Source organism: Lactobacillus sp. 23-2 (genome assembly GCF_044902225.1).
GTDB classification, from domain to species: Bacteria; Bacillota; Bacilli; order Lactobacillales; family Lactobacillaceae; genus Lactobacillus; species Lactobacillus absianus.
Genome location: NZ_JAOQBX010000002.1, coordinates 126,024 through 168,036 on the forward strand (window position 1 = coordinate 126,024; position 42,013 = coordinate 168,036).

37 protein-coding genes and 1 tRNA gene are annotated in these 42,013 nt (G+C 52.0%); 19 read left to right on the forward strand and 19 right to left on the reverse strand.

Annotated elements, in window-relative coordinates; genetic code table 11:
• The 3 genes from OCH80_RS01520 to OCH80_RS01530 all read left to right on the forward strand — a co-directional run.
• The coding region (locus OCH80_RS01520; RefSeq protein WP_404537333.1) for a hypothetical protein at positions 1–1,004 on the forward strand (1,004 nt) is incomplete at its 5' end.
• A 59-nt stretch (positions 1,005–1,063) separates the two neighbouring features.
• Positions 1,064–2,557 (forward strand): FHA domain-containing protein, encoded by a 1,494-nt coding sequence (locus tag OCH80_RS01525; protein WP_404537335.1) that lies wholly within the window; start codon positions 1,064–1,066, stop codon positions 2,555–2,557.
• Between the two features lie 32 nt (positions 2,558–2,589).
• Positions 2,590–3,435: an ABC transporter permease gene (locus OCH80_RS01530; protein ID WP_404537336.1), complete on the forward strand. Its 846-nt coding sequence runs from the start codon at positions 2,590–2,592 to the stop codon at positions 3,433–3,435.
• Between the two features lie 81 nt (positions 3,436–3,516).
• Here OCH80_RS01530 and OCH80_RS01535 read toward each other — a convergent pair whose 3' ends face one another.
• The 9 genes from OCH80_RS01535 to yycF form a co-directional block, all read right to left on the reverse strand.
• Entirely contained in the window at positions 3,517–4,620 is a 1,104-nt protein-coding gene (locus OCH80_RS01535; RefSeq protein WP_404537338.1) for a zinc-ribbon domain-containing protein, read from the reverse strand.
• 3 nt (positions 4,621–4,623) lie between these two features.
• Positions 4,624–6,081: a TcaA 3rd/4th domain-containing protein gene (locus OCH80_RS01540; RefSeq protein WP_404537340.1), complete on the reverse strand. Its 1,458-nt coding sequence runs from the start codon at positions 6,079–6,081 to the stop codon at positions 4,624–4,626.
• Positions 6,082–6,102: 21 nt separating this feature from the next.
• The gene (gene rlmH, locus OCH80_RS01545; RefSeq protein ID WP_404537342.1) at positions 6,103–6,582 is read right to left on the reverse strand and encodes a 23S rRNA (pseudouridine(1915)-N(3))-methyltransferase RlmH; all 480 of its coding nucleotides are present in this window, start codon (positions 6,580–6,582) and stop codon (positions 6,103–6,105) included.
• A gap of 522 nt (positions 6,583–7,104) precedes the next feature.
• Entirely contained in the window at positions 7,105–8,397 is a 1,293-nt protein-coding gene (locus OCH80_RS01550; protein ID WP_404537344.1) for a S1C family serine protease, read from the reverse strand.
• 102 nt (positions 8,398–8,499) lie between these two features.
• The gene (locus OCH80_RS01555) at positions 8,500–9,297 is read right to left on the reverse strand and encodes an MBL fold metallo-hydrolase (RefSeq protein ID WP_404537346.1); all 798 of its coding nucleotides are present in this window, start codon (positions 9,295–9,297) and stop codon (positions 8,500–8,502) included.
• A gap of 81 nt (positions 9,298–9,378) precedes the next feature.
• Positions 9,379–10,179 carry a two-component system regulatory protein YycI gene (locus tag OCH80_RS01560; protein ID WP_404537348.1) on the reverse strand — a complete coding sequence of 267 codons (801 nt, stop codon included), beginning with the start codon at positions 10,177–10,179 and terminating at the stop codon, positions 9,379–9,381.
• Entirely contained in the window at positions 10,180–11,748 is a 1,569-nt protein-coding gene (gene yycH, locus OCH80_RS01565; RefSeq protein WP_404537350.1) for a two-component system activity regulator YycH, read from the reverse strand.
• The gene (walK, locus tag OCH80_RS01570) at positions 11,738–13,597 is read right to left on the reverse strand and encodes a cell wall metabolism sensor histidine kinase WalK (RefSeq protein ID WP_206988071.1); all 1,860 of its coding nucleotides are present in this window, start codon (positions 13,595–13,597) and stop codon (positions 11,738–11,740) included. Before walK ends, yycH begins: the two co-directional genes overlap by 11 nt.
• Positions 13,598–13,642: 45 nt before the next feature.
• Positions 13,643–14,371: a response regulator YycF gene (yycF, locus tag OCH80_RS01575; protein ID WP_154548897.1), complete on the reverse strand. Its 729-nt coding sequence runs from the start codon at positions 14,369–14,371 to the stop codon at positions 13,643–13,645.
• A 129-nt stretch (positions 14,372–14,500) separates the two neighbouring features.
• Here yycF and OCH80_RS01580 point away from each other — a divergent pair.
• The 5 genes from OCH80_RS01580 to OCH80_RS01600 all read left to right on the forward strand — a co-directional run bounded on the left by OCH80_RS01580 (position 14,501) and on the right by OCH80_RS01600 (position 18,352).
• A tRNA-Lys gene (locus OCH80_RS01580) sits at positions 14,501–14,573 on the forward strand.
• Positions 14,574–14,684: 111 nt separating this feature from the next.
• Complete coding sequence (locus OCH80_RS01585) at positions 14,685–15,476, forward strand: lysophospholipid acyltransferase family protein (RefSeq protein WP_404537352.1); 792 nt, start codon at positions 14,685–14,687, stop codon at positions 15,474–15,476.
• 27 nt (positions 15,477–15,503) lie between these two features.
• The gene (locus tag OCH80_RS01590) at positions 15,504–16,328 is read left to right on the forward strand and encodes a glycosyltransferase (protein WP_404537354.1); all 825 of its coding nucleotides are present in this window, start codon (positions 15,504–15,506) and stop codon (positions 16,326–16,328) included.
• Between the two features lie 155 nt (positions 16,329–16,483).
• The gene (locus OCH80_RS01595) at positions 16,484–17,431 is read left to right on the forward strand and encodes a glycosyltransferase family 8 protein (protein WP_404537355.1); all 948 of its coding nucleotides are present in this window, start codon (positions 16,484–16,486) and stop codon (positions 17,429–17,431) included.
• Between the two features lie 45 nt (positions 17,432–17,476).
• Entirely contained in the window at positions 17,477–18,352 is an 876-nt protein-coding gene (locus OCH80_RS01600) for a 1-acyl-sn-glycerol-3-phosphate acyltransferase (protein WP_404537357.1), read from the forward strand.
• Between the two features lie 186 nt (positions 18,353–18,538).
• Here OCH80_RS01600 and OCH80_RS01605 read toward each other — a convergent pair whose 3' ends face one another.
• From OCH80_RS01605 to OCH80_RS01615, 3 genes are all read right to left on the reverse strand, one after another.
• Positions 18,539–20,017, reverse strand: a complete 1,479-nt coding sequence (locus OCH80_RS01605; protein WP_404537359.1) for a glycoside hydrolase family 1 protein — start codon at positions 20,015–20,017, stop codon at positions 18,539–18,541.
• 235 nt (positions 20,018–20,252) lie between these two features.
• Positions 20,253–20,720 carry a hypothetical protein gene (locus OCH80_RS01610; RefSeq protein WP_404537361.1) on the reverse strand — a complete coding sequence of 156 codons (468 nt, stop codon included), beginning with the start codon at positions 20,718–20,720 and terminating at the stop codon, positions 20,253–20,255.
• Between the two features lie 48 nt (positions 20,721–20,768).
• Complete coding sequence (locus tag OCH80_RS01615) at positions 20,769–22,649, reverse strand: flavocytochrome c (RefSeq protein WP_404537395.1); 1,881 nt, start codon at positions 22,647–22,649, stop codon at positions 20,769–20,771.
• Positions 22,650–22,819: 170 nt separating this feature from the next.
• On the opposite strand from OCH80_RS01615, the gene OCH80_RS01620 reads away from it, so the two are divergent.
• The 3 genes from OCH80_RS01620 to OCH80_RS01630 all read left to right on the forward strand — a co-directional run bounded on the left by OCH80_RS01620 (position 22,820) and on the right by OCH80_RS01630 (position 26,352).
• Positions 22,820–23,746: a LysR family transcriptional regulator gene (locus OCH80_RS01620; RefSeq protein ID WP_404537363.1), complete on the forward strand. Its 927-nt coding sequence runs from the start codon at positions 22,820–22,822 to the stop codon at positions 23,744–23,746.
• 110 nt (positions 23,747–23,856) lie between these two features.
• On the forward strand, positions 23,857–24,879 hold the full coding sequence (locus tag OCH80_RS01625; protein WP_404537365.1) for an Rpn family recombination-promoting nuclease/putative transposase: 1,023 nt from the start codon (positions 23,857–23,859) through the stop codon (positions 24,877–24,879).
• A gap of 552 nt (positions 24,880–25,431) precedes the next feature.
• Entirely contained in the window at positions 25,432–26,352 is a 921-nt protein-coding gene (locus OCH80_RS01630) for a LysR family transcriptional regulator (RefSeq protein ID WP_404537367.1), read from the forward strand.
• Positions 26,353–26,705: 353 nt separating this feature from the next.
• On the opposite strand, the gene OCH80_RS01635 is transcribed toward OCH80_RS01630, so the two are convergent.
• Positions 26,706–27,377, reverse strand: a complete 672-nt coding sequence (locus tag OCH80_RS01635) for a hypothetical protein (RefSeq protein WP_404537369.1) — start codon at positions 27,375–27,377, stop codon at positions 26,706–26,708.
• A gap of 745 nt (positions 27,378–28,122) precedes the next feature.
• Between OCH80_RS01635 and OCH80_RS01640 the strand changes: the two genes are divergently transcribed.
• On the forward strand, positions 28,123–29,049 hold the full coding sequence (locus OCH80_RS01640) for an L-lactate dehydrogenase (RefSeq protein ID WP_404537371.1): 927 nt from the start codon (positions 28,123–28,125) through the stop codon (positions 29,047–29,049).
• A 117-nt stretch (positions 29,050–29,166) separates the two neighbouring features.
• Here OCH80_RS01640 and OCH80_RS01645 read toward each other — a convergent pair whose 3' ends face one another.
• Both OCH80_RS01645 and OCH80_RS01650 read right to left on the reverse strand, forming a co-directional pair.
• Positions 29,167–30,111, reverse strand: coding sequence for an ROK family glucokinase (locus OCH80_RS01645; RefSeq protein ID WP_404537373.1), 945 nt, complete (start codon positions 30,109–30,111; stop codon positions 29,167–29,169).
• Between the two features lie 200 nt (positions 30,112–30,311).
• On the reverse strand, positions 30,312–31,442 hold the full coding sequence (locus OCH80_RS01650) for a 5-methyltetrahydropteroyltriglutamate--homocysteine S-methyltransferase (protein ID WP_404537375.1): 1,131 nt from the start codon (positions 31,440–31,442) through the stop codon (positions 30,312–30,314).
• 165 nt (positions 31,443–31,607) lie between these two features.
• Here OCH80_RS01650 and OCH80_RS01655 point away from each other — a divergent pair, with 165 nt between their 5' ends.
• The 5 genes from OCH80_RS01655 (at position 31,608) to OCH80_RS01675 (ending at position 36,458) form a co-directional block, all read left to right on the forward strand.
• On the forward strand, positions 31,608–32,519 hold the full coding sequence (locus OCH80_RS01655; protein ID WP_404537377.1) for a LysR family transcriptional regulator: 912 nt from the start codon (positions 31,608–31,610) through the stop codon (positions 32,517–32,519).
• A 279-nt stretch (positions 32,520–32,798) separates the two neighbouring features.
• Entirely contained in the window at positions 32,799–33,503 is a 705-nt protein-coding gene (locus OCH80_RS01660) for a hypothetical protein (RefSeq protein ID WP_404537379.1), read from the forward strand.
• A gap of 124 nt (positions 33,504–33,627) precedes the next feature.
• On the forward strand, positions 33,628–34,644 hold the full coding sequence (locus OCH80_RS01665) for an Mbeg1-like protein (RefSeq protein WP_404537381.1): 1,017 nt from the start codon (positions 33,628–33,630) through the stop codon (positions 34,642–34,644).
• A 431-nt stretch (positions 34,645–35,075) separates the two neighbouring features.
• Positions 35,076–35,555 carry an S-ribosylhomocysteine lyase gene (locus OCH80_RS01670; protein WP_302187695.1) on the forward strand — a complete coding sequence of 160 codons (480 nt, stop codon included), beginning with the start codon at positions 35,076–35,078 and terminating at the stop codon, positions 35,553–35,555.
• A gap of 27 nt (positions 35,556–35,582) precedes the next feature.
• Positions 35,583–36,458, forward strand: a complete 876-nt coding sequence (locus OCH80_RS01675) for a MetQ/NlpA family ABC transporter substrate-binding protein (RefSeq protein ID WP_404537383.1) — start codon at positions 35,583–35,585, stop codon at positions 36,456–36,458.
• 83 nt (positions 36,459–36,541) lie between these two features.
• Here the strand turns inward: OCH80_RS01675 and OCH80_RS01680 are convergent, their stop codons facing one another.
• The gene (locus OCH80_RS01680; protein WP_404537385.1) at positions 36,542–36,973 is read right to left on the reverse strand and encodes a peptide deformylase; all 432 of its coding nucleotides are present in this window, start codon (positions 36,971–36,973) and stop codon (positions 36,542–36,544) included.
• Positions 36,974–37,458: 485 nt separating this feature from the next.
• On the opposite strand from OCH80_RS01680, the gene OCH80_RS01685 reads away from it, so the two are divergent.
• Together OCH80_RS01685 and OCH80_RS01690 are read left to right on the forward strand one after the other, a co-directional pair.
• Positions 37,459–38,463 (forward strand): D-2-hydroxyacid dehydrogenase, encoded by a 1,005-nt coding sequence (locus tag OCH80_RS01685; protein ID WP_154549187.1) that lies wholly within the window; start codon positions 37,459–37,461, stop codon positions 38,461–38,463.
• 249 nt (positions 38,464–38,712) lie between these two features.
• Positions 38,713–39,066 (forward strand): arsenate reductase family protein, encoded by a 354-nt coding sequence (locus tag OCH80_RS01690; RefSeq protein ID WP_404537387.1) that lies wholly within the window; start codon positions 38,713–38,715, stop codon positions 39,064–39,066.
• Positions 39,067–39,536: 470 nt separating this feature from the next.
• Here OCH80_RS01690 and OCH80_RS01695 read toward each other — a convergent pair whose 3' ends face one another.
• The 3 genes from OCH80_RS01695 to OCH80_RS01705 form a co-directional block, all read right to left on the reverse strand.
• Complete coding sequence (locus OCH80_RS01695) at positions 39,537–40,394, reverse strand: aldo/keto reductase (RefSeq protein ID WP_404537389.1); 858 nt, start codon at positions 40,392–40,394, stop codon at positions 39,537–39,539.
• A gap of 171 nt (positions 40,395–40,565) precedes the next feature.
• A complete protein-coding gene (locus tag OCH80_RS01700) occupies positions 40,566–41,492 on the reverse strand; it encodes an L-lactate dehydrogenase (protein WP_154549185.1) in 927 nt (308 codons plus the stop codon).
• 137 nt (positions 41,493–41,629) lie between these two features.
• Positions 41,630–42,013, reverse strand: a 384-nt coding sequence (locus OCH80_RS01705; RefSeq protein ID WP_404537391.1) for a hypothetical protein, incomplete at its 5' end; no start/stop codon positions are given.

Consider the following 42,013-nt stretch of genomic DNA (forward strand, 5'->3'; position numbering starts at 1 on the left):
CCCAAGCAGCAAACGGTGGCAAGAGACAGACGGCTGGCAGCTATGAAACCCAAGCGGTAAACGGTGGCGAGAGCCAGATGGTTGGCAGCTATGAAACCCAAGCAGCAAACGGTGGCGAGAGCCAGACGGCTGGCAGCTATGAAACCCAAGCGGTAAACGGCGCTGAAACAGCTGAGCGGCCAGTCTATTCCACTGACACGATGACGGCCACCAGAAATGCCGGACAATCGCGAACCGTCCACTCAGACGTTGACGCTCACGGCCTCTACTTAAGTCAGAAGCGGGAGCTGATGGAAATCGCGATTGATGGCCCGCAAGTAGGCAACCTTACTTTTGAGAATTTGCATCTGGAAATCGCGGAAGGCGCTCTGGCCGTGGTCTTTGGGACCGACTTCTCAACCATCAGCACCTTCTCCCAAGTCATCAGCAACTGCATCGCTGGCCGCGGCGATCCAGGTTGCACGATCAGCATCTACCGCAGCGGAAAGCCGGCCAAAGCCTGGATCGCGCAAACCAGCTATGGAACCTTAAACCGGAATACCAGCTCTGTCATTGATCCCGAACTCCTGAAGCTCCTGCGGCTAACCAATCTCAAAGACAAAAGCTACTTTGACATGACGCCGCTTGAACAGGTGCTTTTGGCCATTGCCCGGACTCTGACGACCGAGCTGCCGATCTTCCTTTATATCGACTGCTATGACTTGGGAATTGACAAGCTGAGCGTCGATATGAAGACCGAACTGTTCCAGATTCTGGAAGACGTGGCTCACAAGCTCAACCTCACCATCTTAGTTATCAATTATGGGGTGCCAAACTCCAAAAGCATCGATTTCTTTGACCAAGTCATGGTCTTGCGCCACCAGCAGCAGATTATCAAGCGCGGTCTGTTTGGTCACAAGAAGATCCCAGTGTCCACGGTCGACCTGGCCTTCTCCGGGACACCGAAGTCCGTTGCTGCCGATGCCGGCATCAGCAATTTTGAAGACATCATGAGCCTGATCTGATTTCAAGGGAACCGAAAAACGACACGAAACAGCAAGAAGGGAGCAAATAAAGAACAACAATGGAAACAATGGAGACGATGCCTTTTCACAGCCAGCCTGCGCCCGCCAGCCTGGTTGTCCTGGAAGCTGGCCAGGCACGAGAATATTCCTTAACCAGCAAGTACGTCTGGGATCTGGGCCGGCAGACGCCGGATTCCAAACCAGACATCTCCTTAACGTCCCACTTGGCCAGTCGCAAGCACGGGAAAATCACCTGTCTCAAGGATCAGTGGTTCTACCAGGACCTTGGCAGCCTGAATGGGACCTACCACAACGGGGAAAAGGTTGCCGCCAAGCAGGCCGTTTTCCTGCAAAACGGTGACGTCCTGCGGATTGACACCGCTAATCTTGCCCACCCTGACCGGCGGGGCGTCTGGATCCTGTTTACGACTGACGCCCTGGGACAAAAGTGGCAGCCCTTCTACTTCACCCGCAAGGTCACGGTCTTTGGCCGCGACCCAAGTCAGTGCGACTTCGTCCTTGAGCGCCCTTACGTCTCAGCCAGGCACATGACCATTACCCAGGAAGGCAGCGATTATTACATTGCCGACTGCGGCTCAACGGCCGGCACCAAGGTCAACGGCCGCTACCTGCATGGCAAGCGCAAGCTTCAAGAGAAAGACTTTATCACCCTGTGCGACTGCAAGCTGGTCTTCACCAACGGTCAGCTTCTTTACAATCTGCCCAAAATCAAAAGTCCAGCCAGCCAAGCAGCTGACAAGCACGCTCAATATCTCGCGGGCAGGCAAAAGCAGCTCTGCGTCAACATCAAGGCAAAGTACGCCGGGCCAAAGCAGCTGCTCAAAGACATCCGCTTTGACGTGGAAGCTGGGGCTTTGGTCGCGATTCTGGGAACGTCAGGAGCCGGCAAGACCACCCTGCTCACGGCCATCAATGGAATGAACGTGGCCGGCGTGGACGGCAGCATCACCTATCAAGGAGAGGAGCTGCTGAACAGCCGGACCGGCGCGGACTTGATCCGGCAGAAATTCGGCTACGTGCCCCAGCAGAACATCGGCGAGGACCGGCAGGTCCTGACGGTTGAATACTATCTGTCCTTCAGCGTCAAAGCAAAATTGCCGCACAGGTCTCACAAGGAGTACCAGCAAAGAGTCAACCAGACCCTGCAGATGCTGGACCTGACTGCCTGCCGGAAGAAGCAGATCCGCCAGTGCTCTGGCGGCGAGCAGCGCCGGGTCATGATCGGAACCGAGCTGGTGGCCGACAAGGAAGTCCTCTTCCTGGATGAGCCGGACGCCGGCCTGGATCCGGGGATGAAAGATTCCCTCTTCAAAAATCTGCAGCGCCTGGCCCATGACCACGGCAAGACCATTTTGGCCATCGTCCACGACGTTGAAAAGATCGACTGCTTTGACAAAGTCGTCTTCCTGCAAAAGCGCGGCGGCGTAGGCCGCCTGGCCTACCTGGGCACGCCTGAGGCCGTCGCGGATGAAGCTGGCGTGGGCCTTGAAAACTTCAGCCGGATCTACCAGAACCTGGAACAAGAAAAATAGACTTTTTTGGAGAAAAATGGAAACAATCTAAAATGCTGAATCAACTTAATCTTTACACCCATATGTGGTTCGGCCGCAAAAAGACCGTACTGCTGTCCCTGCTCTTTCCCGTAGCGACGATGGCCGTCGTGGTCTGGATCGCCGGTAAGAACATGTTCGTCAACTTTGAGGATACCAAGTCGGCCAGCTTCATCATCGTCTGTGCCGCCATCTGGTGCGGCCTGTTCAACTCGATCCAAACCATCGTCTCCGACCGCCACGACACGGTTCTGGACCTGCGCAGCACCAACGCCTTTTGCTACGCCGGCGCCAGAGCTATCCTGCAAACTGGCCTGGTTTTGGTCCAAAGTCTGATCATTACCCTGAGCTACACCCTGGTCAAGCTCAATTACGGTCACGACCTGCCTAAAAGCGGGATCATCTTCGGGTCCGTCTGGTTCGAATTCTTCGTCAGCATCTTTTTGATCATGTGGTCCTCTGACATGATGGGTCTCATGGTCTCAGGACTGGTGAAGGACAAGTCCGCGGCCAACACCCTGGCTCCTTACATCCTGATTTTCGAGCTGATCTTCTCAGGCCTGTTCTTCGACATGAGTGGCCTGGCTGACAAGTTTTCCTACTTGATGATCAGCAGGTGGGGGATGCAGGCCGTAGGGAGCACTTCCCGCCTTAACAGCCTGGAAAGCAAGCTCCAGCTGGAACATTCCCACCTCTTGCCAGAAGTAATCAAGCTGGTCAAGCACAAGCCGGAAGCCGCCTATAAGTCTACTGCCGCCCACTTGCAGCAGACTTGGCTGATCCTCTTTGCCTTTGGCCTGGCCTTCTTCTTAGTCACCCTGCTCCTGGTCAGCCGCATCAAGAAAGCCGCCAAGGCTTAAGCAGCAAAAAATAATCCAAACAACCCAAGCAAAACAAACAAAAGAGCTAGAATCCGCATGGATTCTAGCTCTTTTTTCGGCTTAATCGCTGGTCTTCAGCTGGCTCACGTAGTCGTCAACTTCGCCGCGCTGGTCATTGTTCCGGTAACAATTGTGCTTGAGACGGGCCACCGACACGGTTTTAAGCGGGTCCGACTTGCCCTTTTCGCGCCATAAGTAGGTCACCTGCTGGCCCTGTACCCGGTAGAGCAGGCCGGTTTGCCGGTCTTTGGCCAATAAGGCGTTGTAGCCCAGCAACGGCTTGCCGGCAATCTTCTCGGAGCGGACAAGCTCATAGTAGATTGGCTGGCCCTGCTTCAAGCTCCCTTTAAGCCAGTTTGCCGACTTTTTCTGCAGGAGGGCAACCATTACCCCCAGCGTCTCCGTTGGCACGTCTGACGTGTTGTTAGACCGGTTCTGGGCCATGATCCTGGCCTTTTCCTGGCCGCTGCTTTCCTTGGCCGAAGCCGGCAGCTTGACTGGATCGTCAGTGAGCAGGTCAACCGTCTTTTGAGCCTGCTGCTTCTGGCCAACAGCTTTAAAGGCATAGCGCCCCTCAATCAGCGGCTCGCCGTATTTTTGGGCCTTCTTGTCCATCGTCTTGCTGTTGAAGCCATTAATGAACAGGCTGTACGGAGCGAAGCTGGTCTGAAAGACTGGGTCATGGGTCTTTACAGTCAACTGATAGCGCGGAAAGATGAAAAAATACTTCCCTTCCTGCTTCAAGGAAACCAGATCCTGGGGATCCGGCTGGTAGCCAGCCTGACGCAGCTCCAGGTTCAATTCGCCTAGCTGCTTTTGATAGTGCTGGTAGTAGACCTGCAGGGGCCGGACGGTACTGGGAATGACGTCAAACTCCGGGTCATCGCAGTGAATATATGGCGACAGGTCTTTTTGCGGATCGCGCAAGGCCAAGACCATCCGCGTGACCTGCTGGTCCCGGCTGTAGTAGAAGCAGCCCCAGCCCAAGGATCCGCCAAGCAGCAAGACCAGCAAAAACAGGCAGACAAGCAGCTTCTTCAACCGCTTATTGTGAATTCCCGCGGCCGCCTGGGCCTCATGATCCAGCCGGGCGCCGCATTTGGTGCAGTAAGCGTAGGCTGGATCATTGGCCTTGCCGCATTTCGTACAATAAACGCGTTTCATAGGCTATTTGGAAATCGTGGAGCCGTGGCCCATACTAATGATTTTATAGTCATCATTAAGCGTCGCGCCCACGTATTGATCAACGACATTGGTTGTCGGCTTGTTAGTCCAAACGACGTGGTGGGTAACGCGCAGGTCACATACGATATTGTCGCCCTTTTTGTGAGCTTTGCTGATGGTGACGGTCTCCCCATAAGAACTGATATTATCAGCGTTATCCCAGGAATCATGCATCCGCTTGATGCTCTGGTAGGAGCTGTTGCCTTCGCCTCCAACATAGTAGTCCGCGGCATCGTCATCGCCATTGCCCCAAGCGCCGTCAACGGCCTCCTGAAGATCATCTTGGTCGATGCGATTGGACTCATCCGCGTCATCTGACTCGCTGTCTGCATCGTCATTTGAGTCAGCATCTTCGTCGCGGTCATCATTGCTGTCTTCTGAGGATGAAGCTGAGCTTGCGTCCGCGTCAGCATCGTCATCGTTCCATTCCGGCTTCAAGACCCAGCTGCCGTTGACGGCCACGATTTCGTCATCATTGCTGCGGGCTTTTTTAGGATCCCGGCTGATGATTCTGCCGAAATCGCTGATCGTTTCCGATCTGCTGCCATCCGTCTTCTTGACGTAGAGACTCATGTTCTTGGTCAAAAGGTAGTTGATAAAAGTCTTGTTCCCGTCGCCGTCCAAAGTCCCGACCTTCTCGCCATTGATGTAGATGCTGCCGTTTGGCGCGTCAGGCGCGGACACTTGGAAGCTGGCCGTATGGATGGACAAGTCGATGGCCGCGTCAGAAAAGACGTTGACGCTGGCACTGCTGGTGCCCACCGAGGATGAGATGACGAACGCGTGCGTGCCGGCGATCACTGGCGCCAGCCGTTGAACATATTGCTTGCCGCTGGTCTTGACGGTTCCAGTGCTGCGGCCGTCAACCGTGATCTTCGCGTCGGCATGGTTGGTTACAACCGTTGGCTTGTAGGTCGCAACCTGCAGCTTGTATCTTGGAAGGAACAAGAGCCAGTGGCCGGACTTTTGCAGGCTGACCGCGTCCTTGCCGGCTTGTTCGCCGCTTTCGCTCTTCCACTTGCTTGCCAGCTCGTTGGCCACGCTTGGGTGGTCATGGTAGTACTTCTGCAAGGGCTCAACGCTATCCTTGGTGACCTGGAAGCTGGCCGTCTTGGTAAAGACGTCCTTGGACAGGTCCTTGGTTGGCTCCTGCATCTTGACCACGATCCGGTCAATCTGCTTGTCCTTGCTGTAATAGAAGCTGCCCCAGCCGTAAAAGGCAGCGAGCAGGACCACCAGCAGCGCCAACGCCAAGACCAGCTTGTTCTGCTTTTTGGGCATGGCACGGCTGCTGGTCATTTGGGCGACCGGCTTGGGCTTTTGCTGGGTCAGCGGCGAGCCGCAGTTCTTGCAGAACTTGGCCCCAGCCTTGTTCATGCTTCCGCACTTTGGACACTTCATTTTTCTTTCCTCCCTGATTTCTTACTTGTGATACGGACTGCCGGTGTTGATCATGAAGGCCCGGTAGATCTGCTCAATCAAGACCAGCCGCATCAATTGGTGGGGCATGGTCAGCTTGCCAAAGCTGAGCAGGTCGTCAGCCCGCTGGTTGACGGCCTTGCTGGTGCCCAGGCTGCCCCCGATGACAAACGTGATGTCTGAATGCCCATAGGTGCCCAGGTCCTTGATTTCCTTGGCAAATTCCTCGCTTGGCCGCTCTTTCCCTTTGATGGCCAGCACGTAGACGTATTCCTTGTCCTTGATCTTGCTCAGAATCCGCTCGCCTTCCTTGTCCTTGACCTCTTCCATTTGAGCCGGACTCAGGCTCTCAGGTGCCTTTTCATCTGGCACCTGCACGATCTGCACCTTGGCAAAGCGGCTCAGGCGCTTTTGATATTCAGCGATTCCGTCTTTAAAATATTTTTCTTTCAGCTTTCCAACGCAAACAATCTTAATATTCATAATGCTTCTATTTTACCACGGAAAAAGTTCTCCCCACAATCAACAGTTAATCAACCGCCCTTGTCCACACCTGTGGAAAGACTTGTCCTACATTTAGTGGAACAAACACAGATTCCCGCAAGCCATTGACTAATTAAAAAAATTTTGCAAAAAGCGTGTAACCATTCCACATTTCTCTTGTGGATGGGGATTTTTCACAAACAATCGCCAATTTTCCCCGATCTTAAGCCATGAACACCTGTTTTAACATAGAATAAGCGCGTGAAACTTACACACAATTCACAGCTTATCCACAGAAAATCACCCCAATTAGCCCCCACTTTTTGCACAATCCACAGTCTTTTCCACAGAAATGGGGAAAAGTCTCCTTTTAATCTTGTCCTTGACAGAATTCAAAGACGAACTTTGTTTTTATATTCCAGGCGTATCGTTAACAAAAGAGCGAGCAAAAAGCTTAATCTGCTTCTTGCTCGCTCTAAATGTTTATTTATCGCCATCTATTTGGCTATTTCTAGCTATTTGCTACTTGCTGGCTTCCAAGGCAACCGTGATCGTGATGGTCTTGCTGCCGCGCTGAACCGTCAGGCTTACCTTGTCGCCAACCTTGTGGTTGTACAAGATGTTGTGCAGGGTTGCCACGTCGTTGACTGTCTTGCCGTCGGCCTTCAAGATGACGTCGCCCTTCTTCATGCCGGCCTTGTCCGCGGCGCCGCCCTTGGTTACCTTAGCAACGTAAAGACCCTTCTTCAGGCTGGATGAGATGCCCATCTGCTTCTTGTAGTAGCTGTTGAGCTCATCTAAGGCGGCCACCATCACGCCCAGCTGCGGCCGGGTAATCTTCCCGTTCTTGACCAGCTGGTTGACGATGGTCACGACTTCATTTGAAGGAATGGCAAAGCCCATGCCTTCAACTGAGTCGCCGCTGGTGGAGCTGGACAGCTTCATTGAGTTGATCCCAATGACCTGACCGTCTGAGTTGACCAACGGACCACCAGAGTTGCCGGAGTTGATGGCCGCGTCTGTTTGGATGACCGTCATCTGGTTGCCGTTGTAGGTCAAAGTCCGGCTAGGCGAGGAAACGATCCCTTGAGTTACCGTAGAGGCGTACTCAGACCCTTCTGGTGAGCCAACGGCGATTACCGTCTGGCCTGACTGCAAAGCGCTGGAGTCGCCAAATGAGGCCGTTTGGGTAACGTACTTGGAGTCGATTGACAAAACGGCCAAGTCACTGGTGGCGTCCTTGCCGACTACCGTCGCGGCGATCGTCTTGCCTGAAGCCAAGATCACCTTGACCTTAGCCGCGCCTGAAATGACGTGGTTGTTGGTCACGATGTAGCCCTTGCCGCTGGCCGTGGTGTAGATAACGCCAGAGCCTTCAGAATACAAGGTCAGGGACTTCTTTGAAGAGCTTGAGGATGATGAGTCGCTGTCATCCCCGTAGCCGAACATGCTGTACAGGTCGGAATTGCTGGATGAGCTTGACGTATATTTGTAGTTCAAGACGGAAACGACCGCGTTTTGCACCTTCTTATAGGCCGCGGTCATCGTGCCGCTGCTGGTCGTCGACTTGTTGACGCTGGTCGTGCCCTTGCTTGAGCTGGTCACGCTGCCGGTTTCGCCGGTGTTTGAGCTGGTGGATGATGAGGTCGTCGCCGACGAGCCAGCGCTTGAATTATTATTGGCCACGTTGGCCGCGTTCAAGCCAGCATAGGAAACCCCGCCGCCGAGCAGGCCGGCCACGACCCCAATAATCGCTGCCTTGGCCAGCAAGCCGTTGTCTTTCTTGTTCTTTTGTTTTCTCTGTTCTTCAGTCATTTTTATCACTCCTTATTGATGTCTCCATCATAGCCAAAGTTTTTGAAATAAATATGAACAAATAGTATACAAAGTTTTAAACGTTTGCTACTTTTTCGCTAACTACAGATCAAACACGCGGGTCGGGTGAACCGGCTCCGTGTCAATCAGCTGCAGGTCGCTGGAGACATCCGCGTCCCGCTCCTGGAGGATCTTTTCCGCCGTGTCCCGGGCCAGGAAGTCGATGTTGTTCTGCTGGCTGCGGTGGGCCAAAAAGACATGCTTGGTCCGGCTGGTGATCACGTCAGCCAGGGCCTGCCCGGCTTGGTCATTGGATAAATGGCCCACGTCAGAAGCCACCCGCTGCTTAAGGCTCCACGGGTAGGGACCGTCGCGCAGCATCAGGCTGTCATAGTTGAATTCGAGCAAGTAGGCATCAGCATCGCGGATCACGTCTTCAGTCTTCTCTGAAACATAGCCCGTGTCTGTCAAAAAGGCCATCCGCTTGCCGCCGCTGGTGAAGACGTAGTACTGGGGCTGCGCGGCATCATGACTGGTAGCAAAGGCAGTCACGTCCAAGTCGCCAAAGGTCTTGGTCTGGCCCGGCTCAATGACGTTGATCTGCTCTTCCGGCAGCTTGCCGATCTTGCTGGTGTCCATCAGGTATCTCCAGGTGCCCGTGTTGGAAAAAGCCGCCAAATTGGGGTAGCGGCGCATCAAAACGCCCATTCCTCCGCTGTGGTCGGTATGGTCATGGCTCAAAAAGACCATGTCGATATCCATAATGTCGACGCCCACCTTGGCTAAGAGCTCCTTGGTTTTCTTGCCGGACAAGCCGGCGTCCATCAGGATCTTGTGCTGTCCGGTCATCAGCAGGCTGCAATTGCCGGCTGAGCCACTGGATAATACTGCGAACTTCACTAAGCTTCTTCCTTCCTTTTTCTGCGTAAATCAGTCGCCTTATATTCTAAGGCATTTTTGGCGTGCCTTCTGCCTTTTTGCCTAATCGTCAACCGCGGTCGTCTGCAAAAGCTGCCCGTTGAAGGCGTTGACCCGCTTGACGGTCGTGCTCTTGCTTGACTTGTTTTCGATCCAGACCATCCAGGTTGGAACAAAAATCACGCTCCCACGGACCTTGGTCAGTCTGGTATAGCCCAGCTTGACCTGCATGACCTTGGAGTTGTCAGACAATTCCCGGTTGGTGTACAGGTTGCTGACGGCCCGCCAAGGGCTGATCGTGGACTGGAGCTCCCGGACGCTGGTCAGGTCGCTCAGGTAGGTCTCATAGTAGCCCGTGATCTTCTTGTTCTTGACCGTAATGACCAATTGGCCCAGGTTGGAGTAAAGATTGCCATATTGGCTGTGCTGCACGTAGACGTAGCTGGAATTGCTGGACAGATAGCTGGCATAGGTGAATTCCTTGCCGTGAGGCACGTAGTTTTTGTCATTCTTGAACTGCTCAAGGCTCATCCGTTCCAAAGAGATCGGCTTTTTCAGGGTTCCGTACAGGGTCTTGTCATTTTGGGCGTAATCAACCTGTACGTCGCTGCTGATCTTGCCAGCAGCTTCCTTCAAGTCGGTCTTTTCTCTTGAAGCCAGGTAGTAGCCGGAATCAGCCTTACGGGAGAGCTTTGGCACCGTAATGTTGTCTGAGCGCATCTCCTCGCGCAGGTTATTGCTGCTGGTTACGGAACTGGTGGAAGAGCTCAAGGAGATTGGCGGCCGCCACAGCTCGATAATCAGGTATATGTCAACCAGGCAGAACAGGATCAAAAACAGCCATTCAATTTTCCGGTGGTCCATCTATTTTCCCCCTTCCGCGGAACTGCTGGAGCTGGCAGATGAGCTGCTGGAGCTGGATGCTGCTGCCCCAGTGTCAGGCTTTTGCTCGTATTCGCTGCTGGTGCTTGCTGATGCCGATGATGACGACGATGATGCCGTCTTAGCCGCTTCTGAAGACGAAGAGCTGGCAGATGAGCTATCAGCCGCTGATTCAGCCGAAGAGTCGTCGCTGCTTGCGTAGCTGTAGCTGCTTGACGGCGTTTCATTATCCTGCGGCGCGTCACCGTTTACGCGGGCATCGCGCCAGCCGCTTAGCGTGTTCCACTCGCCGGCAACCTTGATATAGTAGGTTGGCACCAAGGTTACCAGATCATCGCGCTTCTTGTCCTGGACGACTTTATAGCCGATGACGATCTTGCGGATCTCGCTTTCCTTGATCCCGATCTGGTCCAGCTCCTTGAGCAAGTCCGCCGTCTTTGGCAGAGTCGTCTCCCGTCCATCATACGGGATCGGGATCTGCAGGTTCATGCTGTTGAAGCCAACGCTGACCAAATCTTTTTCACAGGTCACGCTGGTCTGGACCTGGTTGCCGTTGACGAAGACTGGGTAGCCTTCAATGTAGTTGACGTACTTGACCAGCTGGCCGTCAGCCTCAAAGAAGCGCAGATCCTGCTCTGACAAGCCTAGCCGCTTGACATAGGAGGCACTTTCCAGCAATTGCCGGCTAAAGCTCATCCTCCCCATCTTCCGGTAGACCCGGTAGACGTACTGGTGGTCATTCTGCTTGCCGCTCAGCGGCACCTGCAGGCGCAGGGAGTAGCCTGAGCTGTAGGTCGTGACGCCCTGCTTGGAGACGCTCTTGCGGTAGTCGCTGCCCAAAAGCTTGGCCGCGAAATAGGTCCGGGAAGAATAATTGATTAAATAGCTGTATTCCTTGATCTTCAGCGGCTTGGCGTAAAATGGCACGTAAAGGTTGGTCAAATGCAGGAAGCTGACTTTTTCCTTTTCTTTAGCCGCGGTCACATACTTTACCAGCTGGGCAAAATTCCCCTTCTTGATCTTGGTCCGGTAGATTTTGTTACCCTGGTCGTTGGCAAAGTAGAGATAACGGTAGCTAGACTTCACGGGGACAAAGACCCGGTTGAAGTTCCGGCTGGCGTTCTTCTTGGTTGAACCGACCAAAACGGCAAAATTGACCTGATCCGGGTAGGCAAAGTTCAGGTAGTGCTGGTTGTTCAGCAGCTTGCGGTAAGCAGCTGCGTCCGTGCTGACTTTTTCAATCGTTCCCAGTTCGGCATCCTCCACGTTCTGGACAAACTTCAAGGAAAGGTTGCGCTTGGGGTCATGGACCTGGTAGCGCTCGCCTTTAACATAGACGTAGACCTGACTTGGCGCGTAAAAGCCCCGCATGCTGCGGTAACGGGTCTTGACCGCCGGCGAATCCTGCGCGGCGGTTTCGTCGCTGATCTTGCTGAAGCGCTCATCACTGGTCATGACCATGACCCAAAGGATGACGGACGCGACAATGACAACCGTCGTAACCAGGTGCAGGAGAAAGTCGCCAAATTTAAACTTGAATTTAAACTTCATCCCATTCATCCTCCTCATCCATTGGCTCATAAGGCAGGGAAATGTAGAAGGTTGAACCGTGCCCTTCGCGGCTGTCAGCCCAAATCCGCCCGCCGTGGGCCGTGACGATCTCTTTGGCAATGGCCAGGCCAAGACCAGTCCCGCCTTGGGCCCGGGACCGGGCCTTGTCCGCTCTGTAGAAGCGGTCGAAAATCTTGCCCAGGTCCTTGCGTGGAATCCCCAAGCCCTGGTCGCTGATGCTCAACAGGACCCAGTTCTGGTTCTGCTTTAATCTGACCGTAATCGTCCCGCCATCTGGTGAATACTTGATGGCGTTGTTCATGATGTTGTCGATCACCCGCATCATCTGGTCAGTATCGATTTCAATCCACAAGGCCTGGTTGCCGAGCTCACGCTTGATCTCGTATTTCTTTTCGTTGGTCTTTGGATCCTTCTTGTCGTGTTCCACGATCATGTCAAAGCGGTTGAGCAGGTGGGAGACAAAGTCGGTAAAGTTGACCCATTCCAGGTCCGGCTTGGTAGTCCCCCGGTCCATTCTGGACAGGACCAGAAGGTCGTTGACCATTCGGATCATTCTTTCCGTTTCCTCCTGCGTGACCTGCAGGAACTTCGGGGCAATCTCCGGATCCTTCCAGGCCCCTTCGCTCAAAGCCTCGATGTAGGCCCGGACGCTGGTCAGCGGCGTCCGCAGCTCGTGAGAGACATTGGAGACGAACTGCCGCTGCTCATCTTCGTTCTTGATCTGCTCAGTCACGTCATGCAGGACGCAGACGGCTCCGGAAACGAAGCCCGTCACCCGCTTGATCAGAGTAAAGCTGGCATGCAGGATCATTTCATCTGGCGTCCCCTTGTTGACCGTGACCTGCATGTCGCTTTGGCTGGAGATCAGGTCCTGGCTGGTGTAGTCATCGCCCAGGCCCAGGACCTGGGAAATCGGCTTGTTGATGGCCTCATCGGCTGACAGGTTCAAAAAGTCCTGGGCCATCTGGTTGATGATCGAGACGTTCCCATGCCGATCGGTCGCGATCACCCCATCAGTCATGTGGGACAGAACCGAGTCCAGGCGCCGTCTTTCTGATTCAGACTGCTCCTGGGACCGCTCGATTCTGGCCGACAGGGTGTTGAAGGCGCTGCCCAGCTGGCCAAGTTCGTCGTTTGAGTAGATCTTGACCTGAGTTGAGTAGTCCCCGTTGGCCACCTGCATGGCCTGCTGGCGCAATTCCGCGATTGGCTGGGTAATTGCCCGGGAAATAAAGAGCGAGGCCACGGCCGCCACCAGAACGGCCAAAAGCGTGGCCGTCAGGAACATCAAAGAGATGTTGCGCAGGTTGGCAAAGACGGTGGCCATGCTGGCCCGGACATATACGGCCCCAACGATATTGGTTCCGCTGGTCAGCGGGACGATCTGGACCATATAGTTGCCCTTTTTGCTGTTGATCACCATGGTTTTGGGCTGGCCGACATTGATGACTTCCCGCACGTCGCTGTTGCTGGACAGCTGGCCCACCCGGTCCTTGTCGTTTAAATTGGACACGGCCCGGATGACGTTCTTGTTGTCGATGACCTGGATCTCGCTGATGGCATCATTGTTGTAGTCAGTGATGATCTGATTCATCTTGCGGTCGGCCGTCTTGCCGTTTTTGACCAATTGGTTGGTCAGCTGGTCGGTCACGATCGTCTGCAGCTGAATCGTCGTCTGGAAGTTCTCAATGCTGGTCTGTTCCATCTGCCGCGTGAAATAGGCCCCGATGATTTCGATCGTGGCCAGGAGCAGCAGCATGAAGATCAACGTGATCTTCATCTGGATTGAACTAAAAATGCGTTTGAGTCTGATCCTAATTTTCTTCATAATTCCTATACATAAAGAAAGCCACCGGTTCCAGTGGCTTCAAGATTATTCTTCTGTCTGCGACTTGACGAAGTAGCCCACGCCCCGGCGGGTAACCAGGATCTTTGGTCTGACTGGGTTGTCTTCGATCTTTTCGCGCAGGCGGTGGACCGTCACGTCGACCGTCCGCACGTCCCCAAAGTAGTCATAGCCCCAGACCGTCTGCAGGAGGTGCTCCCGGGTCATGACTTGGTCCATGTGCTGGGCCAGATAATAGAGCAGCTCGAACTCCCGGTGGGTCAATTCAATCTTCTCCCCGTTCTTTTCAACGATGTAGGCATCCGGCTTGATGACCAGGTTGCCGATGGTGATATCGTTGTTCTGCTTCTCTTGTTCTTGCTTTTGGCTGACTTCAACCGCCTTCTTGACGATGTCGCGCCGGCGCAGGTTGGCCTTGACGCGGGCTACTAGTTCCCGGTTGGAGAAAGGCTTGGTAACGTAGTCATCCGCCCCCATTTCCAGGCCAAGGACCTTGTCGATTTCCCCGCCCTTGGCGGTAACCATGATAATCGGCATGTCGTGGGTCTGCCGGACCTCGCGGGCCACTTCCAGCCCGTCTTTCTTGGGGAGCATTAAGTCTAAAATCATTAAGTCAGGATTGTATTCGTCGACCTTCTTGACGGCTTCTTCACCGTCATAGGCAGTTTCAACGTCAAAACCCTCTTTGTTCAAGTTAAACTTGATAATATCTGAAATTGGTTTTTCGTCATCAACGACGAGGATCTTTTTAGGCATCGCGTACCTCCTTCACCTTGATTATTATACTTGATTTACGGCCATTTTAAAAAATATTACAATTACTGTAAAAATTAACGTTGATTTTATCTGGATTTATGGCATAATAGAAACTGTTGATAAGCACATGGGTCGTTAGCTCAGCTGGCAGAGCACCGGACTCTTAATCCGGGTGTCCAGGGTTCGATCCCCTGACGACCCATCGCCTAAAGCACTGCGCAAGCAGTGCTTTTTTTATTTCTTCTGCCTGCCTTGGCCAGAAGAAATAAGATCAGGCTAAAATAACGGCTAAGCAGCCAACGGGAGGAAGAAATTGGCCAAGAAGCAGATCTACTACACGAGCATCACTGAGGACGTCATCGACTCCGCCAACCAGGACCTGGAGCTGGCAGACGATTACCGGGTCTTCCGGCCAGGATGGGCCTTTAAGGTTTGGAACGCGGTCGCGCGGACTTTAGCCGCCGGCTTTGCCTGGATCTACTGCCGGGGGATTTTGGGCATCCGGGTCTACGGCAAGGAAAAGCTGGCCCCTTTTAAAAAGCAAAACCAAGGCTACTTTATTTTTGGCAACCACACCCAGATGCTGGGCGACCCCTTCAATCCCCTGACCATCGTCAACCCTTACCGCTTCTACACTCTGGCGGCCCAGTCCAACTGGGGCATCCCCATCCTGGGCAAGTTCGTCATTCCAGTCGCCGGCCTGCCCGTCGGCAAGACGGTCAAACAGTCCATCCGCCTCTTAAAGGACGTCAAGACTGCCTTTCAAAACAAGCACGCGGCCATCATCATCTACCCCGAAGCCCATCTTTGGCCCTACTATACCAAGATCCGCCCCTTCCCGGCCACCAGCCTGAACTTTCCGGTTTCCTTGAAGGCCCCCAGCTTTACCATGACCACGACCTACCAAAAGCCCGCCATTGGCCGCCGGCCCAAGATCCGCGTCTACATCGACGGTCCATTTTTCCCGGACCAGTCCTTGGGCAAGAAAGCCGCGCAGGAGCAGCTGCATGCTGAAATCTACCAGGCCATGTGCCAGCGGGCCAAGCTGAGCGACTATGCTTATTGGAATTATGTTAAAATCAATAGTGAACACGAGCACAAGTAACATTGCCTACGAAGAGGAGGGATTAGCATGAATATTATGTTTTGCGGCGACCACAATGCTGAGCGCGGAGTCTTGATCGCGGTCCTGTCCCTGCTGAAAGCGGAGCAGGGCAAGGAGCTCCACGTCTATATCCTGACCATGCGGGCCAAGTCAAAGGCCAAGCACTACCGGCCTTTTTCCAAGCACGCGGCAGCCTTGATCCGGTCCCTTTTGACCGCGGCCAATCCAAATAGCAGCCTAGACTTGATCGACTGCACGCTCAACTTCATCCAGGAGCCGCCGACGGCCAACATGGGGACCCGCTTTACCCCTTATGCCATGCTGCGGCTATACGCGGACCAACTGGAGGCAATTCCTGACCGCGTCCTCTACCTGGACGATGACGTCATCATCCGCCGGCCGCTCGACGACTTTTACCAGCAAGACCTGACTGGTACCGAACTGGTAGGGGTTCTGGACTACTTTGGCCGCTTCTTCTTCCACAACCAAAAGAAGGCCTTTGACTACATCAACTCTGGCGTTCTGCTCCTGAACATGCCGGAAATCAAGCGGACCCGCCTCTTTGCCCGCGTCCGCCGGCTGATGGAATTCAAGAAGATGTTCCTGCCAGACCAAACCGCCATCAACAAGCTGGCCAAGGAGAAGCGCTTTGCCCCGCGGCGCTACAATGAGCAGTACCGCCTGCAGGAGGACACGGTGATCCAGCACTTCACGACCACCTTCCGCTTCTTCCCCTACTTCCGCACCCAAACCGTCAAGCCTTGGGACGTGGACCGGGTCCACAGCGTCTTGGGCCTGCACGAGTATGACGACATCTTGAACCAGTTCCTGGAACTGGAGCCGCAGCTGTAAGCAAGCCAGTTTAAGCTTCCTCGACAGAGGAGGCTTTTTGTTTTTTCCAAAAAATCAGATAGATAGTATAATGTATTTATCCGTAAAACGAATTTAGTGAGTTATAAAAAACAAAAAGTTATGCAATTAAATATTGCTAGATTAGGAGCCTCAACGTGACTATTCCAGTATTTTACTCAATCAGCGACGACTTCACGCCCTACGCGGCAGTATCCTTGAATTCCCTGGTCAAATTCAGTGACCCAGCCAAGGACTACACGGTCGTCTTCCTGCACCAGGGCCTCTCTGCCGACCACCGCGCCGCTCTGGGTGCCTATAGCCGCAGCAATGTCCATATCGAGTTCCATGAAATGAGCGAAGACCAGCTGGCCCCAATCCAGGACCGGAAGGAAAACTTCCTGCGGGCCGATTTCTTCACCCTGTCCATCTTCTACCGCCTGTTCATTCCAGACCTCTTCCCGCAATACGACAAGCTGGTCTACATTGACAGCGACACGGTCTTGAACGCCGACATTGCCGGCTTGTACGAGCAGGACCTGGACGGCAAGCTGATCGGGGCCTGCCGTGACGGCTCAATTCAATACGTCAAGCCGCTGCAGGTCTACATCAAAGACGTGCTGGGCCTGCCAAACGACAGCTACATCAACTCCGGCATGCTGGTCATGGACGCCAAGCAGCTGCGGGAAAAGAAATTCCTGGACAAGTTCTTCTACCTTTTGGGCAAATACCACTTCAATTCCATTGCCCCGGACCAGGACTACATCAATGAAATCTGCTCAGGCCAGATCCAGTACCTGGACCCAAGATGGGACGCCATGCCAAATGACGTTGACCCGGAAATGGCTGACCCTTGCATGATTCACTACAATCTTTTCTACAAGCCATGGCACTTCGAGCATACCAAGTATGAGCGCTACTTCTGGGACAGCGCCAAGGAAACCGTCTTTTATGACGAGCTGAAGCAGGAACTGGCCGCTTTCAGCGATGAAGACCGGCAAAAAGAAGTGGCCAAAATGGACGTCATGGTGGGCCGGGTCAAGGAAATGCTGAATGACCCCAACAATTGGTTACACGTGAAACAATCAGAAACAGTTACCCTTTAGGCTGAAAGCCGCAAATAAGCAAAGACAGAAAGGAACAGGCAAGATATGATCATTGGCGACAACCGCCTGGCCGTCATTCAAAACATCAAGAAGAACGCCAACGAGCGCGACTTTACGGCCAAAGCTGAAATCGGCGACCCGGAAATGACTGCCCAAGAGCAATTGCAGCTGGTTCAGGGCTTCTGGCAAGACCGCGATAAGCTTTCATCCAAGCTCAACGGCCTGCTGGGCCGGGGCATCATCAACGCGGTCACCAAGACCGTTTTAGCCTCAACCAAGGTTGAAGGCATCGATAAGCTCAAGGGCATGCCTAAGGGCGGGGCCGTCATCACGGCCAACCACTTCAACCAGATCGACGCGCTGGCAGTCAACCGCGTGGCCAATCAAGCCCACAAAAAGATGGAGATCGTGATTGAAGACACCAACCTGAAGCTGCCGGGATTTTTTGGCTACATTATGACCAACATGGGGTCCATTCCCCTGGTGCAGAGTCCCAACTACTTAGGCCGGGACTTCGTCCACCATCTCAGCCACGCTTTCAACCGCAACCACTGGGTCCTGATCTTCCCTGAGCAGGAAATGTGGTGGAACTACCGCAAGCCGCGCAAGCCCCAGCGCGGGGCCTACTATTTCGCGGCCAAGTGCAACGTGCCGGTGATCGCGACCTTTATCGAGATCCAGGAGCTGCCAAAGCTGGAAAAAAAGGATCCAAACTTCTACCAGACCCGCTACGTCGTCCACGTGCTTGGCGTCATCTATCCTGACCCAACCAAGAGCGTCAATGCCAACGCCACGGAAATGATGGAAAAGGACTATGCCCTCAAAGTAGCCTGCTATGAAAAGGTCTACGGCAAGAAGCTCGACTACGACTTCACCGACTGGGACATTGCCGGCTGGCGCGGGGAAGTCGTTAACAAATAAGGCAGCAAGAAAATCAGCATACCAAAATGAGTCTGGGAAAAAACTCTAACGAATATAAAAGGCTTCTAGAAGTAAAAAACTTCTGGAAGCCTTTTTTCCTACATTCGCTTGCCCGTAAAATCATTGATAAACTTGACTTAATGACATTGAGTTTTTCCTAGACTCATTTTTTGCTGTTTTTCGTGCTTAATCCAGGTCTTCGCCGTTAGACGCGATGACCTTCTTGTACCATTCGAAGGAGTCCTTCTTCATCCGCTTCAAAGTCCCCTTGCCCTCATCGTCACGGTCAACGTAGATGAAGCCGTAGCGCTTGGACATCTGGCCCGTACCGGCGGAAACTTCGTCGATGCAGCCCCAGGTCGTGTAGGCCCGGACATCAACGCCGTTCGCGATCGCCTTGTCCATGGCTTCGATGTGCTGACGGAGGTAGTCGATCCGGTATTCATCGTGGATCTTGCCGTCTTCGATCTTGTCCTTGGCACCCAAGCCGTTTTCAACGACCATCATTGGCAGTTCGTACCGGTCGTACATCATTTCCAGGAAGTACTGCAGGCCGGTTGGGTCAGTTGCCCAGCCCCATTCGGAGTATTTCAGGTAAGGGTTGCGGACGCCGGCCGCGAAGTTGCCGCCAACCTTGTCATCCGCGTCGTGGGTCGTGACCACGTTGGACATGTAGTAAGAGAAGGTGTACATGTCCACCTTGCCCGCCAGCAGGTCCTGCTTGTCCTGGTCAGTGATGTCCAGGTGGACGTCATGTTCAGCCCACAGGCGCTTAGCGTAGGTTGGGTACTTGCCCTTGCACTGCACGTCTGAGCAGTAGAAGATGTCTTGTTCCCAAGTGTGCCGGTTCAAAAGGATGTCCTTCGGGTCTGGAGTATACGGGTAGTCGACGATGCCGCAGATCATGTTCCCGATTTGGAAGTCAGGATTGATTTCATGACCGATCTTGACCGCGCGGGCGCTGGCCACGAATTGGTAGTGCAGCTTTTGGTAAGCGTGGCGGAACTGCTCGTCAGTGCCATTGCCGCCAAAAGCGTTCAGCATTAAGAGGCTGGAGTTGATTTCATTGAAAGTCAGCCAGTACTTGACCAGGTCCTTGTATTCCTTGAACAAGGCCGTCGCGTAACGGACGTAAAGATCGATCATCTTGCGGTCTGACCAGTCATGGTACTTCACTGAAAGATGCAGCGGGTCATCGTAGTGGGAGATGGTGACCATTGGCTCAATGCCGTACTTGTGCAGCTCCTCAAAGACGCTGCGGTAGAAGTCCAGGCCAGCGCGGCTTGGCTCTTCTTCTTCGCCGGTTGGGAAGATTCTGGACCAGGAGATGGACATTCTGAAGACCTTGAAGCCCATTTCAGCAAATAACTTGATGTCTTCCTTGTAGTGGTGGTAGAAGTCGATCGCGATTTGGTTAGGGTAGTAGCGGTCTGGCAGAACGGCTGGAGTTGACCCTTCCGGGAAGTCGGTCGCGCCTGGCATTGAAACGAATTCGCCTGGCTTGCCGTCCTTGTCGATGTAGGTCACCATTCTTGGGTGATCCAAGCCGCCTTCGGTCGTTACGTCGCTGATTGAGAGGCCTCGGTCAGCCTCGTCATAGCCGCCTTCGATCTGGTTGGCCGCGGTTGCCCCGCCCCACAAAAAGTCTTTGCTAAAATGTGCCATAGATTTTCTCCTTTATCTGAATAACGTTTCTTCGATTTGCTTTTCTTCTTTCTCGCGCCTTTTATTATAGCGCTTTCATCCAGACGCTTTTATTAAAAAATGCTTTATTTTGTCAAAAAGTCAGATTTTTTACCTTGGCCAAAGAACAAAAAAGCCAAGGGCCCTATCCAATGGTCCATGACTTTCGCTGCAAAAATTCTATCAACGAATCCTTGCTTACATTACAAACTAAAACTTACTTGGCATACTTTTCAGCTACCTTGGATCCCAGCCAAACGGCGGCAAATGATGCGATGTAGGAGACCACAAAGCATGGGAACCAAGCCTTCTTGCAGCCATCCAGGTAGACGCTCACGCGGGCTGCCTTTGGAATAGCTTCATTGTAGAAGATGCTTGCCGCCGTACAAATGAAGGTGTTGGCTGAATTCAAGACGACAGATGGAATGATGCCTTGAACCAGCTTGAAAGCCAGACTGCCCTCTTTCAGGTGGAACAAGCCCGCGAACCAGTCACCCCACGCGTTGTAAGGGATGAACAGACTGCAGACGAACACGATCAAACTGATTTCCGCGGTCAGTTCAAACAGGTTGACCCAGTTGAATGGCAGATGGTTCAAAAAGATGATGAAGCAGGCCATGACCACGCCCATGAACATGGACAAAACCGTGGTCAAAATGGTGCCAAAGTGGCTCTTGTAAAACATGATTTTTCCCCTAGCTAATTTTCCCTATATTTCCTTTTTTATCAAAAATTAGTGCTGGGAGGCACCGCTGGCCGCGTCAACGGCTGGGTGTTCAGCGTTGGCCGTGTCAGCCGCGATCCGGCCGAAGGTGAAGATGTCAGCCAGTGAGTTGCCGCCCAAACGGTTGCCGGCATGCAAGCCGCCGGCGTTTTCACCAGCACTGTACAAACCAGAGATCACGTGCCCTTCCTTGTCCAAGACATGTGCCTTGGTGTCAATTACCAGACCGCCCATCGTGTGGTGGATGGCTGGCTTGCGTGGAGTAGCGTAGAACGGTGCCTTTTCGCACTTGAAGTGGAAGGCGCTCTTGTGGAATTCAGGGTCGTTGCCGGCATCAACATATGAGTTGTACTTCTTGATGGTGTCGGTCAAGACTTCTGGGTCCATGCCAACTTGCTTTGCCAAGCCGGCAAGCGTGTCGTCGCGGAACAGAGTCCCGGCTTCAACTTGGGCATCGATTGATTCTTGCGTGGTGTTGTAGGCAGTAGCCTTGATGTTGTCGTCAGCGATCAGGTAGAACAAACCGCCGTTGGCAATTGCAGCCTTGGCCAAAGTGTCGCGTTCAGCGAATTCGTTGACGAAACGCTTGCCCTTTTGGTTGACCATGATGAAGTTTTCAGGTGGCGTCTGCAGGCCAGTGAACAATTCACCAGTTACTGGGTCTGAAACAGGCATCAATTGGATGAAGCCCATGCCAGTCACGGCAGCGCCAGCTTCTTCACCCAAGGCAATCCCGTCGCCAGTGATGGCTGGAGAATTGGTCGTCGCGATGTCGTCGTCGATGTGTTCCCAGTAAGTGTTGTACTTCTGCACCATCTTGGTGTTGGCGCCAAAGCCGCCGGCCGTAAGGATGACGCTCTTAGCGTGAACGGTTACCTTGGAGCCGTCAGTCTTCTCAGCGATTACGCCAGTAACCTTGCCGTCTTCAACGATCAGGTGCTTTGCCCGGGTTTCAGTCAAAACGGTTGCCCCATGTACCTTAACCCAGTCGCCAAGGATGTGAATGTAGGCAAAACCCATTGGCTCAACTGGCTTGTGGCCTCTGCGCCACAGAGCCCCAACCGGCATGGTCACGTCATTGCGGTCGAACTTGACGCCCAGGTCAGTCAACCACTTGACTGAGTCCAGAACGTTGTTGACCAAAGTCGTTACCAATTCGTACTTGCCGTGAATTTCGTTGCCGTTCAAGTCAACCCGCTTGCCGCCCAGATAAGTTTGGATTTCGTGCAGCAAAACTGAGTCAAAGAGGCAGTCTTCACCTGATTCCAGGTAAGCCTTGATTTGGTCGCGCAGCTTTTCAAAGTCGGCAACGTATTCTGGGTCGATTTCGCTGGTTGGGGTTTCAGCCAGTTCCTTCAGGGTTTCCTTTTCCCCTGGCAGAGCCTTGAAGCCCTTTTGCCAGTCAGGTTCAGCCGCGTTCATTGGACCGCCGGCACGGGCAGTGTTGCCGCCCAGTTGTGGGAACTTTTCAAGGATAACAACTTTCTTATCGTGTTGGATTGACCGGGTAGCGGCTGCCAGACCAGCACCGCCGGCACCGATGACAACCACGTCAGTGTCGTATTCTTCGTCCTTAGCGGCTGCTGAAGCAGGCTTAGCGCGCTGCTTCCATTCTTCTGCATTCCCGCCGGCTTCGGTGATCGCTTCCGCAACCCCGTCGATAACCCCCTTGGAAGAGATTGAGGCGCCGGAAACAGCATCAACGTTCAAAGTTTGGCCGTCAACGATGGCCTTTGGCAGACGCTTGAAGACTTCGTCCGCGATCCCGCTGGTTTCGCCAGCTGAGTCAACCGTGATGTCAGCTACCTTGTCGTCTTTGATAGTAACTTCCATTGGCATGAATGATGAGCCGTGGCCCTTGGCCTTAACCTTGTAAATACCTGATTTCATTGACATGTTGATGTCTCCTTCTTTGCTTATACGCTCTTAATGTTATCGCTTTCTTTTTACATGCTAATTGTACTAGACCGGCTATTTTTTGCAAAAGACTTTTACTATTATCACGCGATAACATTTATGTTATTGTTAAGAGCACAGTGAAAAAATAAGGAGAAAAAATCATGAACGATCCTGACACCATGCTCAACTACCTGGAAACCCTGCTCAAGGCCAGCAACTTCACCAAAGCCGCGGAGTCCCTGTACATTTCCCAGCCCTACCTGACCCAGCTGATCAAGCGGGTGGAAAAGAAGCTGGGCACGACGATCATCAACCGGGACAAGGTGCCCTTCACGCTGACTGAATCCGGACAGATCTACTACCAGTATTTAGAAAACATTTCCGCCCAGCGCCACCACCTAAGAAATGAGCTGGAGCGTTTTGCCAGCGGCGGGCAGGAAGTCATCCGCATCGCGATCTTGGAAAGCTTAGGCACCTTCCTTTTGCCGAAGATCCTGCCAGCTTTTCTGGAAAAGCATCCCCAGGTCAAAATCCAGATCTCTGAAGGCTTCCCGCATGCCAGCGAGGAGCGCCTGCTTAACGAGCAAGTCGACTGCTACATGGGACAGACGCCGGAAACCTTGGCCCAAGGACTTGATGCCCGGATCAACGGCGGCGAGGTCTACTACATCGTCATCCCGCAAAATTCCAAGTACTACATTAAGGATCAGTTTATTTTGGAGCCAGGCAGCTATGACTTGAAGGAATTGCTGATGCAGCCATTCGTGCTGAGCAATGGGGAGTCGGCCATCCGCCACCAGGTCAACGGGCTCTTCCAGCACTTCCGCGTCGTGCCTGAGGTGCGGATGTCGTCCAACAGCATCATCACGGCAACCAACCTGGCCGTCAACGGGGTTGGCTTCACGGTTTCTTCAGCCAGCATCCTGAAACGGCTCCAGCACCTGCCGATCAACCTGTATCCTTTAGACCCCCGCCAATTGCGAATTACCTACTTTATCGCGACCAAGCACGGGGTCAAGATCACCCCAGCCCTGCAGGACTTGATCACCGCCTTCCAAAAAGCCGAGCTGCAGGAGGAAATTCGGTAAGCTTTTAACCGACAATCGCAAAAATTTTAGCAATTTTCCAAAAAATTTTCGGCATTTTTTTCGTATTAGTAAGTGAAGGGACTTTCTTCTCTTCTAGAAACGGAGAAACCATGCCGAAACGAAATCTACATGCCAGGCGCGGCCAAAGAGCCAAGTCTGGTTATTCAACTTACCAAAGAGGCCGCACTCATGGCAGCAACGATATGGCCCAAAAGACTTTGCTAGGCAAAAATGAAATTTTTGCCGACGTGCTGAACGGGTTCATTTTTAAGGGAAAGCAGGTCATCAAGGCGGAAATGCTGCAGGACACGAATACGACCAGCATCTACAAGGCTGATGGCAAGATCCACAGCCAGGATCGCGATGTTGCCAAACTGTTGACGATTGGGTCCCAAAAAGTCGTAATCCTGCTCGTTGGCATTGAAAACCAGACCCGGCCGGACAAGAACATGGCCGCGCGGGTAATGAGCTACGATGCCGCGGCTTACCGCTACCAGCTTACCAAAAGCAAAGAACTCTATCCCGTGCTCACAGTGGTGGTATACTACGGGAAAGAAGCCTGGAACTACAGCCGGAGCTTGCGGGAAAACATCAATATGCAAGTTTTGCCTAAAGAAATGCGGCCACTGATCAGTGACTACGAAATCAAGGCTTTTTTCAGAATCAGCGACCTGTCTAAGCAGGAAATCAACAACCGGTTCAAGAGCGCTTTTTTCTACGTCGCGGAATATTTCGTGCAAACCAATGCTGGTGAAGAATATCATCCAAGCGCTAAAGATGTAACGGTTGAGGATCTGCAGCTGGTCTTGGACATGATGAATGCCATGTCCGGAAGTCAAGTTTTTGAAGAAGCAGCTAACATGCTGAACGAACGCAAAGAAGATGAGGTGACCAACATGACCAAAGTACTTAACCCTTACACCCAAGTCAGAGTCGACCGGGCAATCAAAGAAACGACTGAAAGAGTCACTAGGGAAGTTTCAAAAGAAACCACCAAAAAGGTGACTACGCACAATCTTATCAGCCTGATTAAATCTGCGAGCCTGACTCCCGACAGGGCGATGGATCTACTGGGCATCCCCGAAGCCGAACGGCCACTTTACCGGAAGCTGTTGCACAAGTCATTAAGCTAAAACATTGACTTTGGGCAAGGTCTTAGGACGCTCATCTAATTTAGATGAGCTTTTTTGTATTTGGGCAATCGATGTGGGAAAAACGCGGCAGTTGAGCACTTTTCGGAAACCAGCTTTCAAAAAATCAGCGCAGTTGGGTACTTTTGGGCTTCAGCAGCTCTCTGCCGTGATTTGAGATACATAAAAAGGCTTCCAGAAGTTTTTTACTTCTAGAAGCCTTTTTATTCGTTAGCGTTTTTCCCAGACTCTTTTTTCTAAAAAAAATATTCTTTCAAATAGCCGGCAAAATATTCGCGCGTAGTGGTCTGGGACAGGTTCATGTTTTCTTCCTCTCATGTGCCAGATGATACTTTTCTAAGAAAAGATTAAAGAACATTTGTTACTAAATGTCGAGCTGGGCGTGCAAGTTATTTATTGCGCAAAGGCCCGTCTGCAAAGGCTTTCTCCGCTCGTGACAAAAGCATCAAACTTGCGAAGCAGATTAAACTATTCTATTATTTCCATCATTAGAGATTAACATTTGAACGATACGGACCCACATGGAGGACCACCATGAATATTAGACACCTGCGCTTTTTTGTAGAACTGGCCAAGACTGAGCACATGGCCAAGGCGGCTGAGACCCTGGGCATCTCCCAGCCTTCCCTTTCCTACGCCATCAGCAGCATTGAAAACGAGCTGGGCGTGCCTTTATTTGAAAAAGAAGGCCGGAATATCCGCCTGACCAATTACGGAAAGATTTACCTTAAGTACGTCAAATCCAGCTTAGACGAGCTGGACCGGGGCGGAGAGTTTATTTCTGAGCTCTTGGACGTCAACCGCGGCCACATCCGGATCGGCTTTACCTTCACCATGGGCCAGGACCTGATTCCCGAACTGATCTCCCAATTCCGCAAGGAAGACTCCTCAGCCGGCATTACTTTTGACTACAGCCAAGACACCACCGAAGAATTGGTCAAGCGGTTGCTTAACGACGATCTGGACCTGGTAATTTCATCAATGCCAACCACCCCAGGCGAGATAGAAAAAATCTCCGCGGCCCACCTGGTTGACCAGGAAATGTTCGCGGCCGTGCCAAACTCCCATCCCCTGGCGCAAAAGTCTGCCGTCTCCCTGGCTGACCTGGCCAAGTACCCGATGATCTACTACTCAAAGCAAAGCGGCCTGCGCCAGCGCCTGGATGACATGTTCCAGTCCGCGGGCGTGACGCCGCAGATCGCCATGGAAGCCGTTGAAGACCATACCATTATTGGCTTCGTCCATTGGGGCTTCGGCGTCGCGGTTATTCCCCACCTGCCGCAGCTTGATCCAAGGGTGGTCACCGTCTTGCCAATCAAAGACGAGGTCAACACCCACCCAATCTACGTCCTCAAGAAGGTTGACCACTTCCTGACGCCAGCCGTCACCAAGTTTGAGCAATTCGTTTCATCTTACTGCCACAAGCATTACATCAGTGAAGACAAGATGGTCTGACAAAAAATACCCAACGCGAAGGCGTTGGGTATTTTTATGGGCAATAGTTCTAGTGAACTCTATCACATGCGATAGAAAATGCTAAAAACTTACTTTTGTGAAATTATCACTTACATTATTTTGGCGCGGTTTCGGGATCACCGCACCGATTCTCGTGCTTCCCTTTTAGAACTGCACTCATTTAAGTGTATACCTGTTAAGCGCTTTCGCAAGGGAAAAGTGAGCATTATTTTAATAGGCTCTGTCTATCAACCAGCGCCAAAGCGCGCCACTATGCCTTTTTCACCACTTGCTGCAGCCAAATTTCATTTGTGAAAAATTTTAACGAACTTAAATTTGTAAAAAAACTGCCCCTAGAACTTCTTCAGCCCCTCATCAACGAGGATCGTCCTGGCCACCAGGGTTGTCATGGCCTTGATCCCGTCTTCAGTCGGGTGGATGCCGTCAGCGAACCACTCATCATGGTCCATGGACGCGTTCTTCCAGTCAATCATGTGGACGTTCTTGTACTTCTTGGCAGCTTCCGCGATCAGCTCGTTGTTGCTTTCCTCCCAGTCACGGTCGACATTGTTGTTGATCCAGTAGATTTCCCGGCCCTTGAGCTCCTTGACGGTTTGGGTGATGGTCGACTTTTCCAGGTAGCCGTTGGTTCCCAGGCCAATCAAGACCAGCTTCTTGCTGGCTGGCAGCCCCGCAGCCAAGCCAGGCAAGGCCGAGGCCTGGCGGGATTCCTGCGCGTCGATCGAAATCTTTGGAAATAGCTGCTGATAGGCTGGCGCGCAGCCCTTCATCACTGAGTCTCCAAAAGCGGCCACGTCCAGCTTGTCCAGCTGCTTCTGGTCACTGGTGCTGATCTTTCCCTTATAGATGTAGATCCGTGCCTTCTGGGCCGCTAATTTCCGCTTCTTGGCCGCTTTTTGGGCCGCCGTCTCCCTTGGCCTTTGCTGGCTGCTGACGTTTTTTTGCTGGCAGCCGGTCAGCAGCAGTGCTGCCAGCAGGACGGTTCCTTGCCAAAATCTTTTCATTTTTTCTTTCCTCCGAAATGCCGTTTCCTCTAATTTTACCATGCTGGCCAACTGATTTACTATTTTTTGACCAAGCCAGCAGCTGATCGCAACCTTTAATTAATTGGTCCGTTCCACTTTAAAAACTTTTACCCACTAGATGAAAAAAGCGTTTGCAACTCGACTCGCTTTTAAATTTTCAAAAAAGTCATGAATTATTTTGATTTTCTAGATAAACCGGCGTACTATGATACTCGAAAGTTATGCGACTAAATTATTTTTCTCATTTTTTCTCCTTCAGTCGCCATAATTTTCCGTATCTTTGTCCATGAGGCAGACCCATCAATCATCTCCTGATCACGGGCCGGACTTATGAGCAAGACTCTTAACTACCAGAACCCAGGCGGCCGCTTGCCCCTTTTGCTTTTCGATTATGTTACTTGTTTATTTCGGCAAGCAGCACGTCTGGTGAATGGCCTAGCATATAGAATATGTATTTCAACATTTTTTCGGTTCCTGTCTGAAAAATGACAGAATTTATTTTTTCCTTACTCATCACATTTGCGGTTGGCGCGAACCTTCCTATCACTCGTGCCATAAACCCGCTTAAGTCGCTTTAAGCGAACTTAGTTTTATCACATCACATTAAACGCAGCTCTCCTGGCTGCGTTTTTTTGTGGTCCTGGGCGCAATTAAGCTTACACTACGTTATAATTTGAGTAAGCAATTTCACCAATGCACCATGCCTAACGAAGGGAGAAAAAATATGAGTAAAAAAGTCTTGCTAGTTGGCGATGGAGCCGTTGGCTCCAACTTTGCCAACGACCTGTTGCAAACTACTCAAGTCGACGAACTGGTCATCTGTGATATCGCCAAGGACCGGGCAGTCGGCGACAGTCTGGATCTGGAGGACGTGACCTGCTTTACGGGCCACACCAATATCTACGCTGGCGAGTACAGCGATGCCGCGGACGCGGACGTGGTCGTGATCACTGCCGGCGTGCCCCGCAAGCCGGGTGAAAGCCGGCTGGATCTGGTACAAAAGAACGTCGGGATCTTGAAGAGCATCGTAGATCCAATCGTCAAGTCCGGCTTCAGCGGCGTCTTTGTCGTTTCCGCCAACCCGGTTGACATTTTGACGACCCTGACCCAAAGGCTGTCCGGCTTCCCGAAGAACCGCGTTTTGGGGACTGGGACCTCCCTGGACTCCGCCCGTCTGCGGGTCGAAATCTCCAACCGCCTGAACCTGCCCGTTGAAAAAATCAACGCCTGGGTCCTGGGCGAGCACGGGGATACCAGCTTTGAAAACTTCTCTGGCGCCAACGCCGACGGCAAGCGGCTCTTGGACTACCCGCAAATCACTCCGGAAACCTTGGACGAGATTGAAGGAATCGTCCGCCAAAAGGGCGGCGAAATCATCGCCAAGAAGGGGGCAACTTACTACGGCGTAGCAATGATGCTGGCCAAGATCGTCGCTGCCATCCTGGAAAACCAAGACCTGGTTTTGCCGCTGTCCGCGCCAATCAACGGGGAATATGGGATTGCTGAAGAGCTTTACCTGGGCACCCTCTGCATCGTCAACGGCTCAGGGATCAGTCATGTGCTGGAACTAGAATTGTCGGACGACGAAAAGCAGAAAATGCTTGCTTCTGCTGCCAAGATGAGTGAAACCTTGGCGCAGGTTCAACTGTAAATCGGGAACCAGCTCTCTGCTGTGATTTAAGATACATAAAAAGGCTTCCAGAAGTTTTACACTTCTAGAAGCCTTTTTTATTCGTTAGAGTTTTTCCAAAACCCCTTTTTTGTCAGCTTAGTCCTTGATAACCATCTTGACCGCGCCGTACATGCCGGCATCGTTGCCCAGTTCCGCCAAGGCGAATTCCGTGCCTTCTGAAGCGTGGAAAGCGTACTTGACGAAGTACTTCTTCACGGCATCAGTCAAGATCTCGCCGGCCTTGGACACGCCGCCGCCGATAACGTAGACTTCTGGGTCAACCACGCAGGAGATGGTTGCCAGGGCTAAGCCCAAAGTCCGGCCGACAAAGTCCACGATTTCCAAAGCCAGCTCATCGCCCTCCTTGGCCGCGTCAAAGACTGCCTTGGCGTCTGGATTTTCGATCTCACGCAATTTGGATGGCTTGTCGCTGTCGGCCAGGACTTCCTTGGCTCTGCGGGCAATCCCAGTTGCTGAAGCATATTGCTCCAAGTGGCCCTTCTTGCCGCAGCCGCAGGCTTGGTCTTCATCCAGGTTCATGGTCATGTGGCCGATTTCACCGGCAGCCCCGAAGTTGCCTGGCAAAATCTTCCCATTGAGGATGATCCCGCCGCCAACGCCAGTGCCCAGGGTCACCATGACGACGTTCTTGTGGCTTTCGCCGCCGCCCTTCCACATTTCGCCCAAAGCGGCCGCGTTGGCGTCGTTGGCTACCTTGACTTCATCGATGCCGGTCAGCTTCTTGACTTCGGCAGCCACGTTGAGCACGCCCCAGCCAAGGTTGACGCACTTGTTCACGATTTCATCCTGCAGGATTGGACCAGGAACGTCGATCCCGATCCCTTCAACTTCATCCTTGCTGATGCCGCGGCCTGACAGCTTGCCCGCCAGGGAAGCCGCGATGTCCGGCAGAATTTGTGACCCATTGTCCTCTTTTCTGGTTGGGATTTCCCATTTTTCAACTAATTGCCCGTTGGTTTCAAACAAGCCGATCTTTACGGTCGTACCGCCAATGTCTACACCGAATGCGTATTTCTTCAATCTAATTGCCTCGTTTCCTCTAAATCTATCAATAAAACTTAATCACAAGCTTTTCACAGTTCATATTATAGATTAGCAAAGCCTTTTCTGGAAACGTTTTTATAAATTTTGCTTTTTTCAAGCAAAAAACGCCCTTTTCTTGCGAAAAGGACGCTAATTACTTTTATTCAAATTATCTTTGAGTCTTTTCTTACCAAAAATTAACCCCAGACTTCCTTGGCCGTGTCGATGACCAGCTTGATCTTGGCCCATTGCTGGTCTTCAGTCAGGTGATTCCCTTCTTCAGTTGAGGCAAAGCCGCATTGAGTGCTCAAGGCAGACGCAGCCGTCGGGTGAAATTCGCCGGCTTCCTTGATTCTTTCCTTCAAGCGCTCTGGGTCTTCCAAGTCCGGCTTCTTGCTGGTAACCAGGCCCAAAACGACTTCCTTGTCGGCTGGGACTTCCTTAAGCGGTTCAAAGCCGCCTGAACGGTCGTCGTCAAATTCCAGATAGAAGGCGTCGATGCCCTTTTCCTTGAAGACGTATGGCGCGGCTGGAGCGTAGCCGCCTTGGGCTGCCCAGTGAGAGTCGTAGTTCCCGCGGCAGATGTGCGTTGAGACGCGGAGGTCAGCCGGCAGGCCGACCAAGGCGTTTTCGTTGATCTCCTTGTAGAGCTGGAGGATTTCTTCCCGCTTCAGGCGGCCGCCTTCTGAGAAGGCCGGCCAGAATTCGTCGTCGCACAAGACGCCCCAGGTACAGTCGTCCAGCTTGACGTCGCGGGCACCGTGGTCATACAGGTCTTGAATGAGGTCGTGGTAAACCTTGGAGACATCCTTGGCCAATTCCGCGTGGTCCGGGTAAACGGCGTCAGTCGCGGCAATCAGTTCTTCATTGCGGCAGATCAATTCGCAGTACAGCTGGGCTGGCGCTGGAATGCTTTGCCGGACAGCGACGCCGCCGACTTCGTCAGCCACTTCCTTCAAGAACTTAAAGGCTTCAACGTCTGGGTGGCCTGGCTCGTAGGTCAGCTTGCCAACGACCTTGGCCGCGTCCCGGCGGGTTTCTTCCCCATGGAAAAAGTAGCCGTGCTCAGCTTGGACATGGTCCACGCCGCCAAAGCCCCAGAAAGTGTCCAGGTGCCAGTATGAGCGGCGGAATTCCCCATCAGTGACCACCTTGAGGCCAGCGGCCTTTTCCTTTGGCACCAGCTTGCGGATTTCTTCATCTTCTACCCGCTTCAATTCAGCCTGGTCAATTTCACCAGCCGCGAACTTGGCGCGGGCCTCCTTCAATTCTGCTGGACGCAAGAAGCTGCCAACGATGTCGTAGCGCAATAAGTTCTTTTCTGACATAATCAATTCCTCCTGAGATGCTCTCAATGCTGATTTCGCTTTGCTGTAAAAAGCTTTAATTTTTTCTTAATGACTTGTTGCTTGCAAGTATATGCCAGATTCAGCTATATTTGAAATAGCTATTTATAGCGGCACTCGATAGATTTTAGCTATGGGAGGACGAAAATGCGATTTCAGCAATTACGTTATTTGGAAAAAGTCGTCGAAAGCGGCAGCATGACCCAGGCCGCCAAGGAGCTCTTTATTGCCCAGCCGACCCTCTCCAATGCCATCAAGCAGCTGGAAAAGGACGTGGGCATCACCATCCTGGCCCGCTCCAGCAAGGGCGTGGTTTTGACTGACGACGGGCAGGAATTCATGCAGTACGCCCGGCAGATCCTGGACCAGGTTGACCTGCTGGACCGGCGCTACCATGAGGATGCTTCCGCCCCAAAGATCTTCAGCGTCTCGGCCCAGCACTATGCCTTTGCCGTTGACGCTTTCGTCCACCTGCTCCGGGAGATCGGCAAGGACGACTACCAGGCCACCTTCAAGGAGACCAAGACCTACGATGCCATCGATGACGTGGCCAACCTCCGCAGCGAGGTTGGCATTGTCTATCTGAGCGAGTACAACCACCAGGTCCTGCAAGGGGTCTTCAGTGAAAAAGACCTGCTCTTTTTCCCGCTCTACAAGACCAGCCCTTACGTCTTCCTCTGCAAGAGCCACCCTTTGGCCAAAAAGAAGCTCATCCGCTTAAAAGACCTCCTTCCCTACCCCAAGCTGGCCTATGACCAGGGCAAGCACAACTCTTTCTACTACTGGGAGGAGACCCTGGCCGACCGCAAGTCGCCAAAGTCAATCATGGTCAGCGACCGCGCCACCCTGTTCAACCTCCTGATTGGCCTGAACGGCTACACGATCAGTTCCGGGATCATCAACGCCGACTTAAACGGGGACCAGATCATCGCCCGTCCCCTGGCCTATGATGAATACATCCAGATCGGCTATATCATCAACCGCCACCACCACCTGTCGCCGACTGCCGAAAAATACATCGAGCTTCTGAAAGAGAGCATTTCCAAGCACCACAACTAGCAATCGCGGACTGAAAACTAACTTTTAGCATTAAAAGTCCAACTATTCTTTAGAAACGAAGCCAGGCCTCCGGACAGGCTTAAAAATATGTGAATTTTATCCTGCCACCCTGGCCCCGAAGCCGGGCAAACATTGCCAAATATCGGATTTGTAGTAAAATTAAATGATAAACATGACATCTACTCTTGCAAAGTAAGGGAGAAAAGTTTTAACATATTACTCATAAAAGCATCTTTTCATGTGCGGAAAAGGTGACAACAACTGGAGGTTTAGACAACTATGGGTTTGATACTTTTACTGATCATCATTGTCGCGGGGATCATCATTTTCATCAATTCCCGCAATGAAAAGAAGAAGCAACGGGCTTTGTGGAAGGAACGCCAGCACGAAGGCTACATTCCGCCAATGCCTGTCATTAAGTTGGACTCCGTTGACGGAAACAACCACTTGGTAGTCAAGAACGACAGCAGCGTCTTCTTTACCCCTTACGAAAAGGGCAAGGCTGCTTGGCCAGGCGGCGTTGAGAACTTCAGCGTCTACTATGACCACGACAACAACCACCTGCTCGTATTGTCACTGGTGCAAGAAAACGCCGCTAACATTGACTTCGGCGAAGTTGACCCGGACAAGGCCAAGAAATTCCTGGACATTTACCAGCGCATGGGCGGCCATATTGCTGATCACTACGAATTGCTGACTTTGAACAAGGTTGACAGCAGCGACTTGAACTTGGATGTTAAGACTAACCCGGCACAAGTCTATGTCTACACTGAAACCTCAGTCAATGACGGCAAGAAGCGCATCTACTTCTCACCAGACCCAACTTCAACGCCTTACAAGCTGCTCGGCTTGGCCTTGAGCGATGCCGCCAACGGCGAAAAGAGCGTTGACATGAGCTTGGAAGATTCCAAGGGCATCAAGGGGTCAGTCTACACCATTTTGTCAGAAGCCAGCGTCAAGGACCTGCAAGACAACTTTGCCTAGTCTGCACGAAGATGATCTGCCAAACGGTCTCCATTCTTGGAGACCGTTTTTTTATTTCCCAGGCAATTTTTGCCCCTAAAAGCAGCAAAAATGCTATTCTTGAGGCAAAAAGGAGGCAAACGCGATGGAAACCGGAAGCAATCTGACCACTTATCTTGAATGGCGGCAAACTCATGACCTGCCACGCCTCGCGGTCACCGTGCCTGACGGCATGGTCTTTTCTGAGCTTTGCTACCTGGACTTTTCCCCAAGCGGCAAAATCGCTGGCCGGACTTTGGGCAGCATCTGCCAGGAACTCCTTGCCCAGGATCAGATCAAGACGATGGGCTTAGGCGATCCGGCCGCCTTTTATCCATTCATCAAGGCTTTGGCCACAAACCGCCGCTTTGCCCCGCTGATCATCCTCCGGGCCATTTCCGTGGTCAACGCTGCCGCGCAAACCCAGTTTGCCGGCATGACCTTCCTGCTGCCGGGCGGAGACCGCTATATTGCCTTCCGCGGCACCGACACCAGCTTGGTTGGCTGGAAGGAGAACTTCATCACGGCCTTCGACCGGACCAGCGGACAAGAAGCCGCGCTGGCCTATGTCCGCGCGGAGATCCGCGACTGTACCGGCATGGTCTACGTTGGCGGCCACTCCAAGGGCGGCAACCTGGCCCTCTACGCTTGTGAGCTTCTGCCCGAAAATGAGCGCGAGCGCGTCCTGCGCCTGGATGATTTTGATGGTCCGGGCCTTTGCCCCGACCTCTTCCCGGAACTGACCTTTCCCAAAGCCAAAGTGCGCCGCTTCATCCCCGAATACGACATTGTCGGCCAGATCTTTGAGCCCCGGCAATATCCAGCCACCATCGTCAAGAGCACGGCCAAGGGCATCTGGCAGCACGACCTGCTGTCTTGGCAGATCAAGGATGGACAAGTCGTTGAAGCCGCGGACACGGCCCCAGACTCCAAGTCCTTCCACCGCTGGCTGGACCGGAGTCTCAGCAGCATCTCCCTGGCCAGCCGGGCCAAGATCATCGATGGCATCTTCGACTCCTTCCAAAAGCAGGGCTACGAGACCCTGCAAGACCTGGCCCCGCACCCGCGGACGGCCTTCAAGAAAGCACTTAGGCATAAGGACCAGCGCAAGCAGCCAAAATAGTTTTTTTAACTTTTTGGGCGATTTCTCTTTACAGGCTCACTCAATTATTATATTATGATTAAAAAATGAAAGAACGAGAGACGAAGATAAGATAAGTAACCGGTCAGACTCTTCCCCAGAGAGGCGCGTTAGGTGGGAGGCGCTGAAGAGGCCCCGGTGAAAATGGTCTTTGAGTCTGCCAAGAGGCGAGCCACCGGCAAGCTTCTTGCGCTTGATGCCCGATAGCGCATCCGAGTATAATCCGCTTTTCAGCGGCCGTACTTAGCAAGGCTGCTTGCGCGAGCAAGTGGTGAACAAAGGGTGGTAGCACGCTGACGGCGTCCCTGGATGAACATTCATCCAGGGACTTTTTTATTGCCGGAATCCCCGTTCAATCATTGGCCATTCAGCAAAAACATTTTTTACAAGATAAAAACAAAGGAGCGATTATCATGGCTAAAGTTGAAAGTTTTGAATTGGATCATACTAAGGTTAAGGCCCCATACGTCAGACTGATTACGGTTGAAGAAGGCCCGAAGGGAGACAAGATCTCCAACTTCGACCTGCGCCTGGTGCAGCCGAACGAAAACGCGATTCCAACCGGCGGCCTTCATACCATTGAACACCTCTTGGCCAGCCTCTTGCGCGACCGTTTGGACGGGGTCATCGACTGTTCCCCGTTTGGCTGCCGGACGGGCTTTCACCTGATCACTTGGGGCGAGCACTCAAGCACTGAAGTTGCCCGGGCCCTGCGCGATTCCCTCAAGGAAATCCGCGACGAGATCAAGTGGGAAGACGTGCCCGGCACTACCATCAAGACTTGCGGCAACTACCGCGACCACTCCCTCTTCACCGCCAAAGAATGGTGCAACGACATCCTGAAGCAAGGCATCAGCGACGACCCATTCGCGCGCCACGTGGTCGAAGATTAGCCAAGTATTAGAAAGGCAGGCAGCTCCATGAGAAAGAAACAGAGAAACCGCTTGATCGCGGCCATCGCCGTAGTCGCTTTGGTCATCATTGCTTTTATCAGCTTCCGCCCTGGCAGCAAGCCAAGCGGCAAGTCCAGCACCACCATCACCATTGGCTCGATCGGCCCAGACGTCAACGTTTGGCGGCACATCGCCAAGACCAAGGAGGCCAAGCAGCTGGGCTTAAAAATCAATGTCAAGTCCTTCACGGACGGCCCTAGCCTCCTCCGGGCCACTTCGGACGGCAGCATTGACGTTTCCGCTTTTGCCTCATGGGCCTACCTGCAGGCCTACAACAAGTCCAAGGACAATGCCGGCACCCAGGTGGCTTTAGGCACGACCTACCTTGAGCCAATGGGGATCTACTCTTCCAAGTACAAGAGCGTTAAGGACCTGCCTAAGGGCGCGACGATCGCCCTGGCCAACAACGCTGCCAATGAAGCCCGCGGCCTCCTGCTTTTGCAAAGCGCGGGACTGATCAAGCTGAAGAAGGACTTTAACGACGCCAATGGCAACGTGAACGACATCGCCGCCAATCCAAAGCAGTTCAAGTTCAAGCTGATCGACGACACGACTGGCCCACGCGTCATCAAGTCCGTTGACGCCGTGCTGATCGGGAACACCATTGCCCTGACCGGCCACCTGAACGTTTTGACCGATTCCATCTATCATGAAAAGATCGACCAGAGCACCAAGAACAACATCAACGTTTTGGCTACCGCCAAGAAGAACCAAAACAAGCAGGAATACAAGAAACTGGTTAAGCTCTACCACAACAAGAACATCCAAAAATGGATCAGCAAGAAGTACTCCGGCACCAAGGTCGAAGTCCAAAAGCCGATCTCTTACTTGTCAGGCAAATAGTGCACTGCCCCTCCAGATAATTTTTCAAAAAAGCCAGACCCGCTTCCCTCGCGTGGTCTGGCTTTTTATCGGCAATTTGCCAATTAAATTAAGATTCCCTGGCAGTGATCGACTTCATGCTGAATGGTTTCCGCGATAAAGCCGGTAAAGTTCTGCGTATGCGCCTGCAGCCGCATATCCTGATAGGATACGGTGATTTCTTCAAAGCGGCGGACCGGCCGCTCCCCGCTCAAAGACAGGCAGCCCTCCGTTGCCAAATAAGGCCGGCTTTGCTTAATGATTTTCGGATTGATCATGACCATTGGCAAAAAGCCCGCGTAGACGGCGATAATTGCCTTGCTTTGGCCAATCATGTTGGCCGCCAGACCCGCAGCTGCCGGCAGACCATCCCGCTCTACATGGTGGTAGACCAAAGTATCCAGCAAGTCTTGTGCCGCCGGCAAGTCCGCCTTGCCTGCCGGAGCAGACGGGCGGGCCAAAGTCATGGGGTCATGAATAATTTGTTGTGCTGTCATCGCTTTTCCTCGATTTCATTTTTTGTAATTTAGTCTAGCAGTTTATCGGACTTCTGGGTAAAAAAAGCTTTTTTTATTAACAATCATGATTAAAATTTGCAATTGCCGGTCACGGGTGTATACCAGCTTCACTAGCTTACAATACAGAAGAAATGATCGATTTTTTGCAAGAACAAGTCAAGGACGGGACCATCTCCGGCGAACATCGCTTAACGGCAAAGGAAAATTTCCTGAACTGTTAAAATTATCTTATGAATGCCTCGCTTTCTGAAAATCTCGTCTCTTTTCAAAGGTGCCTGTATTCGAAAAAGGATTTTTACCTTTGTGAAAGATAATTCTTTCACTTCAAAAAAACATCTTGTCTCCCTTGCTGTTTAGCGCTTTCAATCAAATTATCTTGTTCACGCGGTCGGTTTTTAGTGTTGTCCTTCACATTTTTGTGTTATTATTATCAATGACAAAGCAAGAATAATGGAGGGAAAATAATGACTAAGATTTTTGCTTATGCAATTCGTGAAGATGAAAAGCCATTCTTGAAGGAATGGGAAGACGCTCACAAGGACGTTGAAGTTGAATACACTGACAAGCTGTTGACCCCTGAAACTGCAGCTTTGGCTAAGGGTGCTGACGGTGTTGTTGTTTACCAACAACTCGACTACACTGCTGAAACTTTGCAAGCTTTGGCAGACAACGGCATCACTAAGATGAGCCTTCGTAACGTTGGTGTTGACAACATCGACATGGCTAAGGCTAAGGAACTTGGCTTCCAAATCACTAACGTTCCTGTTTACTCACCAGACGCCATCGCAGAACACGCTGCTATCCAAGCTGCCCGCATTCTTCGTCAAGACAAGCGCATGGACGAAAAGGTTGCTCGTCACGACTTGCGTTGGGCACCAACCATCGGCCGTGAAGTTCGCGACCAAGTTGTTGGTGTTGTAGGTACTGGCCACATCGGTCAAGTCTTCATGAAGATCATGGAAGGCTTTGGCGCTAAGGTTATCGCTTACGACATCTTCAAGAACCCAGAACTGGAAAAGAAGGGCTACTACGTAGACTCACTTGACGACTTGTACAAGCAAGCTGACGTCATTTCTCTGCACGTTCCTGACGTTCCAGCTAACGTTCACATGATCAACGACAAGTCAATCGCTGAAATGAAGCAAGACGTCGTTATCGTTAACGTATCACGTGGTCCACTGGTAGACACTGACGCTATCATCCGTGGTTTGGACTCAGGCAAGGTCTTCGGTTACGTAATGGACGTTTACGAAGGCGAAGTTGGCGTCTTCAACGAAGACTGGGAAGGCAAGGAATTCCCAGACGCACGTTTGGCTGACCTGATCGCTCGTCCAAACGTTCTGGTAACTCCACACACCGCCTTCTACACTACTCACGCTGTTCGCAACATGGTAGTTAAGGCCTTCGACAACAACCTTGAATTGGTTGAAGGCAAGGAAGCTGAAACTCCTGTAAAGGTTGAAGGCTAAGCCTGAATCACTTTTAAGGAATCCCTTTTAGAACTTACAGATTTTCTTACAACGAATCTACTTAAAAATTACTTACATTACTTTACAAACTTACACTTTTACACTTTTAAACTTATCCATTAAAAGCTAAAACTGAAATTCCAGAAAGTCAGCTGGCGCTATGCCAGCTGGCTTTTTGCATGCGGCAGAAAGAATATGCTAAGATAGACCCAGGCAGATTAGCAAGATGCAAGATAGAGGAAAGCGAGCATGAACATTCAGATTTTTGGCAGCAAGAAAAACGCGGACACCAGAAAGGCCCAACGCTTCTTCAAAGAACGCGGGATCAAATTTCAATTTATCGACGCCAAGCAAAAAGGTCTCTCCAAAGGCGAGCTGGCCAGCGTCGTCAACGCCGTTGGCGGCCTGGACCGGCTGATTGACGACCAAGCCCGGGACCAAAAGACTTTGATCCTGCTCAAGTACCTGGTTGAAGAGCAAAAATTTGCTAAAGTCCTGGACCAGCAGCAAGTCCTCAAGCAGCCGATCGTCAGAAACGGCAAAAAGGCCGTCGCCGGCTATGCCCCTGACGTCTGGCAGGCCTGGATTGCTGAAGAACAATAATATTTCCCAGGAAATATGTAGCCAAAGCGGCAAATAAAGCGTAAGATAGTAGCAATAATCATTAACTGTACACAAAGAAAGACGCTCCTGAATAATCAGGGAACGCCTTTCTTTTTGGATTTATGGATTTTGTATAGTAAATGGATTAGTAATAGTTTAGGATTTTAGGATATAAATTTTAGATATTAGGATTTAGATTCTTGGACCAGCGGTCCGGGTATTCGCTCATCTCTCACTCCTTCCAAGCACTTGGGCAAGTTCTTGCCGCGGACGCCTGTTTATTTTCTGCTTATATAGTAGCATTGCTGGTGTGAAACACAATATCTAGTATTGTGGAACGAACTGGATTCATGGCCAGTTTTGTCTGGCTAAAGCCACTAGGCACGGGCTTTCATCGCCCCTGCTTTTGACAAAGCTTATTTTCCAAGCTTTTAAGCCTGGCCATTAGTCTGCCCGGATAGCTATTTTTTCTAGAAATTAGTCGTGTCTGGATCAGTTGCCAGGCCGCTGACTCCGTGGAGGCCGTCCAAGGTCTTCATTTCAGCCGCCGTCAGGGCAAAGTCAAAGACGTCAGCGTTGGCCTTGATGTATTCCGGGTGGACTGACTTTGGCAGCGGCAGGAAGCCGTGCTGCAGCGACCAGCGAATCAGGACCTGGGCTGGAGACTTCGCGTGAGCCGCGGCCACCTGCTTGACCGTCTCATTGCCCAGCATGCCGCCAGTCCCCAGCGGACTGTAGGCCTCACTCAAGATGCCCAGCCGGTCGTTCATGGCCACGACCTCGGCTTGCAGGTCGCTCGGGTTCAAATAGATCTGGTTGACGGCTGGCTTGATTTCTGCCGTCTTCAGCAGTTCATCCAGATGCTTTTGGCGGAAGTTGGATACGCCGATTGCCCGGATCTTGCCGGCCTTGACCGCTTCTTCCATGGCCCGCCAGCTTTCAGCGTTGGCTTGGGCCCAGTTGGCGCGGAAGCCGACTGGATTTGGCCAGTGAATCAGGTAGAGGTCAACGTAGTCCAGACCCAGCCGGGTCAAACTGGCATCGATCGCCTTTTTAGCGGCCTCATAGCCATGATCATCGTTCCACAGCTTGGTCGTCACGAACAAGTCGTGGCGGTTGACGCCACTGGCCTTGATCCCCTCGCCGACGCTGTCTTCATTGCCATAGGCAGCAGCCGTGTCAATATGGCGGTAGCCGGCGTTGATCGCCGCTTCAACGGACGCCTTGGCAACTTCGCCATCTGGCGTCTGCCAGGTCCCAAAACCGACAACAGGAATCTTAACCCCGTTGTTCAACACATAGGTATCAGTCAAGCTCTTCGCGCTCATTTATTGCTCCTTTGCTCACTGGTTTTACTAACTTTTTGTAACTTACTTTAGTATAGCACTTTCTTTGCTCAGCTCCTATCAAACTGCTTTAAGAAGAAACAGTCAAAGATAAGGCTGCCCTCTCGGACAGCCTTATCTTTGATATTTGACATTTGGACTTATTTCCCGGCCTTAGCCAAGGTATTCAGGCCCCAGCTTGGCCAGGTTGGTCTTCAGCTTGTCGGCTGAAGCGTTCAAGCGCTTCTTTTCGTCTTCGTTCAAGTCCAGTTCGAAGACTTCTTCGATCCCGTCCTTGCCAACGACGGCCGGGTAGCCGATGTAGGTACCAACGGATTCAACGTAGCAGCTGGTTGGGCCGTAGTAGTGGGCATTGGAGAAGACGGCCCGAGCCAGACGAACCGCGCAAGTTGAAACGGCGTAGCAGGTGTAGCCCTTGCCAAAGCCAACCTTCATTGAGTTCTTGTTTGGCACGTCGCTCAAGACGTCACGCTCTTCCTTGCTGAAGAGGTCCATCGCGCTGCGGTTATTGATGCGGACGGTTGACCAGGCCGTGAATTGGCTTGACCCGTGTTCGCCCAAAACGTAGCCTTCAACGTTATGCGGGTCTTGGCCGAACTTTTCGCCGATCACTCTTTGCATTCTGGCCGTGTCCAAGAAGGTCCCGGTCCCGAAGACTTGGTTCCTTGGCAAGCCGGTGACCTTTTGCAAGATGGAAGTAACCACGTCACATGGGTTGGAGATGTTGATGATGACGCCGTTGAAGCCAGTTTCCTTGATCTTTTGGCCAACTTCCTTGGCATTGGCGGTGTTGATTGGGAATTCCGCGAAACGGTCGCCAGTCTTGATGGTGGCAGCGACGTCACCAAAGGCAGTGATTACGACGTCAGTATCCTTCAATTCGTTCCAGTCGCCCCACTTAACGTTGACGTAGTAGTCGTTTCTGGCCAAAGTGTCCCGCAAGTCGCCCCATTCGGCCTCACACTTCTTCTCGTTCTTGTCCAACAAGACCAGTTCGTCCGCAATCGCGTGCGTGAACAGGGTAAAAGCGACAGTCGCACCAACGTGACCTAAACCAATGACAGCTACTTTTCTACTCATATGTAAGCCTCCTAACGCGAACCGCGTTGATATCACACAAATGTTAAAAAATAATTATATCCTTCTGCCTGGATGAGCAAGCAAAAATTTCCTTTGCTTAAACAATAAGCCATCTTACCAGCATGTGCAAGAGATAATCATGATAATTTACTTAAATAACTTTTTAAGCTTAATTTAACAAAGTGAAGAAAAATAACAGCGCCTATAAAAAACGCCAGCAGATAAAGAAAAAAGCGCGCAAAAAAAGCAAAGAGGAGCTGATCCTTATCACCATCTCTTCTTTGCTTTATTACGTTGAGGGCGAGAAAACTTGGCATTTCAATGCCGAGTTGAATCGCCCTCTTTTTTTGCTTTAACACGTGAACATTAGTTCGGTATGCGATATAATATAAATAGCTAAAGAACTGAAATCGCTGGAAGAAGGTGCAACTCATATAGTTAAATACGAATTCAGGAATGATGAGCCCATCCATGGACGAGGCTACGCATACAACCTCAATTACCACATCGTCTGGTGTACC

Bases quoted from the DNA above. Each gene is read 5' to 3' on its own strand.
- OCH80_RS01525 (WP_404537335.1), top strand. From the start codon at position 1,064: ATGGAAACAATGGAGACGATGCCTTTTCACAGCCAGCCTGCGCCCGCC.
- OCH80_RS01530 (WP_404537336.1), top strand. From the start codon at position 2,590: ATGCTGAATCAACTTAATCTTTACACCCATATGTGGTTCGGCCGCAAA.
- OCH80_RS01535 (WP_404537338.1), bottom strand. From the start codon at position 4,620: ATGAAACGCGTTTATTGTACGAAATGCGGCAAGGCCAATGATCCAGCC.
- OCH80_RS01540 (WP_404537340.1), bottom strand. From the start codon at position 6,081: ATGAAGTGTCCAAAGTGCGGAAGCATGAACAAGGCTGGGGCCAAGTTC.
- rlmH (WP_404537342.1), bottom strand. From the start codon at position 6,582: ATGAATATTAAGATTGTTTGCGTTGGAAAGCTGAAAGAAAAATATTTT.
- OCH80_RS01550 (WP_404537344.1), bottom strand. From the start codon at position 8,397: ATGACTGAAGAACAGAGAAAACAAAAGAACAAGAAAGACAACGGCTTG.
- OCH80_RS01560 (WP_404537348.1), bottom strand. From the start codon at position 10,179: ATGGACCACCGGAAAATTGAATGGCTGTTTTTGATCCTGTTCTGCCTG.
- yycH (WP_404537350.1), bottom strand. From the start codon at position 11,748: ATGAAGTTTAAATTCAAGTTTAAATTTGGCGACTTTCTCCTGCACCTG.
- walK (WP_206988071.1), bottom strand. From the start codon at position 13,597: ATGAAGAAAATTAGGATCAGACTCAAACGCATTTTTAGTTCAATCCAG.
- yycF (WP_154548897.1), bottom strand. From the start codon at position 14,371: ATGCCTAAAAAGATCCTCGTCGTTGATGACGAAAAACCAATTTCAGAT.
- OCH80_RS01590 (WP_404537354.1), top strand. From the start codon at position 15,504: ATGAATATTATGTTTTGCGGCGACCACAATGCTGAGCGCGGAGTCTTG.
- OCH80_RS01600 (WP_404537357.1), top strand. From the start codon at position 17,477: ATGATCATTGGCGACAACCGCCTGGCCGTCATTCAAAACATCAAGAAG.
- OCH80_RS01605 (WP_404537359.1), bottom strand. From the start codon at position 20,017: ATGGCACATTTTAGCAAAGACTTTTTGTGGGGCGGGGCAACCGCGGCC.
- OCH80_RS01610 (WP_404537361.1), bottom strand. From the start codon at position 20,720: ATGTTTTACAAGAGCCACTTTGGCACCATTTTGACCACGGTTTTGTCC.
- OCH80_RS01615 (WP_404537395.1), bottom strand. From the start codon at position 22,649: ATGAAATCAGGTATTTACAAGGTTAAGGCCAAGGGCCACGGCTCATCA.
- OCH80_RS01620 (WP_404537363.1), top strand. From the start codon at position 22,820: ATGAACGATCCTGACACCATGCTCAACTACCTGGAAACCCTGCTCAAG.
- OCH80_RS01625 (WP_404537365.1), top strand. From the start codon at position 23,857: ATGCCGAAACGAAATCTACATGCCAGGCGCGGCCAAAGAGCCAAGTCT.
- OCH80_RS01630 (WP_404537367.1), top strand. From the start codon at position 25,432: ATGAATATTAGACACCTGCGCTTTTTTGTAGAACTGGCCAAGACTGAG.
- OCH80_RS01635 (WP_404537369.1), bottom strand. From the start codon at position 27,377: ATGAAAAGATTTTGGCAAGGAACCGTCCTGCTGGCAGCACTGCTGCTG.
- OCH80_RS01640 (WP_404537371.1), top strand. From the start codon at position 28,123: ATGAGTAAAAAAGTCTTGCTAGTTGGCGATGGAGCCGTTGGCTCCAAC.
- OCH80_RS01650 (WP_404537375.1), bottom strand. From the start codon at position 31,442: ATGTCAGAAAAGAACTTATTGCGCTACGACATCGTTGGCAGCTTCTTG.
- OCH80_RS01655 (WP_404537377.1), top strand. From the start codon at position 31,608: ATGCGATTTCAGCAATTACGTTATTTGGAAAAAGTCGTCGAAAGCGGC.
- OCH80_RS01660 (WP_404537379.1), top strand. From the start codon at position 32,799: ATGGGTTTGATACTTTTACTGATCATCATTGTCGCGGGGATCATCATT.
- OCH80_RS01665 (WP_404537381.1), top strand. From the start codon at position 33,628: ATGGAAACCGGAAGCAATCTGACCACTTATCTTGAATGGCGGCAAACT.
- OCH80_RS01670 (WP_302187695.1), top strand. From the start codon at position 35,076: ATGGCTAAAGTTGAAAGTTTTGAATTGGATCATACTAAGGTTAAGGCC.
- OCH80_RS01675 (WP_404537383.1), top strand. From the start codon at position 35,583: ATGAGAAAGAAACAGAGAAACCGCTTGATCGCGGCCATCGCCGTAGTC.
- OCH80_RS01680 (WP_404537385.1), bottom strand. From the start codon at position 36,973: ATGACAGCACAACAAATTATTCATGACCCCATGACTTTGGCCCGCCCG.
- OCH80_RS01685 (WP_154549187.1), top strand. From the start codon at position 37,459: ATGACTAAGATTTTTGCTTATGCAATTCGTGAAGATGAAAAGCCATTC.
- OCH80_RS01690 (WP_404537387.1), top strand. From the start codon at position 38,713: ATGAACATTCAGATTTTTGGCAGCAAGAAAAACGCGGACACCAGAAAG.
- OCH80_RS01695 (WP_404537389.1), bottom strand. From the start codon at position 40,394: ATGAGCGCGAAGAGCTTGACTGATACCTATGTGTTGAACAACGGGGTT.
- OCH80_RS01700 (WP_154549185.1), bottom strand. From the start codon at position 41,492: ATGAGTAGAAAAGTAGCTGTCATTGGTTTAGGTCACGTTGGTGCGACT.